The following is a 57,671-nucleotide window of genomic DNA, read 5'->3' on the forward strand; positions in this document are numbered from 1 at the left end:
AAGTCTTACTGCTTCTTCCTTAAACTGCTTATCGTATTTCCTGTTCACTTTCCTTTCTTGCATTTCACACCTCCTTAGGTTATATGATTCTACTATAACCTAACCCTTTGGTGTGTCCACTATTTCGGGGGAGGTGCAATAGAATGAAACAGCCTAATAAATCATTTCGGCGGATGGCTATCAGCCATGTATAAGCAAGCCGGCTACATCCGATTATAAGCCGATTCACCTGTTAGTAATGTCAATTATTTTCTTTGGTGTTGCTTTAACGATGTTTGAGAAAAGTTCCCCGCTCATATTCTTCAAACGCAATATTCAACTCTTCCTGCGTATTCATCACAATCGGACCACGCCAGGCAACAGGTTCTCTCAGCGGTCTGCCGGATATAAGCAGAAATCGTGCTCCTTCCTCCTCCGTAGAAATCTTCACTTCGTCGCCATCTTCAAAGATTATCAAACTCTCAGCCCCTATATGTCTCTCTTTCTTTAAATCAAAATACGCCTCACCTTCTATCACATAGGCAAATACGGTATACCCTGCCTGAACATGATGCGTAAATTCAGTTTCCGACGGAACCATCACATCGAGATACGCGGGGTCAATAACGATATCTTGCACCGGCCCCCGGACATTATTGACAATACCGCAAATGAGCTTGATCTTCACGCCGGTATCCAATCGTATCTCCGGAATCTGCTCCCTTTTAATGTCCTGATAGCGGGGTTCCATCATCTTATGTGAAGCGGGAAGATTGGCCCAGAGTTGAAATCCCCACATCAAACCGTCTTCACGTCCTTTCGGCATCTCCTGATGGATAATGCCGCTCCCAGCGGTCATCCACTGCACATCACCAGAAGATATTACCCCTTTATTGCCGAGACTGTCGCCATGCTCGACCCGGCCCTGTAATATATAGGTGATTGTCTCAATGCCGCGATGAGGATGCCATGGAAAACCCCTGAGGTAGTCAGCGGGCTGCGCTGAATGAAAATCATCAAGCAACAAAAAGGGATCAAGCTGCGGTATCTGATGGTAGCCAAACGCCCTCTTTAAGTGTACCCCTGCGCCTTCAATCGTCGGTGCGCTTTTAAGGATTTTTTTTATGCTCCTTGCAGAATGCATCGTTACTCTCCATGTTCAGACTCTTGTCGCATTCCGTTTTTCAGCTAAATAATACTTAAAGCAATTAATAGCCGCCTCATAAAATTACACTACCCTTTTTCAGTCGGTTCTCTTTTTTCAGGACCATTGTATATCCGCAGGACGGTGAATGAGAAGACTAACAGGATTAAAAAACTTGTTTGAAAGGCAATAAAACTCCATAACTTGAGATACGCAAAGGAGGGTGACACAAATCTTATCAGCCATCCAGCGCTCATATCCCCCAGTCCTGAGAGAAATGAGACGATGATTAAAAACAACTTCAAGAACTGATGGATGTTAGAAAAAACGGTTAAGTGATTCACAAGGAGAAGGGCCATTGCAAAAACAAACAGATGCCAGTGTGTTGCCTCTAAAAGACCAATATATGAGACAGGGTTTTTGAACTCCTCTTCCGAGCCAAGGTAATAGTTCACAATACCGTCGTATGTAAAACCTATCCTCTCTGAATAAAGAAGTAAATTAGTAACCCATAGAAGTAAAACATACACAAGGGTAAAAACAAGGATAATTTGCAATAATCTGCTGTTATTAAAATCCCCTTTTGTAAGAAATTTCATTTCCCCTCCTTCTTGAGGATCTTTAATTCGAATATGGCAAGGATATTCCTTATCGCCCGCGTTATCCCTTCTGATGTTATGCTTGCGCCTGAAATGGCGCTTATACCACTTCTTACCCTGAATCTGTCATCCAGGCGTCTGCCTTTGAACAAATCAAGCCATCTCTTTGGAGGAAGATACTCCTCAGGCTCGTAAAATGCAAGGATTTCTATATGCGCGATATCCCCCTTTGGGGTAATGACAAGCATGAAAACCTCTGGCTTTGTCCTCACTATGTGGCTTTCAAAGACAGTATAGCCTATAACACCATCCTTCCCCTTTGCCATATAATAGGTGAAAATCTTGGAGTTGACTTTAGCCTTTGAAAGCTCCTGAATCTTTTTTACATCATCATCGTTTAAAAAGACGGTAAGCCTTTCTGTCTCAATGGCTTCGGGAAATGCCTGCTTCAGGGCATCGTCCTTTGTAAGATAGACCTTGCCTGTTACAGGATTAGTCCATAGTAGAACAACAGCTAATAGCAGTATGGATATGTAAATCTTCATAAAATATTACAGGCGGGTTGTAAAAACCCGCCTGTTGTCCTGAGTATCTAAAATATAAACCCTATCCCGATATTGAACTGGTCAATCTTATTTTCATCCTTTCCAGTGCCCTTACCGGACGGTAGATCAGATGAAGTATCTTTTTCCTGATAATCCGCCTTTACGATAACATTTGGATACGGCTTGAAGCCTAAACCGATGGTTGTCACCGTCCTGTCAAATGTCTTGTCGCTCGTCTGGCCTTCAAACACCTCTTTGTGGGTGTTATAATCTTCATACCGCACAAAGGGGGTTATGGCCATTTCCGAGTCGGATTTTATGAGCGGCATGATATCATATGCGGCCTCCAAATACCAGCCTTCCACCTCTTTTCCCACCTTTGTTGCTTTGAGCGCGGCATTGCCGTCCATTTCGCCGCTTGTAAAGAGCCCTCTCAATTGAAGACCTGCCAGACGATACTGGGCATGCACCTCCCAGAGTGTTACATCCCCTTCCATTCCTGAGGTGCCGGACTTATTTTCCGCGTCTCCTGCATCGCTGTCAAGCTCACCCGCATAGTATGTTCCGCCCAGGAGAAGCCCTGTGACAGGTTCATAGTTGATGCGAACAACGGTTGCAAAGGCATCGGCATTTACCTTTGAGCCTTTCTGCCGTAACTCTCGGATAAAGTTTTTTCCCGCCGGCGTGCCTGTGAGTCCATTTACAAGCGCGGCATTGTATTTGAGCGGCCCTATTTGACCATGCGCCATGAGTCCGATTTCCCGCCATGTAGTGGGAATGATATTGGCTTCAATATCCGGTCTCAACACACCATGAAATACCGTCGGCTCATGATACTCATTGAGAAAACCGATTGGTATAAGGACAAGACCGGGTCTCAGATTGAACGCAGGATTCAGCAGAAAATCGAGGTAGGTAAATTCAACAAAGACTTCCGGGACAACTTCCGGATCTGTAGTCGTACCACCCGCTTCAAAACCGGCGTGCTCAAATTCAAGCTCTGTGTTCATGATGATCCAATCATTGAACTTATAGCCCGTATAGAGGACAAACCGCGATACATCGGCTATATCCGTCTTTGTTGAGTCAGTATAATTGGAATACCGCACTTCACCGTAACCGCCGATGGAGAGCCCCTTTTCCATCGAGTAAATCTTCGATGCCGCGGGGCCGAGCCCCATGAAGCTTTCATACTTGGGCTCTGCGACTGCGCCGAGCTTTAATTTCTCCATCTCCTCGGTCAGCACCTCAATCTGTTTTTTTATCTCTTTAATATCCTCTTCACCGGCATAACCAGACAAAGAAAAACCAACAACAACCAATGTTGTTACAACTCCTGTTAAGATTTTTCTAAACCCTCTCATAAGTTTATTCTCCTTTGATTTTGTTTTATAACTCCGAACCTTGTCCCTGCGAGCTTAAAGCAGGGATACTAACTCCGAACCATTCCATGCAGCCTCCTACTACCGGAATATCTAATCTAAGCGCCGACATCTCCATCACCTCCTTTTGATTGTGATTATTATTTTCATTTTATTGAGAATGATTATCATTTTTAGATTATGCTGTCAAGTGTTTTTATTAAAGAGCATATGCGCCTTTCGACCCTTCTCCCTTTGCTGCAATCTCCTCCTGCCATGAACCAGAGACTCCGTTTACTTATGCTTATCTGCTCACCCCATTTGCTGTTTTTGTCATCCTCTTCTACTTTTGTCTTACTATCCTCTCTTTCAGCCACACAAAACCTCCTTTTTTGTTTTTATCCCTATATTACTGGACATATCCGAAGGGTTTTTCTAATTTGGTGAAGCATCGAAAGTTCGCTGTATTAAAAATAGGGGAAGGGGTGAAGAAGCCCCTTCCCCAGGAGGAAGGAAAAAAGAAGAAGACCCCGTCCTTCGCGGGTTTTTCCGTGGAGGCAGCCCAGCATCTCCACGGAAGCCGGTGTAATTGCTCCCAAAAGGCCAAACCCTAACCCCATCTATCCCTTCAATATGCCCCAGGTGCAAATTGTTCAGGGAATATCTGTCAGGAATGAATAGCCTTATCCTAAATCTGCCAGGCAACTGGTGGATGATTGCGTATCTCATAAGTTTCTAAAACCTTAGTAACAATAAAGCACGCACACAGAATACCTTTTTCATTTAATTGATACTTCTTTCGTTTGTAATCCCCTCAAAGCATCTCTTCAGGCTGGATACACTGCCGGTAGAATGGCACATAAGGACGGGGATACCTTCTCTTTTTTTAGATAGGGCTTTTTCCCTGGCATTATGGGATACCCTGTAGGTGAATACGATAATGGCATCCATCCCGCCCAGCCTTTCTTCAAGCCTTGGGCAATCCCTTTCAAAGTGATGAAGACTAACACCATACCTCACAGCCACCCTCCGGTAATCCCCCCTAAGCTTATCCATACCTCCTACCACCGCAATAGACATACCAACCTCCTTTGAATTTAATTATTATTTTCATCTTATTGAGAATGATTATCGTTTTTAAATTATGTTGTCAAGTATTTTTATTCATATTTGTATTCATATTCCTATATAACTACATCACTACCTCTTTTAATAGTTTGAACTAACCCATCAAGGCATCTTTTTAAGCTTGATATGCCGCATGAGTGGCACATAAAAACAGGAATATTTGTCTCTTTCCCCTTAGAAAGTGCGATATTTCTGGCGCTATGGGATATTCTGTTTGTAAATATGATAATGGCATCGGCATCCCCAAGCCTCTCTTTCATGTTCTGGCATTCCCTCTCAAAATGCTTTAGCGTAATATCATATCTTGACGCAACCCTCTTATAATCATTCTTTGCCCTGTCCATACCTCCAATAAGTGTAACGCACATAAAACCTCCTGAATATGATTATTGTTTTCAATATATTGCCAAATTTTTTAATACCCGCCCTTTTTACCGGCCCCAAAAAAGTTAAACTCCCATTCTATCTCGAAGGGCTTGAACCAGTCCCTGACACCGGTCTCTCTATCAGTGTGCCTGCCAAATTCGCCTTTCTTAAGCGGGTTTTCTACTTTATAGATAACTCTGTATTTTCCAGCGCCAAGCATCTTTACATTGTCGCCATAATGCGGGCCGTCATTCGCCGCCATAGGCATCATAGCCCCTTCTATCTTCTGGTGTGTATCCAATTTTATGATTGTATAGTGGATGGTAAGATTGGGTATCCATTCCCCTGCTGCAAAACCGTTGGGGTTATTCTCCGCTGCCTTGATATCGCACTCAAGATGGATATCCGATTCCCCTCTCGGCTTCATAATACCCTTCGGCTCCATTTCAATAGCCTGAAGATACACGGCGGCAATCTCCATGCCGTAGAGGGACTGGGGAAGTCCTATCGGCGTCTCAAGAGCAAATACCGGCGCATAGAATAACGCCGCCATAATTAGTGCAAGAAATATTGTTCTTAATGTTTTCATTTCTAAAGCCTCCTTTTTGGGATTCTTTGACTCTCTGTGTTTTGGTGGACACAGCCCACACTACTCCTGCCTACTGCTTACTGCCTACTCATATCAAGCCCTACCCCCTTTCTATCCAGTTCTTTAGCTGTATTCCTTAATGCATCTATAAGATTAACTGTTTGCTTTTTCACATCTGATAGAGGCGCTTTATTAAACATCGCCTTTCGCAAATCCCCAAAGCCCTTTTCCAGTTCTGTTGCCTTTTTAAGGGAGATATGCCGCCTGACCGCAATCTCCATATTGGCCTTCTCTCCCTCAAATATGCCGAAATAGGCATCTGCCGCCTTCTCCATTGCATCATTGGCCTTACCTGTCTCATACAACTTCATGGCATCATGCAAGACGATCTCAATCTCCATGGCTATACCTGCCCAGGCATCCTGGCCAGCATAGACCCGGCCTGATACCAAAAGGAAAAATAAGATAATACACAATACTACTGCCGGCTTTATTTTATGCCTTCTTTGAATATAATTTTTATTTTCAATAATCATTGAGTTTTTTAAAATAGCGCCATATTCCATGCCGCGGCTACCAACCCTATTCCAAGTATATTCGGTATCATTGCCTGGCTAAACAACCCATGAAGCCTTGCAGCCATATATAAACTCCATATACCGCCGCCTGTAAAAAGAGCCCACTGGATTGTATGTACTGTTTCTTTGTTTAAACCAAGACTGACCAATGACTGGAAAAGTATCAAGCCGAGACCCAATACAAGGGATATCAGAGCAACCGGCGTGTATAAATAACCCAATCTTGCTACCTTTGTCATAACATCCTCTTTTTCCCTCAGCATAAAGGCAGACAGCAACGTTAATAGGAACAGAACAACAGTAATAGATATCATACTTAACAGCATAAAGCTTGTTATGGATGTAAAATCAAGCCAGTTAAATACCTCCCCTGCCTCTTGATAATTAACCATAATCCACCACGGGCCGCTTTTTCCTATAAAATCTCCTAAACTGTAATTTAATAAAAAACTGCCAATCGCCTGTTTATATTGTATGTAAATTGGGTTTACCTGCCAGTGGAAAGCGCCTAATGCAAGGCCTGTTGCTAAAAATAGAAATAACACTTCCAAGATGTTCGGTTCCCTTGTTTTTATTTCTTCTATCTCAAGCCCGGGACGTCTTATATTCAGATGCAGAGAGCTGGACGTCTCTGGATTTACACATCTGAAGCACTCAATACAGTTGGAGCTTGCAACCTTGTTTGTTGTATTTATAAAGGTGGGGCAGACACAACCTTTTCCGTTCCCGCCATTTTTCTCAAAGCTTACAGCGCCAAGCCTTGAAAATATGCCGAGGAGCGGACCTATGGGACAGAGATACCGGCACCACGGCCTTCGCCCGCTCGCATAAACAAAGCCAACTATCGCAGCTAAAACCATTGTCCCTCCAAGAACTTCCATAGCAGCCGGAGGATAATCTCTGGCGCCTATAAGCTGGGCAAGGGTTGTAATAAAAATGAAACTGACCACGGGCATACCTTCCCACCGCATCCACCTCGGGATAGGCCTATTCAGCCCCTTTCTGCCTGCGTATTCGCTCAATGCACCCTGCGGGCACAAAAGTCCGCACCAGAGTCTTCCAAACAAAATCACTGAAAGCAGTACCAACGGAAACCACAACCCCCATATCAAAAACCTTGATATAAGCGTGAAGTTGTTCCATATCGCATCATCCTCTGCCGGCAATGACAAAAAGGGCGGAATAAAGATTAGCGCCATAAAGACAACAAACATCCCCATATGAATATATCCAAATCTTTCTCTGTTCCTTACAAAGAAATTTTCAATGAGTCCGGCAACATTATTCATATCAGCCCTTCTTTATATTTTTTTCCAATTCCAAAAACACATCTTCAAGCCCTTTTGCAAGTTTATCCATATGCCCTGCCACCTCATGCACCTTTTTATCTATCTCTACAAGGTGTTTTCTTATCTCATCCGTCTCCCTGTCTGCAATTCCGCTGGATAACCCGTGGCATATCATGGCATGCCGGCTCACATCGTCTAATATTTCATGGATGCTGTTTATATCAGACTCTATATGGGTTATGTCCTTTGCAACTGTTATCGTTTCTTTGTAAGGCCTCAAAACAAGGCTATAAATAACAGCTGCTATAAGCAATGCAACAAGACCCCCCTGAAGTAATATCCCTTCCCATGTCGGGTATATGCCCAACAAACCTATTGTTGGAAATCCTTCAATGTATGTAGAAGAAATCCATTCAGCCTCCTGCAGTTCCAATATCCCCTTTCCTGCAAATGTAAAGGCAAGATAATAAAGGAATGCGGATGTTACAGCGAAAAAAGGGCCTATTGGAATCCTGACGCTTCCATATTTAATCAGGATAAATAGACCAATGAGACAGAGAGAGCCCGCGGCAAATCCAGCAATGATTGCGCTGCCATTACCGTCTGATGTGGAATACAATGCCTGATAAAAAAGTATTGTCTCAGCGCCCTCGCGATAAACAGATAGAAATGCGGCAAAGCCCAGCGCAAGGATATTGCCTTTGCTCAGAGAACTCTCCACCTTTGATTTTATGTAATGCTGCCACCTTGCGATCTCTATCTTTGTTATAAGCCAGTAGCTCACATAAAACAAAACCGCAGTGGCAAATAGCATTGTAACCCCTTCAATGGCCTCCCTGCCGGCGCCGCTGATGGTGATTACTGTCTGGAGAAGAACAGCGGTAACAAGACTTGCAATGATGGCCGCTACCGCGCCCTTATATACTGTTCTAACCTTATCCTTCTGCCCTGCCTTTGTAAGGTAGGCTGTAAGCGCGCTTATTACAAGGATTGCCTCAAAACCCTCCCGTAAGATTATTATGAACGAATTAAAGAATGCGGCGTATGGCGACCCTTCCTTCCCCTCACCCTTTTCCAGGAGTTTTTTGGCGTCCTTTTCCAATGCCCTTGCAAGCAGGCCAATTTTTTTCTTTATATCATCCGCAGGCGCATTTGCAGCCATAGCCTTTCTTATATCGCCGAACATGGATTCCAGAAGAGTCTTCCTGTCTGTGGAGATATATAAGCCCACAGCAGTCTCCATACCGCTTCCTTCAAAGGCATTAAAATATGCCTCAGATATAGATGCCTTTGCATTATCTATCCTTCCCTCTGAGTACGCATCCGCGCCTCTATTCAAAATACCCTCTATTTCATGACCAACATCTGTCCATCTCTTTTCACCTGCAAAGACAGATGCAGAAACAAAAAATATAAATACAACAGCAATGCAAAATGTTCGCCTAAATGACATTTTTACTCTCCCTATACATTATAATGAAAATGAATATCATTTTTAAATTATATTGTCAAGTGTTTTCTATTCTGCCGGCAAACAGTTTGACAGTAATTTCAAAAGCAGGTATCATCAGACCATGATAGAGAAACCCATAACCATAGTATCCATAGGCGGCAATACACTTATCAGGAAGGGAGAAAAAGGTGAGATTGAAGAGCAGTTTGAGCATACGGAAAGATGTATGACCTATGTTGCGCGGCTGGCTGCGCAAGGTTTTAGAATAGCCATAACCCATGGAAACGGCCCTATCGTTGGAAATATCGTTATAAGAAATGAGGCTGCAAAGGATATTATCCCGGCCATGCCCCTTTATATATGTAACGCCGATTCAGGGGGCGGCATAGGTTTTATGATTCAGCAGACTTTGTATAATCAGTTAAAACAGCTAAATATAAAAAGAAGTGTGGCTACTGTTATTACCCAGGTTGTGATTGATAAAAATGACACGGCATTTTCTCATCCAACAAAACCAATAGGGCCTTTTTACACAAAGGAAGAAGCAGTAAAAAACCAAAAGGAGAAAGGCTGGACAATTGTGGAAGACAGCAACAGGGGCTACAGAAGGGTTGTCCCCTCCCCTAAGCCGCTAAAGGTTGTTGAGGCGGATGTTATAAAAAAACTGGTATTGGACGGCATTATTGTGATTGCTGCCGGCGGCGGAGGGCTACCTGTAGCGGAATCGCCGGATGGCAGTCTAAAAGCCATGGATGCTGTGATAGATAAGGATTTGGCAACTGCTGTATTGGCCAAAGAGATAAAGGCAGAAACATTTATAGACCTGACATCAATTGATAAGGTTTATATAAATTTTGGCAAACCCAACCAAACCGGATTAGACAAACTTACTCTTTCAGAGGTCAGAAAATACCTTGATGCCGGAGAATTTGCCCCCGGAAGCATGGGGCCTAAGATAGAAGCAGCCATTGAATTTCTTGAGGCAGGTGGCAAAGAGGTTATAATAACAACGCCGGAACTTCTTGAATCGGCAATAGAAGGAAAGGCCGGTACGAGGATTACTCCATTGTAAATTGCAAATTGCAAAATGTAAATCGCAAAAAGTTTTTAGCTTTCACTTTGCCTTTTACAATCTGCAATCTTCAATTTGCAATGCGCTATAGCGCAATCTCCATTCCATCATATGCCAGTTCAAATCCGGCAGGAAGCGCCTTATTTGTTTCATCATAATCCAGGTTATGGCTTAAGTGGGTAAGAATAACCCTTTTAGATTTTAGCTCTGCCCCGATCTGGACAGCCTCCTGAATACTGAAGTGAGTGGGATGCGGTTTATGGCGAAGGGCCCCTAATATCAATACATCAAGATTTTTAAGCTCTTCTTTAGACCCGTCCGGAATCTGGCTGCAGTCTGTTATATATGCAAGCCTCTCAATTCTAAATCCAAGCGCCTGCATTTTGCCGTGATAAACATTTATCGGCTGAACCAAAAGACCAAAAAGGTTAAACGGCGCTGAAATCAGAAAGGTCTCAAGCTCCGGCTTCCATCCGTCATTTTCCTCAACTGCAAAGATGTAATTAAACATACTCCTTATGCGGTTGATTGTAAATTCACTGCCGTAACACGGAATCGGCCTCTTCTGTATCATATTAAAACTTCTAAGCTCGTCAATGCCGTGGATATGGTCAGCATGGGGATGGGTATAAAGAACAGCGTCAATCCGCTCTATCTTATGGGTCAGGGACTGTTGCCTCAAATCAGTTGCCGTGTCTATCAGGATATTCCTGTTATTTGCAGTTATAAGAATGGATGAACGTGTCCGCTTATTTTTAGCGTCTTTTGATGCGCATACGTTGCATTTACAGCCAATTACAGGAACCCCTGTGGATGTTCCGCAGCCTAATATGATTATCTTCATTCACTTCCCGCAGCACTTCTTATATTTTTTGCCGCTCCCACAGGGACATGGCTCGTTTCTGCCAACCTTCTGCTCAACATGAACAGGCTTTGGTTTTTCATCCCTGGCCACCGACCCCTGCCCCCTGACCCCTTCCGGGCTTTCCCCTCTGCTCAAAACAAACTGCTGAGGCCTCTTCACAGGTTCAAGGCTTGCGACATCTTCTTCCCTTGTAATCTGAACCTTAAACAGTCTCTCGCATACCTCCTGTTTCAGCCTGAATATCATGTCTGTAAAAAGGTCAAACCCCTCTTTTTTATATTCCTGTAAAGGGTTTTTCTGGCCGTAGCCGCGGAGTCCTATCCCTTCTTTCAAATGGTCCATGGCAAGGAGATGGTCTTTCCAGAGCGTATCCAATGTGTGGAGCATTACAACCTTTTCCAGATGCCTGAACGACTCCTCGCCTATAGATCCAATCTTCTTATCGTATGTCTTCTTTGCCTCATCTGCAACAAGGTCAATCAAGCCGTCCCGTGATTGCAAATTCTCAAATTCCTTATCGTCAAACTGCGCATCAAACTGTTTATAAACCGCATCCTTTATTGCCTTTGTATCCCACTCTTCAGGATGTGTTTTTTCATCCACATAGGTAAATCCAATCTCCTCTGCCGCATCCTCTATAAAACCTGCAACCATATCCTTCAGGCCTTCCTGACCAAGTATCTGCCGCCTGTATTTGTAAACAACCTCCCTCTGCTGGTTCATTACATCGTCGTATTCAAGGATGTGTTTCCTTATATCAAAGTTGTGCGCCTCAACCTTTTTCTGGGCATTCTCTATGGCCTTTGTGACAAGGCCGTGCTCAATCGGGACATCCTCTTCCATGCCCAGCCTATCCATAATAGAAGAAATCCTGTCCGAGCCAAATATGCGCAAAAGGTCATCTTCAAGGGATAGATAAAATCTGGATGAACCAGGGTCGCCTTGCCTTCCTGCGCGGCCCCTTAACTGGTTGTCTATCCTTCGCGACTCGTGCCGTTCTGTACCAATAATATGCAGGCCGCCAAGTTCAATAACCTGCTTCTTCTCTTCCTCGCAAAGTTGTCTTGCGGCGGTAAACGCATATTTGTAGGCATCCGTAGCATCATCCTTTCCTGCCTTCTCCGCGGCCAGCGCCTCAGGATTCCCGCCAAGAATAATATCCGTCCCCCTTCCTGCCATATTGGTTGAAAGTGTCACAGCGCCAACCCTTCCTGCCTGGGCTATTATTTCCGCCTCTTTTTCATGCTGCTTTGCATTGAGCACATGATGCCTGACTCCCTGCTTTGAAAGTAAACTCGCCAGCCTTTCAGATTTTTCTATAGAAATAGTGCCGACCAGAACAGGCCTCCCCTTTTCATGCCACTCCTCCACCTCCCTTATGACCGCATTAAACTTTTCTTTTTCAGTCTTGTAAATCAAATCAGAGTAGTCAGTTCTCCTCATCAGCCTGTTGGGAGGCATAATCATTACTTCAAGCTTATAAATCGCATGAAACTCCGCTGCCTCTGTATCTGCCGTGCCTGTCATGCCTGCAAGCTTTTTATACATCCTGAAATAATTTTGGAATGTGATAGTGGCAAGGGTCTGGTTTTCATTTTCTATCTTCACCTTTTCCTTTGCCTCAATCGCCTGATGGAGGCCGTCGCTCCAGCGTCTTCCCGGCATGAGCCTGCCTGTAAACTCATCCACTATGATGACCTGGTTATCCTTTGCTACATAGTCAACATCTCTGTGAAAAAGCACATGGGCCCTCAGACCCTGATTTACATGATGCAGGGTCTCAATATGCCTTGGGTCATATAAGTTTTCTACATTCAAAAGATGCTCAACCTTCTCAACACCATCCTCAGTTAATATTACCTGCCTTGCCTTTTCGTCAACTGTAAAATGCGCGTCCTTTTTCAAGTTAGGTATTATTCTGTCAATTGTATAATATTTATCAGTGGACTCTTCTGCCTGGCCTGAGATGATAAGCGGCGTCCTCGCCTCATCTATCAAAATGCTGTCCACCTCGTCAACTATTGCGTAGTTAAGCTCCCTCTGGACATACTCTTCAAGGGAAAATTTCATATTGTCGCGCAGGTAATCAAAGCCGTACTCGTTGTTTGTGCCGTATGTAATATCAGCCTGATACGCCTCTCTGCGGCTCGCAGGTCTCAGATGATAAAGCCTCTCATCCTTCGGCACATAGGCAGGGTCATAGAGGAATGAAGCATCATGTTGTATGACGCCGACAGATAAACCGAGGCTGTGATACAGGGGGCCCATCCACTGCGTATCTCTCTTTGCAAGATAATCATTGACCGTAATAAGATGGCACCCTTTGCCCTCCAGCGCATTAAGATAAAGGGGCAGGGTTGCAACAAGGGTCTTGCCTTCCCCTGTCTTCATCTCAGAAATCTTTCCATTATGAAGCACAATCCCGCCCAATAACTGGACATCAAAATGCCTCATGTTGAGCCTTCTCCTTGCCACTTCCCTTACAACTGCAAATGCCTCCGGCAGTATATCATCCAGCGCCTCGCCCGTCTTAAGCCTTTCCTTAAACTTCTGCGTAAATGCCGCAAGCTCAGCATCTGTAAGCCTTTTTATGTCAGGCTCAAGGCTGTTTATCCTTTCAACAATGGGCTGAATCTTTTTTAGTTCCCGTTCGTTTCTGCTTCCAAATATCTTTTTTAATGCTATGCCTAACATGATGTAAATGTCTCCCTTTTACGATTGTGTTTTATAACATATCCTTAAACATTATTCCACCATGAAACTTTCTAAAACCTTCAGACACTTTTCAGTCGCACCCCTATTCTCTTCCAGTGCGCTGTATGCTGCGCTGCCGGCCTTCTCTGCATAAGCCTTGTCAGCAAGCAGTTTCTTCAGCGCTTCGAAGAGGTCTTTAATATTATTTACCCTTATTCCCCCGCCTGCCGCTTCCAGCATCTCCGCCATTTCAAGATAACTCTTAAGATAATGGCCATAAATTACAGGCTTCTTATAAACAGCAGGTTCAAGAAGATTATGGCCTCCAATATTTACAAGAGTTCCGCCTACGAATGCCACAGCGGCAATGCTATAAATATTGGAAAGCTCCCCGATAGTATCCAGAAGTATTACGTCATAGGAGGTAGGGGATGGGAGGCAGGAGGTGGGAGTTACAACAGTTCGTCTTATGACAGTAAGCCCCTTCTCTATGACAAGTTTCTCCACATCTTTAAACCTTTCCGGATGCCTTGGCGCAATTATCAATCTTAAACTTGGAAACTCCTGTTTAAGCCTTTTAAAGATACCAAGTATAATTTCTTCCTCACCCGCATGGGTGCTTCCTGCGACAATGATTTTATCATCATTTTTTATATTGAACCCGCGGATAAACACATCCCTCTCAGCAGGAGACCATCCAATATGGCTTATATCAAATTTTATATTGCCGGCCACTGAGGTCTTCGCAGGCTCCACGCCCAGGGCTATTGCCCTGATATTATCCTGTTGTATCTGGCTTAAAAAATAAGATATGCTTCCGAATATCCTGTTGAAGAAAAACCCAAACAGCCTGTACCGCCCGAAGGAGCGGTCTGATATTGTTCCGTTTACAACCATTACAGGAACCCCATTTTTTTTAAAGAGCCTCAATATATTCGGCCATATCTCTTTTTCCACTACTACAAAAACTTTTGGTTTTATTCTTTTTACAACACTGCTAACAACCCAATGAAAGTCAAACGGAAAATACACAAGGCTGTCAATCCATTGAAAACCTTCTTTCAAAGCAACTGCATTGCCCGTTGATGTAACAGTAGAAAATACAATCTTTACATCCATGTGTTTTTCTTTAAAATGTTTCAGAAGCGGCAGAACCGCCTTTACCTCTCCAACAGAAACGGCATGAAACCAAACCACCCGGCTATCGGATAGTTTTCTGAGTTTTCCTTCGCCTATAAAACCAAATCTTTCTAATATACCTTTGCGATACTTGCCGGCAAATATCATCTTAAAAATAAAATACGGCAGAAGAAGAATCAGGGATATATGTAGGAGGATGTCGTAGAGGAAAAACATAACAATTAGTGAAAAATGTAAAATGCAGATTGCAAATTGAAAAGTAGAAACATTTTTAATTTTGCATTTTGCAATTTACAATTTACAATTGAAATAACTGTCCGCCCTTTCTGTAATATTCAGCAGGCTTTCCTGCAAGGCCAATCTCTTTTGCTCCAATTCTTCTTCGGTTGATTCGTGGTTTACAATGATGGGGTCGCCGCAGATAAACACGCCTTTTGAAAATGGGCAAGGCATGATAAAGCCGTCCCAACTCTTAAATGTTTTTTTTTTGAGGCGCTGAAGGTCATAGGTATTATTGGCAGGCCTGTTGTCTTTGCCAGATGGATTATCCCCATCTGCGCATTAAATCCCGGTCCTTTTGGGCCGTCGGGCGTTATAGCTATATCTTTACCTTTTTTCCATTCTTTTAAAAGCCCTTTTACCCCGCCAAACCAGCCCCTTGTGGAAGAACCCCTGACAGAATCTATGCCAAACCTCATTACAGTCCTTGCTATCAATTCGCCATCTCTGTGCTGACTCACCATTACGGCCACCCCATTGCCTTTGTACATAATGGGCATCATTAAAAGCCTTCCGTGCCAGAAAGCAAGAATGATATTCCTGCCCCTTTGCCAGTCACCCCATACCCGCTCAAAATTGACATACGAAATCCTCATTGTCTTAGCCAAAAACCTTATAAGCAAAGAGGCTAAAAACGGCGCCGCACTTATTGTAATTTTATTCAATATATTCTTCATAATAAAAACCATCAGCCATCAGCCTTCAACCTTACCACCTTTTCATCTCCGCCGTGAAACTGCATACGATAAATCCGGCAATATTCTCCGCCGAGTTTTAAAAGCTCTTCATGTCTCCCCATCTCTTTTATCCCGCCGTCAGCAAGAACAATAATTCTGTCCGCATTTCTCACAGTGGAAAGTCTGTGCGCGACAACAAAGGTGGTTCTTCCATGCACAAGATTATTTAATCCCTTCTGAACTTCCATTTCAGATTCTGTATCAAGAGATGATGTTGCCTCATCAAGTATAAGTATAGGGGCATTTTTGAGTATCGCCCTTGCAATTGATAATCTTTGTCTCTCACCCCCTGACAATCTAACGCCGCCTTCGCCTATTATAGTATCATATCCCTGAGGCAGCTTTCTGATAAAGCTGTCTGCATTGGCAGCCTTTGCCGCATTCACTATGTCATCATAATCACCTCTTTCAATATCGCCATAGGCAATATTTTTCTTTACAGTGTCATTAAACAGGATGACATGCTGGGAAACTATGGCAATCTGCGCCCTGAGGGAATCCCGGGCAATATCCCTGATATCCGCGCCGTCAAAGAGAATAGCCCCTTCAGTGACATCATAAAATCTTGGAAGCAGGTTTACAAATGTCGTCTTGCCGACGCCGCTTGTCCCGACTATTGCTATAACCTCTCCGTTTTTGACCTTGAGATTTACATCTTTAAGAACCCATTTGTCGCCGTATCTGAACGAGGCATTTCTAAGCTCAAGTCCCTCTGATATGCCATCAATCCTTTTTGCATTTTCTTTATCCTTTGTCTCCTGAGGAATATCTAAAAGTTCAAACACCCTCGATGCAGCGGCAAGGCCGCTCTGGATATTCATATTAACGCCGTTAAGCGCTTTGATTGGCTGGTACAACATTAGAACTGCCGCAAAAAAAGATATAAAATCTTCCGGTCTCAATGTGCCATCCTGAATCCTGTATGCCGCATACCATATTGTAACAGCGAAACCAATTGCCCCGAACATCTCCATCATTGGCGGTGTAACAGCCCTTACCTTTATGGACTTCATCCTGAGTTTTGAAAATCGCTCGTTCTCCCTGCCGAACCTGAGCTCTTCATATTTCTCCATGCAAAAAGCCTTTACAATCTTTATGCCGGCTATAGCCTCATGGAGGAGTGCTGTCATAGCGCCCATGCTTGCCTGACCCTGCGTGGAAACCTTGCGCATTTTTTTAGAGAACCTGATCATAGGATATATAGCAAGCGGAAAGGCAATAAAGGCAGCGGCCGCAAGTTTCCAGTCCCTGCTTATAACCAGAGCAGCCAATACTATAATCGTAAGGCTTTCCCGAAGCAGTGTTGCCGCTGAATCTGCCGCTGTATTCTGCAGCATGCCCACATCGTTTGTAACCCTTGACATCAATGCGCCTGTTGAGTTTTTGGTAAAATAAGAAAGAGGAAGGTTCAGGATATGTTTATAAAGGAGAGCTCTTATATCAGTAACTATGCCCTGCCCGACATATCCCATAAAATAAGACTGGCCGAAGAATGAAATGCCTTTAATAACGGCAACGATAATAATAACAATAGGCACGACCACAAGCATCTCGGACCTGCTGAATGTAAAGATGTCCATAGGTATGAGCCTTATGGTGTCATCGGCGCTGTTTGTGAACAGAAATTTCATAACAGGCCCTATCAGATAGGCAAATGCGCCATTGGAAAGAGCAAGCGCCAGCATAAAGAATATTGCCAGGGTCAGATGCCCCCAGTAATGAAAAAGAAATTTTAATAGACGAAGATAGAGCTTCATAGCTTCTGGCTCCTGACTTCCCTGCCTACTGCCTGCAGGGGCAAGCCTGACTCCTGACTTTTTAAAAAAGAATATATCTCTTCTGCCGCCTTCTTTGACGCATCGCCGCTTCCGAGTTTTTTCCCCATCTCTTTAAGTTCAGAAATAACACTATTTCTTGTATCCCTGTTGCCTAAAAATTTTAAAATATCTTTTGCTATCAGTTCCGGTCTGGCATTTTCCTGAATAAGCTCAGGCACTATCCATTTTCCAGCCACAATATTCGGAAGGCCGATATAATCAACCCTTACAAACATCCTGCCAATAATGGAAGTTAAAATGGAAACCTTATAGATAATAACCATCGGAACTTCCATCAAAGCAGTCTCAAGGGTTGCTGTGCCAGATGCAACAATTGCGGCATCAGATGCCCTTAACACCTCATAAAGACGGCCGCGGACAATAGCAATCTCAAACCTGTCTCTGCAGGTAGTAAGCAGGGATTGCGAGTTCTTTATAATCTCCTCAATAAAAGTTTGTTCTATCGTATCTGCCAGAGGCAGTATAAATTGAATATCCTTTATTTCCCTTTTTATAATAGCGGCGGCCTCAAGCATTACAGGAAGAAGCCTTTCAACCTCATGCCTCCTACTTCCGGGAAGAAGCGCAACAACACGACCATGCCCCATGCTGAGGCTTGATAATGCATCTTCCTTAGACAAGCGGCACGACACTATCCCTGCCAACGGATGGCCTACATATTCCACATCCATGCCTGCCTTCTTATAAATATCCTCTTCAAATGGAAAGACAACAAGCATCTTATCTACAAGCCTTGCTATCTTTTTAACCCGTCTCCTTCTCCATGCCCACACCTGAGGGCCTATGTAATATATTACAGGGATCCCTCTCTTATCAGCCTCTTTTGCAACATGCAGATTAAAATCAGGAAAATCTATAAGGACAACAATGTCAGGTCTGTTTTCATCAAGGGCCTTTTTGAGTTTATTAAATGCGGCATAGAGTCTGCCAAGTTTCAGTATAACCTCTGAAATCCCAACTACCGCCAGATTCTTTGAGTCTTCAATTGCGCTGAACCCCACCCCCTTCATCTTCTCCCCGCCCACACCGTAAAACCTCAGCGCTGGATCTATCTCCTTTAAAGCCTTTATAAGATTTGAACCATGCAAGTCTCCTGATGCCTCACCCGCAACTATGAGGATGCTGCCACTCATAGGATTTGGGATTTGGGATTTGAGATTCGGGATTTTGGATTTCAAATCCGCAATCCGCAATCCGCAATTTTATTTTGTATCATCTGTGCAACCTCAAGAGCCCTTCTTCCATCCTCCCCTGATACTAACGGAGGTTTTCTTGCAGCCACACAATGCAAAAACGCCTTTATCTCTTCCAACAATGTGTCATTTTTCTCTATCTTTATATCTTCTTCTATAATCCGGGGCATTTCCCCTTTTTCCCCCGAAAACTTTCTGAATACCGCCATGCTCTGATGCGCATAATCAATTGATATACAGGCATCATGCTGGAATAGCCTTATCTTCCTCTCCCTCTCCTTTGACACCCTGCTTGCCGTAACATTTGCAACACATCCATTTTTGAACCTTATCCTTGCATTTGCCATATCAACCTTATCAGTTATAACAGGCACACCGACAGCATCCACTGCCTCAATATCTGATTTAACAAAATTCAGGATGATATCTATATCATGTATCATCATATCAAGGATTACATCAACATCAGTGGACCTGTTTGAAAACGGTGAAAGCCTGTGACAGTCTATAAACAGAGGATTGTTAACTATACCTTCAGCGGCTGTCACCGCCGCATTAAATCTCTCAAGATGCCCGACCTGCAGAAGAGCCTTTCTCTTTCCGGCCTCTTTTATAAGTTCATCCGCCTCTTCAACAGTATTTGTTATGGGTTTTTCTAAAAGGCAATCTATGCCTTGCGAAAGAAAGTCCTTTGCAATCCTGTAATGAAGGACTGTAGGAACAACAATACTTACTGCATCCACCTTATCTTTCGAAAGAATATCATGGTAAGAATAAAATGCGTTTGTCTTTAAATTTGACGCAACCTCCTCTACCCTTTTTTTATCTGCGTCAACAACCCCCACAAGTTCCACATCAGGAAGGCCTGCATATTTTTCTGCGTGAAATTTACCAAGGTGTCCAACACCTATTACGGCAACCCTAATCCGTTTCATCTCCCTCTGCCCTTCTCCCTGTTTCTCTTGTGATACCGCGCTTAGAGCCTTTAATGAATTCTACGAGCTTTGCCGCGTGTATTGAATGTTTCATTTCTTCCTCTAATTTGCCGACAGCATCCGTTAGTGTAAGGCCGCTTCTAAAAAGGATATTGTATGCCTTTTTCAGGGCGTCAATTTCTTCCCTTGAAAAACCGTGTCTTCTGAGCCCCACCTTGTTAAGACCGTACAGCTTCGCCCTGTTTCCAACAGCCATAACATACGGAGGCACATCGTGCGTAATTGCCGAAGCGCCGCCTATGATTGCGTAGGCGCCCACATTGGCAAATTGATGAATGGCAACAAGCCCCCCGATTATAGCATGGTCTTCTATCCTCACATGGCCTGCCAGAGTAGCCGCATTTGCCATAATAACATTGTTTCCTATCTTGCAGTCATGGGCAATATGAACATAGGCCATCAGAAAATTTTTATCGCCTATAACTGTCTGACCTCCGCCCTTAACAGTCCCTCTGTGAATTGTGACAAATTCCCTTATCACATTATTATTGCCGATTATTACCTCAGTCTTTTCATCTTTATATGTAAGGTCCTGAGGCGGCGCGCCTATAGAGGCGAATTGATGTATACTGCATCCAGTTCCTATCCTTGTCCAGCCATCTGCCACAACATGGGAACCTATAACCGTCCCTCTTCCTATCTTCACATCCCTGCCTATAACTGAATAAGGCCCTATCTCAACGCCCTCATCAATCTCCGCGCCGTTATGGATTATAGCAGTAGGATGGATTAAATCTTTATCATTTTTAGCCTTTACAATCATTCTCTACTCCATTTTTAGATTTATCGCGGGTTCAAGTTTGTAACTTGAACCCAAATAATTCGTATGAGGCAAATACGAACTTTATGGAGCAGGTTACAAACCTGCTCCCGCAAAGCGTCAACTAATTACTTATCCACTATCGTTGCCATAAGCTCAGCCTCAGCAACAAGGTTGTCGTCAACATACGCCTCGCCTTTAAATGCCCATATGGCGCCGCGTTGTTTTGTAATCTCCAGCACAAGCTCAAGTTTATCACCCGGCAGCACAGGCTTGCGGAATTTTGCCTTGTCTATGCCCATAAAATACACGGCCTTATTTGCCACATTAGCGGACTTGAACGCGAGTATGCCGCCCACCTGCGCCATTGCCTCTATTATCAAAACACCAGGCATAATCGGATGACCCGGGAAATGTCCCTGAAAAAACGGCTCGTTGATTGTGACATTCTTTATGCCCTTTGCGCGCTTCCCTGCCTCAAACTCTACAACCTTATCCACTAAAAGAAACGGATACCGGTGGGGAAGGGTATTTAGAATCTCCTTGATGTCAATCATAAAACCTCCTTATTTTTCCCCTTCATGCCGGTTCAAATTTGTAATCTGAACCAAATAATGTATGGTTCAAGCTGTAAACTTGAACCAACGAAGAAAATAACTACTTGAGGGGAAATGCCAAACGAAATCCGTTGTCGCTGATCCGATCCGCAGGCTCAAGCCTGGACCGCTTAGCTGTCCTCAGATTCAGTGGGATGTTAAACCACGAACCGCCGCGCAGAACCCGGTAGGCGCTGCCATTCGCCCCCTTGGGGTTGTCTTTCGGGCTATTTTTATAATAGTTCTCGTCATACCAGTCCTGCACCCATTCCCAGACATTGCCGCTCATATCGTATATGCCAAGTCCATTTGGCTGTTTTTGTCCCACCGGGTGTATTTTTCCGCCTGCATTTGAACTATACCATGCAATGCTGTCTATATCATTCCCACCGGCGTATTTCTCATTTTTGCCGCCGCTTCTTGCCGCATATTCCCATTGCGCCTCTGTGGGAAGCCTGTAATTTTTGCCTGTCTTTTGGTTGAGTTTATTTATAAATTCCTCAATATCATTCCAGCTTATGTTTGCAACAGGACAGTCGTCGCAGTCTCTAAAATATAATGGGTCATCTCCCATAACATCCTGCCACTGTTTCTGTGTTGCTTCATATTTCCCTATGTAAAAATCATTCACACATACCTCATGGACAGGTTTTTCATTGCTATCTCCATCAGCGAATGTACTCCCCATCTGAGCCCTATGGGTATCTGAAAAAAAGAGAGCGCCATCTCCATCGCCGAATGTGTCTCCCATCTGAAAACAACCCCCTTTGACAAAGACGAACTCCATGCCGGTTACCGGCTCTTTGAATGTCTTCTCCTTGGGGATCAACTGCTTATCGTCAAGCCGTGGCTTTTTTTCTTCTCCCGAAACAAAAAAGGATAAGCTAAAAAAAACAAACGCAAAAATGGCAATTACACTGATGTTAAATGTTCGTTTAGGCATCTAAAACCTCCATCTCGGAATTCAGAAAGCAGGTGCAAACCCCTAACCCTGCTCCCTCTCCTCTTCTTCCAACTCCTCTACCCTCTTCTCCAATTCAAGTATCTTCTTCCTCATTTCAGGGAGCTTTGCAAATATGTTCTGCGCTTTCAGCCATTCCCTGTGGGGTATGGCGGGTGTGCCTGAGAAAACGCCTTTCTCCGTAATATCCTGCGCAACACCTGATTGTGAACCGATGATCACATCATCTGTTATCTCTATATGGCCTACAACGCCGACCTGACCGGCCAGGGTCACCCTGTTGCCAAGCTTTGTGCTTCCTGCAATACCCGCCTGCGCGACAATGGCAGAGTCTTCTCCGATTGTAACATTATGGGCTATCTGCACTAAATTATCTATCTTCGTTCCTCTGGCAACGACCGTTTCTCCTAATGTTGCCCTGTCAATTGTCACACATGCGCCAATCTCCACATCATCCTCAATCCTTACAATGCCCACCTGCGGTATCTTATGATATTTAGAGCCGTCCTTTGCAAAACCAAAACCATCGCTTCCCACAACAGAGTTGCAGTGAATTATAACCCGTTTGCCTATGCGGCATCCTTCTCTTATGGACACATTTGAATGCAATACTGTGTCATCGCCTATACTTGCGCCCATGCCAATATAAACCCCGGGATACAGCACCGCCCTATCGCCTATATTAGCATCGTCATCTATATATACATGCGGATATATTGAGACAGACAAACCTATTTCAGCGGTATGATGAATATGCGCATTAGGATGAATGCCGTGATAAGGCAAAGGCAGCGGATTGAAAAAAGCCAACGTTTTTGCAAAGGCCAGATACGGGTTTTTAACATAAAGGATATTTTTCCCTTTGGGGACAGATTTTAAATCTGTCCCCAAAGCAACAATAATTGCAGAGGCCTTTGTGCCTGAAATGCCGGCAATATATTTAGGGCTGGCAATAAATGTTATATCACCTTCTGCTGCCCTGTCTATACTTGCCACACCGCTTATAATAGTATTTTCATCTCCGGCAATATCGCCTCCAACAAGTCCGGCCAGCTCTCTGAGGGTCTTTTTTATCTCAGTATTTGTCACTTTTTTCCCTTGTTTTCCTTTTTAGCCTTCTTATATTCAACATCGTAGGCTTTTATGAGATCATTGGTCAGGTCTGCTTCAGGCGGGCCATATATCAAGCCCTGCAGCTCAAATAAAAAGGTATAGCCCTTCTCCTTTGCTAACGGTTTGGCAATCTCTATCAGGTCTTTTACGATTACGGTCTTTTTTTCCTGTTCCCTTCTTTTAAGGTCGTCATTTGATTGTAAATAAAATCTCTGAAACTCCTGCATCCTGGACTGTAATTCCTTTTGTTTCTGTTCCTGCATATCCGCGCTCCATACAGTCTTCTTTTTTTCTATTTCCTCATTGAGTTTTTTAAGATCTTCCTGTTTTACATCTATCTGCTCCTGCCTCTTCTTGGTCTCTGCCTCAAGTTCCAGAACTGCCTCTTTCCCCGCCAAACACTCGTTCAATGCCTTCTGAAGATTAACATAACCAAGTTTCAATTCTGCTGCCACTGCCGCGCCTGAAAATATGACGGCAACTATAATTACCATAATGCCAATCTGTAGTTTTTTCATGTTATCTCTCCTTTTTTATAGAGCCAAAGATTCAAAGAGTCAGAGTGTCAGAGTAAAAACTTTATCGCTATGACTCTTTGACTCTTTGACACTGTTTTTTAAAACACCGTCCCTATTGTAAATTCCCACTGGGTGGCCTTTTCCCCTTCTCTCCTGTTCAGGTTACGGCCCCATTCAAGCCTTAACGGCCCAACCGGAGAGAACCATCTTACTCCCAGACCAGCAGATACCCTCAAATCACCAAGGTCTATGTTGCCGTTATAGGCATTTCCTGCGTCAAAGAAGATGAGACCCTTCACTCTTTGTTCTGCCACCAAAGGGAAGAGATATTCCAAATTTGCAAAAACCTCTTTATTGCCGCCTATAATATCATTTGTTGCAGGATCCAGCGGGCCTACGCTCCTTGTTCTGAAGCCCCTTATGGTATTTATTCCGCCAAGATAGAATCTTTCATATACAGGAATCTCTTTGCCGCCAAATCCCTGAATATATCCTATTACACCATGCGTGACGAATGTGGTATCCCAAAACAGCGGAAAATATTTTGCGCCTTCGGCAATATATTTTACAAAATTATTATCACCTCCGAGGGGGCCGCCTGCAAATTCAAGAGAAAGAGATGTTACAGAACCTTCATTCGGGAAAAATGCGTCATCCCTGGTATCCCTTTTAATGGCGCCGCTCAGGCTGCTTGTAGTACTCTTACCTTCTTGATCCTTTATCAACTGCGCAGCAGAAGACGACACATCTTTTACTGTCACCTCTTCTAATTTATAGGTCAGATATCCCCTGACATCCCTTTCATAAACCGGAAAACCAAGCCTTGCATCAAAACCATAACTGCCTCTTGTAAAATCAGGATACTCCCTGCTGACATTAAATAAATCAACCCCTGCTGAAATGGGTTTGTCAAAAAGCCACGGCTCGGTAAAGCCAAGCTGGTATCTCGAGCTTTTAGAGCTTATAGTCCCTGAAAGGTCAAGTTTAAGCCCGGTGCCAAAAAAGTTGCTCTGCGATATGGATGCAGTGCCTATAATATTATCAACCGAGCTATAACCAATGCCTGCTGAAATGGAGCCGGTTGGCCTCTCTTTTACATCCACATTCAGAACCATTTTGTTTTCAGCGCTTCCCGGCTGCGGCGCAATATTCACCCTCTCAAAATATCCCAATCTGTTCAGGTTGTTTCTGCTCCTCTTCATATCAGTGGCTGAAAAGAGCATTCCCTCTGAAAGCTCAACCTCTCTCCTTATAACCTTATCCCTGGTATTAACATTGCCGGAAATGTTTATCCTTTCTACATATACCAACTCTCCTTTCTGAATATCAAATGTAATATCAGCCCTTTTTTCCTTTTCATCTGTATTGGTCACAGGATTGATAATAACATTCGCATAACCCGCGTCGCCGTAAATATCACTCAACCTGGAAATATCCCCGGTTAATATATTTCTGCTGAATACCTCACCGGTGGTTGTCTTAACCTTTTCCATCAATAGAGCCCTGGTGGTAAGTATATCCCCTTTTATATCTATTTTCCCAACCTTATATTGTTCTCCTTCAGAAAGGGCTATGGTAATAAAAAACCATTTTTTATCACTGCTTAAAGACACAAGATGGTCTGTTATGCCGGCATGGATGTAGCCGTTATCATAATAATGCGCCATTATCTTACTTAGGTCGTTCTGAAAAACAGCCTCGTCAAATATCCCTGATTTCGTCAGAAAAGAAAAAAATCCGACCTCCTTTGTGTCCATGACATCCTTTATCTCACCCTCATCATATGCCTTGCTGCCTATAATAGTAATCCTCTTTACCTTTACCTTATCTCCTTCCTCTATATTAAACTTAACCTCTGCGGCTGCGTCATCCTTCCTCTCTACTACAGATTCAACATTTGCAAGAAAAAACCCTTCAGTCGCGTAAAGGGCCTTAATCTTTTCTGCATTTTCATTGAGGAGCGTCCTGTTAAGGATAGTGTTCTCCTTTACTGTTATAGCGCCTTTTATCTTCTCGTCTTTAATCTCTTTATTTCCGCTTATCACAACCTTTTTTATTACCGGCCTTTCCTTTACAATAAAGGTCAGTTCCATACCTCTGCCTGTATCTCTGATATCTGCCATTACATCTTCAAAAAAGCCCATGTCATAGACGGCCTTTATATCGTCCCTTAAATCATCACGAGAAAACACCTCTCCTGTCTTGCTTTTTATCTTTGTATTTACAGCCGCTTCATCAACCCGTTTATTGCCGGTAATTATCACATTGCTGATTATCCCGTACTTTACAGCGCCTTTAGCCTCCGTATATCCGGGGACAGATTTCAAATCTGTCCCCTTTGCCGTAATCATTTTTTCCACAAGTTTCCCGGCAAAAGACTTTAGAGATTCAAGTATTGCCTTTTCATTTTCTTCCTTCACGTATAAGGAGGTAATTAGCCTATTCTCTATTATATCCAATAGCCTTATATCAAGACTTATAGCTTTATCAATCTTTGTTATACTGCCAAGGATTGCATAAGCCGCGCCTTCATCTTTTCCAATCTTTGAGGCGCTCGCCTCGTCAAACGAATATATCTTTTCCTCAAGCACAAGTATTTTGAGCCTTTCTATGCCGGCAATTTTGAATTTACCGTCTTCCTCAATGCCAGACGCCAATGCATTAAGAACCTCTCTTCTGAAACCGGAAAGGTCTCCTTTGCCGTATACTGTAAACGGCATGATGATTACCCTATCAGTAACCTTTGGAGGTAAAATATTAGTCTCCTGTGCTGCAGCCATTGTAGATGCAGTAAGCAGTAAAAATACCGTCACCAGACACCAGACACCAGACACCAGACTTGTGACTTGTGACTTGTAACTTGCAACTTGTAACTCCTGACCCCTGACCCTTGACCCCTTTTTTTTAGACCGCACTAAGCCCCACCTCTGACTGTGCGGTATTTTCGTATATCTTCCCGTCCAGCATCCTGATATTTCTCTTCATCTTGCCGACTAATCTCTCATTATGCGTTACAATAACCATGGTTATGCCCTTTTCATTATTTAATTTTAAAAGCAGATTAAAAACCTCGTCTCCTGTATGCGTATCCAGATTCCCTGTCGGCTCATCTGCGAGAAGCACATCCGGCGATTGAATAAGCGCCCTTGCTATCGCAACCCTCTGCTGCTCACCGCCGGATAACTCGCCGGGCTTGTGACCCCACCTCTCCTTCAAACCAACATCAGAAAGAAGGCCCTCTGCCATCTTCCTGGCTGAATTCCTGTCGCCGCCCCCGATGAGAACAGGCATCATTACATTTTCAAGGGCGGTAAATTCCGGAAGAAGGTGATGAAACTGAAAAACAAAACCTATATTTTTATTTCTAAAAATGGCAAGCCTCTTGTCTGTCTGGCCAAAAATTTTTTCGCCTTTATAAAATACATCACCATTTGTTGGCCTGTCTAATGCGCCCATTATATGCAAAAGCGTGCTCTTCCCGACCCCTGATGCCCCAACCACAGCAGTCATCTCGCCCTTTGAAACAGAGAGGTCAATGCCTTTAAGAACCTCTACTGTCTTTGTCTTATTGCCGTAAGATTTATACAGTCCAACTACCTTTATTAGTTCCATAATCACTATATCAGCGCCGCAGACTGAAGCCCTTTTGCCTTTATAACATCCGCAACCCTTGCCTTTATAACATCTTCCAGCGCCTTCCTTATATCAGGATATTTTGCCAGGATATCTTTTATCATAGGCCGGGAAAACAGAACAAGCTCTACATTTGTAAGAGCCGTACAATTGGCAACCCGCGGTTTTGATGTAGCCAAAGCTATCTCGCCGAAGAAGTCCCCTTCCTCAAGCACTGCCATCACTATCTTTCCCTTCTGAGGATCGTCAACCCATACCTTGACCTTCCCTTCTTTTATCAGATACATTGTATCCCCTATCTCTCCCTGATTAACTACATTTGCGTCCTGTTCAAATTTTTCAGAGGAGAGCCTTGCAAGTATCGCCTTTCTGTCAGCAGCGGTTAAAGGTTCAAATATAGGAGAAATGGCCATGAGCCTGTCGACAACCCTCTCCTTATAGAAATTGAAAAGCACCTGCGCAACCCTCTTATGCCTTGCAATAATATCATCTATGTCGCTTTTAACAATCTCAAGGATGCTCGCCGGCGTTGTTGCCCTTACTGACGCCTCTCTTCTTGCATTTGAAAAGAAACCAAACTCGCCAAAAAAATCACCCTCCTTCAACGTGGCCAGCACAACGTTATTGCCTTTCTTATCCCTGGCAATTATATCCAATTCCCCGCTTACAACTATATAGATAGAATCTCCTCTGTCGCCCTCCTGAAAGACAAACACCCCTGGAGAGATTATTTGATGTTTGACCTTGCCGATTACCGCAAGCAGTTCGTCTCTTGTCAGGTCTGAAAAAAGCGGGGTTCTGGGAAACTTGACAGGCTGTTCTTCTGCAGCCTTCGCAGGACTCTCTGCAGAAGACGGCTGGCTGGCAGCAGGCCTGTCCCCTGATGCAACATCGGGGGGCTTTGATGTCTCGGCCTTTTTTTCTCCCTCACCTACAATCCCTTTCGTTGTATACAACTCTGCTATCTTTTTCTGCACACCCGTCTGAGACGGGTCTATATCCATTATAATCTTGCATACACCTATCGCCTTGGTAACAAACCCCTGTGTGATAAATACATTTATGGCCAGTTTATAGGCATCTACTGCCTCGCTGTTTTTACCCAACTTTCTGTAAATATCCCCAAGCCGCAGGGCAATCTTAGGATCTTTGCCGGAATATGACCTTATGGTCTCGTATGTCTCAACGGCTTCCTTTAATTTGCCTTTGGAAAAATAACCTTCTGCCTTATCTTTAACAGCAGACACTGATCTCTCGTCTACAGCCATAACTTCCTCCCTTCATTCATACCGCAGCGCCTCAACCGGGTCCAGTCTGGAGGCCCGCCATGAGGGATAGATTGTTGCCAAAAAGCTTATAACAATTGCCGCCGATGCTATTATCAGCACAACATAAGGGTCCACCTTTGAAGGAAGTTTATCTATATAATACACATCAGGACGGAGAACCTTAAAACCAAAAAGCCTTTCCACAATCCCAACAATCTTTTCCAGATTAAGGGCTGCGGCAACCCCTATCGCCACGCCGCCCGCAGTGCCGCTAATCCCTATTATCAGCCCTTCTACCATAAATATCCGCATTATCCCGTTTGCAGTAGCGCCCATGGATTTAAGTATCGCTATATCCTTCCCCTTTTCCATAACCACCATGATAAGGGTAGATATAATATTAAGTGCGGCGACTATGACAATCAATATAAGTATTATAAACATCGCCACTTTTTCCAGCTTTAGCGCTGAAAACAGATTCTTGTTCATGTCCATCCATGTCCTTACGTAATAAAACCCTCCAATGGCCCTCTGTATATCTTTGCCTATCTTCTCTGCCTGATAGATATCTTTTATCTTAACCTCCACCCCTGTAACCATATCCCCCATCCTGAAGAATCTATTGGCGCTCTCAAGAGAAACGAATGCCATAGATGAATCATACTCATACATGCCAAATTCAAAGATTCCGGATACCTTAAACCTTGCAATCCTTGGAACAGGGCCAGCCGCTGTCATTGCGCCGGACGGAGATATTACATTCACCTCGTCACCAACTGCAATACCCATGTTTCTGGAGAGTTCCCTGCCTACGACTATCCCTGGCAGGGGCGAGCCATGGGAATATTTATCCTGCAAAGAATTCCTGAGCCCCTCCATGCCCCCCTGTCTTATCTTTCCGGGCAGGGCTATTACCTCGCCGACACTGTCAACATCCAGCCCCCTCACTACAGCGCCAACAACCCCGTTTTCTGTTGAAAGCATTGCCTGATTATATATAAACGGTGTTGCGCCGACAACACCTTCAACCTTTTTTGCCTTTTCCACCACCTCTTTATAGTCCTTCATGCCCCTGCCCAGTTCCATCACCACCAGATGCGCATTCACCCCAAGTATCTTGTCCCTCAAATCCTCTTCAAATCCTGTCATCACAGACAGAACAACAATAAGGGCAGTTACCCCAACCATAACGCCCAATATCGATATAAACGTTACGATTGAGACAAACGTCTGTTTGCGTTTTGCCTTGAGATATCTAAGGCCTATAAAAAGTTCGTAACCTGCCATTATTCCATCTGCCTCTCAGGCCTTAACTGTGGAAATAATATCACATCTCTTATGGACGCAGAATTTGTAAAGAGCATTACAAGCCTGTCAATGCCAATGCCCTCGCCTGCTGTAGGGGGCATGCCGTATTCAAGCGCCTTCACAAAATCCTCATCCATCAGATGCGCCTCTGTGTCGCCTGCATCCTTTTCCTTAGCCTGCTGGATAAACCTTTCCCTCTGGTCTATCGGGTCATTAAGCTCTGAAAAGGCATTGGCAATCTCCCTGCCGCAGACCAAAAGTTCAAACCTGTCAACAATTGCAGGGTCTTTGTCATTCTTTCTGGAAAGCGGCGAGACATCCAGAGGGTAATGCGTGACAAATGTCGGCTGGATGAATTTAGGCTCAGCAACCTCTTCAAATATCTCTAAGAGAATCTTACCGTGGCTGAATGCCTCCGGCATATCAAGGCGAAGCTTTTTTGCAAATTCAAAGGCCTTTTTTTTGTCAGTAAATATCCCTTCATCCGCATTGCTGTATTTAAGTATCGCATCCTTTACAGTAATCCTCTGCCACGGCGGAGTTAAGTCAATGGTCTGACCCTGATATTCTATCTTGAACGTCCCAAGGAGCTCCTTTGCAATGGAACTGAGCATCTCCTCTGTCAGGTTCATCAAATCTTCGAAGGTTGCGTATGCCTGATAAAACTCAAGCATTGTAAATTCAGGGTTGTGCTGCGTTGATATGCCCTCGTTTCTGAAATTCCTGTTTATCTCATAAACCCTTTCAAATCCGCCTATGACAAGCCTCTTAAGATAAAGCTCAGGGGCAATCCTCAAAAATAAATCTATATCAAGGGCATTGTGATGGGTCTTAAAAGGCCGGGCAGCTGCGCCGCCGGGGATTGACTGCATCATAGGCGTTTCTACCTCTATAAAATCCCTTTTACCAAGAAAATCTCTTATGAGCTGGATTATCTTTGTCCTTTTTACAAATACATCCTTAACCTCCGGGTTTGTTATCAGGTCGAGATAGCGCTGACGGTAGCGGATCTCCACATCCGTAAGGCCGTGCCACTTTTCAGGCAAAGGCAAAAGCGATTTTGCCAAAAGTCTTATATATTTTGCCTCTATGGTGAGTTCATTAGTTTTGGTGCGAAAGACACTTCCTTCAACGGCCACAATATCTCCAATATCAAAATTTCTAAAGATTTTATAGGCATCCTCGCCAATCAAATCCTTTCTAATATATACCTGAATTCTGCCCGTCCTGTCCTGAATATGCAGAAAAGAGGCTTTGCCAAAATCCCTGAATGCCATTATCCTGCCTGCAAGTCTAACTGTCTCATTCCTGGCTTCAAGGGCTTCTTTGTCCAAACTACCGCAGCGGTCTATTATCTCTTTTGTGGTATCTTTTACCGCAAAATCATTAGGGTACGGGTTTATCCCCATCCGCTTAAGCTCTTCTAATTTATTTTTCCTCTGCTCTGTCTCTCCAATCCTTTCTGCCATTTAAATAATCCTTTTCCTATAAAATTTTAAAATGTTACATTATCTTAATTTGGTATTGGTAGTCAAGGGAAAGAACTGTAAAATGCCTTGTCAGCGCAAATTTCATCTGCTATACTCTAACACAAAAATATCAGGCTGAAACCTGAGGGATAAAGAAAGGGAGGACTATATGGCTGAAAAGGTTAAGAACTTTATTGACGGCAAATGGACAGATGGAGCGGATGGAAAAATCTTTAAGAGCATCAATCCTGCTGATATTGGAGACATTGTAGGCATTGTCCCGCGTTCAGGGCAAAAGGATGTGAATATGGCTGTTTCGGCAGCGCGCAAGGCCTACGATAAATGGCGTCTTACCCCGGCGCCCAAAAGGGGCGAAATAATCCTGCGGGCTGCAGAAATGCTTGTCAAAAGAAAACAGGAATTTGGCGAAATTGTTACGCGCGAGATGGGCAAGGTATTGCCGGAGGGTCTTGGCGATGTGCAGGAGGCAATAGACATGGCCTACTATATGGGCAGCGAAGGGAGAAGGCTTTCCGGCGAGACCGTGCCGTCTGAATTGCCTGATAAAGACTGTAAATCAATCCGTGTTCCAATAGGTGTTTTCGCCCTGATTACACCATGGAACTTCCCTACAGCCATACCTGCGTGGAAGATATTTTCAGCCCTTGTCACTGGCAATACAGTCGTATTCAAGCCGTCAAGCTACACACCTGTCTGCGCCGCAAAATTAGTAGAGGTTATTGCTGAGGCAGGTATCCCTGACGGCGTATTAAATCTTGTTCACGGAACCGGCGAAGAAATAGGAGAATGTGTTGCAACACATCCTGAAATAGATGGTGTTTCATTCACAGGATCAACGGCTGTCGGAGAAAGGTTAGCAAGGGTGTGCAGCTCCATGGACAAGAAAATATCATGCGAGATGGGCGGTAAAAACGCCATAATAGTCATGGGAGACGCAAAATTAGAGCTTGCTGTTGAGGGCGCAATCTGGGGAGGTTTTGGCACAACAGGCCAGAGGTGCACAGCGGCAAGCCGCATTATAGTACATGAGGCTGTTTACAATAAGTTTCTCAATATGCTGATAAAGGCTGCTTCAAAACTAAGGCTTGGCAGCGGCCTTCTGAAGACAACTGATATTGGACCAGTAATAAACCAGCCCCAGATGGAAAAGGTTCTGGATTATATTAAGATCGGACAAAAAGAAGGCGCAAGGCTTGTTGCCGGAGGAAAGCCATATAAAAAAGGCCTATGCGCCAAAGGCTATTTTATAGAGCCGACCATATTTGCCAATGTCCATCCAAAGATGCGCATCGCGCAGGAAGAGATATTTGGACCGGTTGTATGTATAATTAAGGCAAAGGGATTGGCAGACGCCGTAAATATTGTAAATAATGTAAAATACGGCCTTTCATCTGCCATATACACACAGGATGTAAACAACTCTGCCATAGCGGAAAGGGATTTGGATACAGGAATTGTTTATATAAACGCATCCACTATCGGCGCTGAGATTCAACTCCCGTTCGGCGGCACAAAAAAGAGCGGACTCGGACACAGGGAGGCAGGCGGAAGGGGCGGCGCTCTTGACATGTTCACTAAATGGAAGGTAATCTACAGGGACTACAGCGGTAGGCTGCAAAAGGCGCAGATAGACTAATAAACGAGGGAGGAGCGAGTATGGATATTATACACTTTTCGGCAAAAGAAATTCTTGAAATGGCACTCAGAATAGAGGAAAATGGGGTAGATTTTTATACTCAGGCTGGCAATGCCTCAAAGTCTAAAAAGCTTAAAGAACTCTTTATATTTCTTGCAGAAGAAGAGAAGAAACACATTATATTCTTTGGAGAGATGGACAGATCTGTTAAGGATGATACTCAGCCAGACACCCTTGACCCTTACCTTGACGAGGCGTCGCTCTATCTTAAGGCTTTGGCCAACTCAAGAGTATTCACTAACAAAAATGAGGGGAAACGTTTGGCCGGCAAAGTTCGTAATGAGCAAGAGGTGCTGCAAACCGCCATCAATATGGAAAAAGACTCAATCCTCTTTTATTATGAATTACACAGCGCAATCACTAACAAAGATAAAGCTATACTGGGAAGCATTATTGAAGAGGAAAAAAATCATCTTAGGAAATTGGTAGCGCTTCAGAAAAATCTCCAGCGCAAATCAAACTAAAATAATAAGAATAAATTTCAGGAGGGTTCTCCATGGTAGAATATGTAAAAACCTATTCATGCCCAACATGCGGCGGACAGGCCAGCGGAAGGGGACATCTATGCCACCCGCTTAAAGAAGGTATTCCATTTATCTGCGAGTTTTGCAGTAAAAAGGTCAATGATGCCAGACACGTCTGTGCCAAGATGATAGACAGTATTGAGTATGTATGTAAAAAATGCGGTCGTCTGGCTGCCTATAACTCTCTCCTTTGTCAACCTGAATTAATAGACAAAGATTAATATTTTTAAGATTAGGTCTGCGCCAGGAGGTTTTATGAAAGGAAATATAATTAAAAAAGCCGGCCAATTGCTCACCCCTGCCCTTGTCTTTCACACTGACATAATTGTTAAAAAGGCAAGTGGGCTTTATGTGGAATCAACCAATGGCAAGAGATATATGGATTTTTCCTCCGGCCTTGCAACAACCAATATCGGGCACTGCCCGCCAAAAGTGGTTGAGGCTGCAAAAAAACAATTAGATGAGATTATACACTCCGGCTGCATCTTCCGGTATAACTCTGAGATTGAATTTGCAGAAAAACTCAAGAATATAACACCCGGCAGCCTGAACATGTTTTTCTTTTCCAACAGCGGCGCTGAGGCAGTTGAAGGGGCTATAAAGCTTGCAAGGTTTGTAACAAAAAGACAGGGGATAATTGCATATACAGGCGCATTCCACGGCAGAACAATGGGCGCAGTCTCTTTAACCACATCCACTGCAAAATACAGAAGAAACTATCACCCCCTACTGCCATCCATTTTCAGAACGCCATATCCATATTGCTACAGATGCTCTCTTGGCCAAAATCCTGATACCTGCGGGATGGACTGTTTCGAATATCTAAAAAAGATGTTGAGGCATGAAATCAACCCTGACGAAGTAGCGGCGGTTATCATTGAACCGGTGCTTGGCGAAGGCGGATATGCCGTGCCTCCTGCTGATTATCTGAAAGAACTGAGAAAACTTTGCACACAGCATGGAATTCTGCTTATTGCAGATGAGGTTCAGACAGGCTTTGGAAGGACAGGAAAGTGGTTTGCCTGCGAACATTTTGGAATCATCCCTGATATTATGACTATTGCAAAAGGGATTGCATCCGGTTTTCCGCTCAGCGCTATTGTGTCAACAAAGAAGATTATGTCAAAGTGGCCGCCGGGCGCCCATGGAACTACATTTGGCGGAAACCCTGTATCGTGCGCCGCAGGCTCAGCCACCATAGAAACAATCATCTCCGGCAGACTTTTAGAAAACGCCGCCTTGGTTGGGAATCATGCCTTGAAAAAACTTAAAGACATGCAGAAAAAATATCCTGTAATGGGTGATGTAAGAGGCTTGGGACTGATGATAGGAATAGAGTTTATAAAACATGTCCCGTCAGGCAGTAAGACGGGAAAAGATAAAAGCCCTGATAGTGAATTTCTAAAAAAGGTCTTGAATAAATGTTATAAAAAAGGGCTCATACTCATAGAATGCGGTATTGATAAAAACATAATCCGCTTTATGCCTCCTTTAATTACAACCATAAAAGAAATGGAAACAGCACTGGAGATTTTTGAGGAGGCTGTGGCACAGAGCCTCAAGTCAATGCTGACTGGTTGAATCTGGTTGGTTGATTAACATTGTTCCGTATTGTATAAAACAACAAAACTCTTATGGAGGTTAAAATATGACAGAAAAGATTTGTTGTCCTTATTGTGAGGGTTTGTTGACGGAAAAACATTATTGTATTTCTTGTCAGAAAGATTTTAACGTTGAAGTGAAGCGCAGCAAGGAAGACTCGCTGCCTGAGTATCAACTTGCTCAACAAGACTATATTGATAATACCTGTTTTCATTTGCTTAAAGAGTTTGTGCCCGCCGCCAATTGGGATATTCGTCAAATCAGCGCTATCAGAGATGCTCTTGTTGATGTCCTTATCAAATTCCATAACAAAAAAGAATATGATCTCTATCCTTGGCTTCTGGAACCAGAAAATATAGTTTCAACATGACTATAGTGAAAAAATAAATCTGCCTCATTTTCTCCCATCCGCAGTCAGAACGCCTACGGAGCCATGCCCAAAACCTTCTCATATTTTCGGTTGTGCCATTGCTGAGTTGAAATGGACCAATTTGTCCCAGTCAATTGAACCATCGTCTTTACAGTAGTCATTCGCAAATTCTCTGGTAAATTTGTTTATCATCTGGGAATACGATTTCATAAAGTTTTCGTTCTTTTCTTTGGCCTTGTGTCCAAGCGGTTCAATTATCTCCAAGTATAAATTGGAATTGCCTGAAACAAACTCCCAAAATTGTTGACCACAGTATTTGTAATAATTTGCTTTTTTGTATGGATGTCTATCTCGTCCGTAACAGCAGCCATTGACTGCTTCTACTTGAATCTTGGAGTTGCTTGTCCTTAATGTTTTTCGTGCAGAATTAAAATTGGCTATCATGTCTCTGATTTGACGGCTGTTGCCCCAGTTTGGGCCGGATTTGATATTAACAATATATCTGATCTTATTTTTATCGAACTCAAGATCAATGCCTGGAATTCCTGACTTCCAACCACCTAAGACCTTCTTATTGATAAATATCGCAAGACCTTCTAACCAATCGCCAAAGATGGTTTCTTCGTTAGAAGAAATATGCGCGTCAACAAGCCCCTTTACAATCTGTTCCGCAGTCAACACATACTTCGCTCTAAACAGGTACGGGTTTTTTCTTTTGAGGACTTGCGAAAGTTTGAGAGTATCTATGCTTGCAATACGTTGCTGATGAAAAGCCCCAATGTTTTCTTCAACGTATCTGGTTACATCTCGCAGGTTTACTTTTTTCATATTTTACCTTTGGCTCGCATAGATAATGTGTGAGCGGTTCAATCTCACTTTTTACCATCTCATAATATTCAGGAAGTATCTCAATCCCTATTGAATTCCTTAACATCCTTTTTGCAACAAAAATAGTTGTTCCTGAACCCATGAATGGGTCTAAAACAATATCTTTTTCTTTAGTGAAAAGCTTTATAAACCATTCCGGCAATTCATCAGGAAATACTGCGCTGTGATTCTTGTTATTACATTCTGTAGCCAAATGCAAAACATTTGTAGGATAAACCATCTTCCGATTAAGCCAATTTGAAACATTTTTTCCGAAACCACTCCCATTTTTAGCATTATCTCTTATTTTGTCTATTTCACTCAGGTTTCTTAATCTGCCTTTTGCCCAATCGCCGACAGGTACCATAACTTCTTCCTGATACATATTAAATTTCGTAGTTTTATTAAATTGCAAGAGTCTTTCCCATGCGTCACGAAAACGATTCGGCCATTTGCCGGGATAACAATTTTTTTTATGCCATATAAATTCTTCTGTCCAAAGCCAGCCTTGCTTGCGCATGGCTAAAATCAATTCCATAACATAAGTGTGTCGTTCGCCGTTAGCAGCCTTTTCTTTGATATTCAAAACAAAGGTGCCCGTTGGTTTTAATACCCTTAAAAGCTGTTCAGAAATCGGCGAAAACCATTCAACGTATTTGTCGGGATGAATGCCTCCGTAGGTGTTTTTACGACTGTCCGCATAAGGCGGTGATGTAAAAATCAGGTCAATAGAATTATCGCCTAACTTTTCCAGTTCGTCTTTACAGTCGCCTAAAAGTATGTTTGTGGATATTTTCATATTTATCTTCGGTTATGACAGTGAAGGAAATAAATTTGCCCCCTTTCTCCACTACTCCTCAAAATATAAAATATTAGATTCGAATAGAATATCGAGCAATTCAAACAACTTCATCTCGGATAAATTCTCGCCCAAATATTTTACCTGCATTCGCACACTTCCTGACTTAAACTTGTGTGTACGGTTCTCATAGATGATGTGCATAGGACGCTCTAAAGTGAATTCAAGGTTATCATAAATCAGTGAACCATTGCTGGCAAGCCTGATACCCGTTTGATAAATTCTGGCTGTCAATTTATGTAGTGCTTCACAATAGTTTATAGATGGAATAAATATGATGGAAAATAACAACGGTTCTACCGCACCATTATTAAGTTCTTTTATCAAATCGTTTAAAATTGGGAATGTTATACCAGTAAGATTTGGATCCAATTTAATAGCCAGATTTTTATCGTCTTGCACGAATGACAGCCCATATGTGTAAGTACTATATTTGGTAGACTGACATTCTATTCCCTTTTCAATTAGCTTCTTATGTATTTCCTGCAATGTGGACTCTATGTTAGTAGGGCCTGAAATCTTAAATTGAATCTCATGAATTACTGTCGCATATTTTTGCAAGGTACTATTAGCAAGTGTCGTATCAGCAGTAAATATTTCGTTATATTCTGACTCTGTAAATGATTCTTCATGTTTGTGGGAAAATGCTTCGTTAATTAAGGCTATAATATTATTTAGACCCCTTGCATCTTTGATATTAAATCCTTGAAGCAAACTTAATGGAGGAGGTATTTGTTCTAAATCAACACCCAAAACACCAACTGGCACTACTCTCACTTCTTTACAATAAGAAAAACCTGCTTCAAAATATATCCAATGCGAATTTAACGAATGGGGAGATATAAAGACAATCATTAATTTGGAATTGTTTAGCGCCTCTTCAATTTTGTGAACCCAATTACGTCCAAGAGGAATACTCTGACCGTCGATAGACATGAACACCTCAATAGCATTGCCTGTCTTTAAAAGGATGAACTCTCGCAACTTTTTAAGGAGTTTTTCGTCATAAGATGAGTGGCTGAAAAAGATTGTTTCTTTACCCATTATAACTCCGTCAATCTAACCAAATATTTTGCTATGCATGCTTGAGATGGCTGTTTTTTAGCACCAGAGTTTTCTCATCCCTTATGCTCCATTTACTTATTAAGCCTTACCCGCAATCCGAATACCCGCAATTGCACTTGGCGCACCCTTCCTCATACTGCATCTGCGCGCCACAGTCAGGACAGGCGCCCCTCTGCAACACATCGGCGGCGCCTAAAAATCCGGAATGCGGTTTGCCGTCGCTGTAAACCATCTGCTCGTCGTGTATCTTAAGCCTCGTGTCGCCAATCTGCCTCTTATAATTTACATACCAATCCATAGCCCTGGCAACTGCGTCAGCGCATGATAGGATTTTTTCCTTGCCGTATCCCACAGGCACATGACAGCTTATGCCGCGCATCTGTTTGATAACCTCTTCCACCTGTATCCCGCTTCTCAGGGCAAGCGATGCCATCCTGCCTATTGCCTCGCACTGTGATGCAGCGCAGCCGCCTGCCTTGCCGATCTGCGTGAATATCTCAAACGGCCGCCCCTCCTCATCTTCATTTATGGTTATATAGAGATTTCCGCAGCCTGTCTTCATCTTTCTTGTTGCGCCAAAGGTAATGTCTCCTCTGGGTTTTGGGGTTAAAACTGTTGTTTGATGTTTCAATTCCTGTGTCTGTAATTTAGCGTCTTTTTTCTCCCCTTTATTCAAAACCTGCACATCCCTTGAACCATCCCTGTAAACGGTAACACCCTTGCAGTTGAGTTTATAGGCTAATCTGTAAACATCGGCAACATCCTCAGCCGTTGCCTCGTTCGGGAAGTTGACAGTCTTTGAAACCGCATTGTCCGTATACTTCTGAAATGCGGCCTGCATCTTTATATGCCATTCAGGGGATATATCGTGGGAGGTTACAAACAGCCTCTTTATGTCATCCGGCACATCGTTCACATCATGCAGCCCGCCTGTCTTGGCAACCTGTTTCATAAGCTCCGGGGTGTAGAAACCGCGCTCTTTGGCAATCTCCTCAAATAATGGATTTGCCTCTACGAGTTCAGCGCCGTCAAGCACATTTCTGGTATATGCCAGCGCAAATATAGGCTCTATTCCTGAGGAGCATCCTGCTATCATAGATATTGTTCCGGTCGGGGCAATGGTAGTTACAGTGGCATTCCTTATCTTACTGCCTCCATCGTATATAGAACCCTTAAAGTTGGGGAATTCACCCCTTTTCTCTGCGAGTTTAATGGACGCATCCTTCCCCTTTTCCTGTATAAAACCCATAACCTCAAGTGCTATGTCTATTGCCTCTTCTGAATTATATGGAATGCCAAGCCTTACCAGCATATCTGCAAAGCCCATTACACCAAGGCCTATCTTGCGGTTGCCCTTTGTCATATTTTCAATCTGGGGAATCGGATAACGGTTCATATCTATTACATTATCAAGAAAATGAACCGCTTCCTTTATAACATATTCAAGTTTACCCCAATCAATTTCAAAGACAGGGGTCGGGGATCGGGGATCGGTGATCGGATCGTAAAAGGGTTCAGTGTGAGATTTTCCTGACCCCTGACCCCTGACCCCTGCCCCCTGTCTTTTTACCATCTTTACAAGATTTATTGAGCCAAGGTTGCAGGACTCATAAGGCAGAAGCGGCTGCTCTCCGCATGGATTTGTTGATTCTATTGCGCCTATGTGCGGGGTTGGATTATCCCTGTTTATCCTGTCAATAAAGATTATGCCGGGGTCGCCGTTTTTCCATGCCATATTTACTATCTTTTCAAAGACCTCTTTTGCATTAAGACTTCCCGCGGCCTTTCCTGTCCTCGGATTCTTCAATTCATATTCTCTGCCTGCCTCTGCAGCCTCCATAAATTCCTCTGTAATAGCTACGGAGATATTAAAATTATTAAGTTTGTTATTATCCTCTTTGCAGGTTATAAAGTTCATGACATCAGGATGGTCTATCCGCAGTATCCCCATATTTGCCCCGCGCCGTGTGCCTCCCTGTTTTATTGCCTCTGTGGCAGAGTCAAATACTGTCATAAACGATATGGGGCCGGATGATATGCCGGAGGTTGAGCCAACTATATCTCCTGACGGCCTGAGCCTTGAAAACGAAAAACCAGTGCCTCCCCCGCTCTTATGGATTAAAGCAGTATGCTTTACAGCCTCAAATATGCTCTCCATTGAATCGTCCACCGGAAGCACAAAACATGCGGAGAGTTGCTGCAACTCCCTGCCGGCATTCATGAGGGTCGGGGAATTTGGCATAAACTGGAGCGAAGCCATCATCTCATAAAAAACCTCTGCTGTTTTTTCAATATCTGCCTTTGGGTCATATATCTTATCAGCCTGACTGATATTTTCTGCCACCCGCCAGAGCATAGTTTCAGGGGTTTCAATGGGATTGCCATTCAGATCTTTTTTAAGATACCGTTTTCCCAGCACCTTGATGGCATTATGCGCAAGCTGCGGAACTATCTTCTTTTGCTTTTGTGTCCCGCTGGATAGTTTCTTCTTTGGAACCGAAGGCTGGAAACCCTCTCCAAAAATGTCTTGTTCTGCGTCCATAACATCTCCTTTTTTTAAGTGAGTGAGCAAGCTGTTAGTTGTAAGCAGCCAAAAACTGCTTACTATTTTTAGTATAAACGTATGTCATTGAATATATAAACATAAGCGCTTGTTTTTAAAAGGCAAACGGCATATATTGTGTATTGGCGTCTACTATACCACAATATATTGTGTTGTCAAGAGGAAAATATGAAAGCAAAAATATGGAAGGAATGCGCAAATCCTTGACCATTTCCATTCTTCTGCTATACTTGTTGTCAAAGGAAGCTGCATATGAATAAATTGATGGATATACTTATAGAAAACAACCTTGCCCTAATCACTCTTAATAACCCGCCTGTAAATGCGCTATCTCTCAAGTTGATAGCCGGACTAAAGGAAGTTTTTTGGGATTTAAATAAAAAAGAAAATATCAAAATTATAATTATAACCGGCGCAGGCAGAACATTCTGCGCTGGCGCGGATATAAAGGAACTATCAGCGATAAAGACAAAGAAGGAGGGAGAGGCATTTGCAAAAAACGGACAGGAGTTGATGGATATTATTGAATCCTCAACCATTCCTGTAATTGCCGCTATAAATGGCGCATGTATCGGCGGAGGCAATGAGCTTGCCATGGCCTGCCATATAAGGATTGCTTCAGAGGATGCATGGTTTTCACAGCCTGAAATAAATCTTGGGATAATACCCGGTTTCGGTGGAAGCCGCAGGCTTACAAAAATAATAGGCAGAGGCAAGGCCATAGAACTCCTAATCACAGGAAACAAGATTTCGGCTAAAGATGCTTTGGCTATCGGCCTTTTAAATAAGATTGTCCCAAGAGACAAACTAATGGATGAAGCAAAAGAGCTTGCCGGCAGAATAGCAAATAAAAGCAGGCTTGCCGTAAGCTTATGCCTCAAGGCTATATATGGAGTGGAAGGAGAGGATAAACTCTTTGGCAAGGTTTGTGAAACAGAAGATAAGGATGAGGGCATACGCGCCTTTTTGGAAAAGAGACAGGCGGTATTTAAGGATAAGTAATTGCGATGTCAGCCAAAAAGGCATCAATTAAGCCATTACTCAGTTAAAATTCTATAAGATAAATTTCTGTTGTAATGTTTTTTGATTTATGACAATATACTTTTTTGCTAAAAGAAAAAACGCAGTTATTACATGCTGCCTTAAAAAGGATTGAGCTTACGCATAAATTTCTATCTGATTTTCATGCTGATTTAAGACAAGGGGGATAATATCAAGGATGAAGCAGTCTATTTATAAAAACATGGCAATGTGGCTCATTATAATAGCCACAATGGTGCTTCTCTGGAATATGTTCAGCCATACTCCGCAATCTCAGGAAAAGATTATATTCAGTGATTTTATACAGTCAGTGGAAAAGGGCAATATTGCAGAGGTTACCATACAGGGAAATGACATATATGGAAAATTTAAAGACGGCAAGGAATTTAAGACCTTTGCGCCTGATGATCCCGAACTTGTAAAAACACTTAGAACAATGGGTGTAAAGATATCGGCCAAACCGGCGGATCAATCCCAGTGGTGGGCAGTGCTTATTTCATGGTTTCCCATGCTTCTTCTCATAGGCGTTTGGGTATTTTTCATGAGACAGATGCAGATGGGCGGCGGCAAGGCAATGGCATTCGGCAAGAGCAAGGCAAGGCTTTTGAACGAGAGCCAGCAGAAGGTGACATTTAAGGATGTGGCTGGCATTGAGGAGGCTAAGGAAGAATTGGAAGAAATTATTGAGTTTTTAAAGGACCCGAAAAAGTTTACAAAACTCGGCGGCCGCATACCAAAAGGCGTGCTTCTCATGGGTTCGCCTGGAACAGGAAAAACCTTGCTTGCAAAGGCAATAGCCGGAGAGGCCGGTGTTCCGTTTTTCAGCATATCCGGCTCTGATTTTGTAGAAATGTTTGTTGGTGTTGGGGCATCCAGGGTCAGGGACCTCTTTCTTCAGGGAAAGAAGAATGCGCCGTGCATAATCTTTATAGATGAGATAGACGCTGTCGGAAGGCACAGGGGCGCAGGTCTTGGCGGCGGTCATGACGAAAGGGAGCAGACTTTGAATCAGCTTCTTGTGGAGATGGATGGCTTTGAATCAAATGAGGGCGTAATCCTGATTGCTGCAACAAACCGTCCGGATGTTTTGGATCCTGCATTGATGCGGCCAGGAAGGTTTGACAGGACAGTTATTGTCCCTAAACCCGACTTGAAGGGCAGGAGCGATATACTCACTGTCCACGCCAAAAAGGCGCCTCTGGCGGAGGATGTGAATTTTGAGGTGGTTGCAAGAGGAACCCCCGGTATGTCTGGGGCAGACCTTGCAAACTTAGTTAATGAAGCAGCCCTGCTGGCGGCAAGACGCGGCAAGAGCAAGGTTGATATGACCGATTTTGATGAGGCAAAAGACAAGGTATTGATGGGTAAGGAGCGGAAGAGCATGATAATAAGCGAAGAGGAGAAAAAGAATACGGCATATCATGAGGCAGGTCATACGCTTGTTGGGAAGCTTATCCCCGGTTCCGATCCTGTTCACAAAGTAACCATTATTCCGCGGGGCTACGCCCTTGGCCTTACCCAGTATCTGCCTCTGGATGAAAAACATACATGGCCGAGAGAGTATATCATGGGAGGGATTGCCATAATGATGGGAGGACGGGTAGCGGAAGAACTGGTTCTGCATCACATGACAACCGGCGCCGGTAATGACATTGAAAGGGCGACAGAGATGGCAAGAAAGATGGTGTGCGAGTGGGGTATGAGCGAAAAGATGGGGCCGTTAACATTTGGCAAAAAAGAAGAGATGGTATTTCTTGGAAAAGAGATAGCCTCACATAAGAACTACAGTGAGCAGACAGCCGAAGAAATAGACTCGGAGATAAAGGTAATTGTAATGGAAGGCTACAACAGGGCCAAAAAAATCCTTGTCGAAAATATTGACACCCTGCACAGACTTGCCAGCGCCCTTCTTGAAAAAGAGGTGCTGGACGGCGATGAAATAGACAGGATAATACGCGGCGAAAACAGCGGCAGGACCGAACCTTCAAAGGAAACCTCAGCAACCGCTGCATCCCACTAATCTGATAGCCTTTTTAAACCTGCGAGGTTTTTGTGAATTTGCCAAGGCATTTAAACATTACCTCTAAAGAAGAAATCGTGTCCGAGATGTCCCGCATTGGGGTTGACCGTGTGGGCATCAGGCTTATGGCCCCGAAACTGCTCCATCTGAATCTCAAGATAAAAGGTTTGACCGCCCCGCAGGCAAATATCCTTAAACAAGAAATGCTCTCAGTTGGCGGAGATGCAGCGGTATCGGTGGGCGTTATTAACTGTAGTGTTAAAACTACAGATGCCATTATATCCGGAACGGAAAAACAGATATACAGTGTAATTAAAAAGTTAAATATGCAGCCATTTGGTTTGAAACAAATCGGCAGCGCCATAAAAAAGGCTATTGACAATATATATATAAGAGAATGGATATTTGAAGTAAAAGAGAAAAAGTGGATTATAGGAAGGCGGACGTTGATAATGGGCGTCTTGAATGTAACGGCCGATTCCTTTTACGATGGCGGCCAATATCTAAAAAAAAGAGAGGCTGTAAAAAAGGCGCTGCAAATGGCAGAGGATGGCGCTGATATTATAGATGTGGGCGGTGAATCATCAAGGCCCGGCTCTAAACCGGTTTCTCTGGAAGAAGAGCTTAAAAGGATTATACCCGTAATAAAAGAAGCGGCTAAAAAAACCGATGCCGCCATATCAGTGGATACAACCAAGGCAGAGGTTGCAAGACAGGCTATTGACGCAGGGGCGCAAATAGTGAATGATATCAGCGCCATGAGATTTGATCCAGCAATGGCAGAGGTATGCGCAAAAACCAAAGTTGGTGTTATACTTATGCATACGAGAGGAACACCGGTAACAATGCAGGTGGATGTCAAATATGATGACCTTATATCGGAAATATTTAACCATCTGGAAGAGAGGGTATCCTTTGCCGTTAAAGCCGGCATTAAAAAAGAAAGGATTGCCGTTGACCCTGGCATAGGTTTTGGCAAGGGCGCTGAAGATAATTTGAAGATTATAAAAAGGCTCTCTGAATTTAAGTCCATTGGAAGACCGGTAGTTCTTGGAACATCGCGAAAATCCTTTATAGGCAAGATTCTTGGATTAGATGTAAAGAATAGGTTGGAAGGAACCATTGCCACCATTGCAGCCGGCATATTAAACGGAGCAAGTATTATTAGGGTTCATGATGTTAAGGAAACGCGAATGGCAGCAGATATGGCGGATGCGATAAAAAATGAAATTGTAAATTGTAAAATGCAAAATGCAAAATGAAGATTTTAATATTTTTAAATTTGAAATTTGCAATTTGCATTTTTCAATGGAGCGAAGCGACTTATGCCGCAGGCTATTTTTGATATTCGCTGGATAGATGTAGTTGATATCCTTATCGTTGCCTTTGTAATTTACAGGCTCATGCTCCTTGTAAAAGGGACAAGGGCGGAGAGAATGCTCTGGGGACTGGCTGTAATAGTCCTTGTCTATTTCGTATCCCAGAGGATGGAGTTATTTACACTTCACTGGATATTGAGCAATTTCCTCAGTTCAATAATAATAATAGTAATAGTGGTCTTTCAGAGGGATATAAGACGGGGATTGGTGCAGGTCGGTAAAACATCGTTATTTGGCAGAGGCGCAGGCTCAAAGGAAGAGATTTTCGAGGAACTGACCAAAGCGGCCTTTCAGATGTCAGGGGAAAAAATCGGCGCTTTGATAGTTCTGGAAAAAGATGTGGGATTGGGAGATTATCTTGATATCGGAGTAGAAGTAGATGCAAAGGTGAGTTCAGAAATGCTCCTTTCCATCTTTAATCCCTCGTCACCGGTTCATGACGGGGCGGCAATAATCAAAAAAGGCAGGATAAGCAGGGCCGGGTGTTTTCTTCCACTGACAAGAAACCAGGAGATAAGCAAATCATTGGGCACACGGCACAGGGCGGCTATTGGGCTTACAGAGGAGACTGATGCTGTTGTATTAGTTGTATCAGAGGAGAGCGGAGAGGTTTCTCTGGTTGTTGACGGAGAGATAGATAGAAATATGGACGCGGCAATATTACTGAAAAAGCTCAAAGATATATTCCGCAGCGCCCGCCTGTAGGATGAAGCCTAAGACAAAAAAGGGATATTTTTATGAGAGAGATCTTTTTGAAAGAGTTTTTCTTTAAAAATAAGATGTTAAAAATAATGGCCCTTGCATTTGCAATTGCCATGTGGTTTCTGGTAGAAGGCGAGAAAAGGACGGAGGTGGTTTTTTTGATTCCCCTTGAGTTCGGGAACCTCTCTAAAGATATGGTGATAATCGGCGAGCCTATAAGAGAGATAGAGGTAAGGATTCTTGCTTCAAAAAAGGTTATGTCAAAACTTTCTCCGGCGCAGCTATCTGCATCTATTGATCTTTCTACGGCTAAACAAGGTGTTAATAATATCAGAGTTGTCCAAAGGGATATAAAGACCCCAAAAGGCGCAGAGATTATAAAGGTGAATCCATCATCAATACCGATCCATCTGGAAACCGTTGCAAACAAACTTGTCCCGGTAAGGGTAAGGCTGTCTGGAAGCCCAGCAGGCGGTTTTAATGTAAAAGATATTTCTATTGAGCCTGATTCGGTTGTGTTATTCGGGACACAGTCGGAGTTAAAAGATATAAATGAAATATATACTGAGCAAATGGATATAACCGGAATAAAGGCAGACAAAACCACTATGCTGCATATCCAGCTTGCTGATACAGAATTAAAAAAGGCGGAACCTGATGTTGTAAAGGTAAAGGTGTCGGTAGTAAGAATGTGGAAAAGGAAATGACTATGAGAAAACTGTTTGGAACCGATGGTGTCAGAGGCGTTGCCAATATCTATCCAATGACCGCTGAAATTGCCATGCAGATTGGAAGGGCAATTGCGTATGTATTCAAGAAAGAGCCGCGAAGACATAAGATTGTAATCGGCAAAGATACAAGACTTTCCGGCTATATGCTTGAAAATGCAATGGTTGCAGGCATATGCTCCATGGGCGTTGACGTCATGCTTGTCGGCCCGCTTCCTACGCCAGGCATCGCCTTTATCACCTCCAGCATGAGGGCGGACGCAGGTGTTGTGATTTCAGCGTCCCACAACCCGTATCAGGACAACGGCATAAAGTTTTTTTCAAGGGATGGTTTTAAACTGCCCGATAAACTTGAGAGAGATATAGAGGATTTCATATTTAAAAACAATGAACCGTCTCACAGGCCGACTGCAAGCGATATTGGAAAGGCCTACAGAATTGACGATGCAATAGGCAGATATGTTGTGTTCGCAAAAAATACATTTCCAAAGGAATTAACGTTGGACGGTTTGAAGATAGCGGTTGACTGCGCGCATGGCGCTGCATACAAAGTTGCGCCGGAGGTGTTTTACGAACTCGGCGCAGATGTGTTTCCAATCGGCGTCAAACCAAACGGTGAAAACATAAATGACAGATGCGGCTCTCTCTATCCAGAGGCTGTCGCAAAATTGGTTAAAGAAAAAAAAGCGGATATCGGGATTGCGCTGGATGGCGACGGAGACAGGATGATTTTGGTTGATGAGAAAGGAAAGGTTTTGACCGGCGACCATGTTATGGCAATATTGGCAACAAGGATGTTGAAGCGGAACACCCTGAAAAAGAAAACTTTGGTTACAACCATTATGAGCAATATGGGTCTTGAAGAGGCCGTAAAAAAGGCAGGCGGCAGGATAATCAGAACAAAGGTTGGGGACAGGTATGTAACTGAGGAGATGTTGAAAGGCGGGTATAACCTTGGCGGCGAACAGTCAGGCCATATAATATTTATGGATCATACTACAACCGGAGACGGAATCATCTCTGCCCTGCAGATTCTGGCCATAATGGTAAAGGAGAATAAAAAGCTTTCAGAACTTGCCGCTGTTATGCGGACATATCCGCAGATTTTGATAAATGTAAAGGTAAAAGAGAAAAAAGAGCTTACAAAAAACCCTCAAATTGCCAAAAGGATAAAAGAGATAGAAAACAAATTGGACGGGAATGGAAGATTATCTGTCAGATATTCCGGCACAGAACTGCTTGCAAGGGTTATGGTAGAAGGAAGGCATGAAGGAGAGATAAAAAAGATGGCAAGGTATATTGCCAATGCGATAGAAAAGGAGCTTGGCTGATGGCAAGGTTATCTGTAAATATAGACCATGTGGCAACAATAAGACAGGCAAGATGCGCCAAAGAGCCTGACCCAGTGACAGCAGCAAGTTTGGCGGAACTTGGCGGCGCAGACGGTATAACCATTCATCTCCGTGAGGACAGAAGGCATATTCAGGACAGGGACGCAATCATCCTGAGGAAGACGGTTAAGACCAAACTTAATCTGGAAATGGCTGGAACGCAGGAGATGATGAAGATTGCCCTTGAGCTGAAACCGGATATGGTTACGCTTGTGCCGGAAAAGCGGCAGGAGCTGACAACAGAAGGCGGTCTGGATGTAAAAACCCAGAAAGATCACCTCAAAAAGTTTATCGCTGCCCTTAAAGAAGCCGGAATCAGGGTAAATCTTTTTATTGACCCTGAGCCGGAACAGGTAAAGGCCAGTCACAGAATAGACACAAATGGCATAGAAATACATACAGGGAAGTATTGTAATACGCAGGATGGGGTATTGAAAAAAGATAAAGAACTGGAACGGATATATAATACAGCCCTTCTTGCGTCAAAACTCGGCATGGCTGTTCATGCAGGCCACGGCCTTGATTATTACAACATAAAGAGGGTTGCAGAGATAAAAGAGATTGAAGAATTTGCCATTGGCTTCAGCATAATAGCAAAAAGCGTATTTGTTGGCATAGAGAGAGCAGTTAGGGAGATAAAGGAGCTTGTAAAATAGTATGATTTACAATATCGGCATAGACATTGTGCATATCCCTAAGTTCAAAAAGGCGGTTGAAAGATGGGGAGATAAACTTAAAAAAAGAATATTTACTAAAGGCGAGTTAGCATACTGCAAAAACAGAAGATTTTCTGAGCAGCACCTTGCAGTGCGCTTTGCAGCCAAAGAGGCCTTTATAAAGGCCCTCGGGCGCGGAGTTGGATCTAATAAAGAGATAGAGGTAACAAACAACAGTGATGGCAGGCCTTACATATTATTGAACTCAAAATCCCCAATTCAGAACTCGGAACTCCGAACTCATTTATCCCTTTCCCATGACGGTGATTACTGTATTGCACAGGTGATATTAGAGACAAACGAGTAATAAATTATGAGATGGACAACATTGACAATCTTTGCTTTATTATCAATTATGATAGCGAACGGCTGTTCAAAGATTGGAAAAGAGGATAAGACTGAGGGGGCTTCTATGAAAAGTGAGGCTAATAATCTTGAAAAGGCAACCTTTGCCGGAGGATGTTTCTGGTGCATGGAACCTCCATTTGAAAAACTTGACGGAGTTGTTGATGTCATATCCGGCTACACAGGCGGAGATAAGGAAAGCCCCACCTATGAGGAAGTATCTTCTGGCTCCACCGGCCATCTTGAAGCAATTCAGATAATTTACGACCCGGCTAAAATAACCTATCAGGAACTCCTTGATGTATTCTGGAGGCAAATTGACCCCACAGATGCAGGGGGTTCTTTTGTTGACCGGGGGTCTTCGTATAAGTCAGCCATCTTCTACCATAACGACGAGCAGAGACGTCTTGCTGAAGCCTCTAAGGAGAAATTGGCGAAATCAGGACTCTTTGATAAACCGATAGCAACAGAGATAGTCAAATTAAAAACCTTCTATAAAGCCGAAGAGTATCATCAGGATTATTATAAGAAAAACCAGTTAAGGTACAAATACTACAGGTCAAGATCAGGCCGCGATCAGTTTATCAAAAAGGTATGGGGAAAGAAAAAAGATGAATACCAAAAACCTGCTGACGAAGAGCTTAAAAAAATATTAACCCCATTGCAGTATGAGGTAACGCAAAAAAGCGGCACTGAAAAACCGTTTCAAAATGAATACTGGGACAACAAGAGAGCAGGTATATATGTTGATATTGTCTCAGGAGAACCGCTTTTTACCTCTAATGATAAATATGATTCAGGCACAGGATGGCCGAGCTTTACAAAACCCCTTGAGACTGAGAACATCGCAGAGAAAGAAGACAGCGGTTTTTTTACAGTGCGCACCGAGGTAAGAAGCAGACTCGCCGACTCTCATCTGGGGCATATATTTGATGATGGCCCGAAGCCCACGGGTTTAAGATATTGCATTAATTCCGCCGCCCTGAGATTCATCCCAAAAGAGGATTTGGAAAAAGAAGGATATGGAGAGTATAGAAAGCTTTTTATACATAACAACATAAATCCGAATTAACCCGCAATTACCCCATCCCCCCCGATGCTACCTTACCTCCATATCCTCTGCCCATTCAATCACCTCGCTTGTTATAATCTCCCGCTTGCCTATGAGATAGCCGTACCATTTATAAACAGAGTCCGCAACAGTAACTACTGATAGAGCGGCCATAGCGGCAACAAGCCCTGCATCAAGTTTAAAGGCAAATATATCGCCGGGTAATGCGGCATTTGAGGCCTTGTCAAGAAATATCCATGAGAGTTCCCATGAGGCTGTTAAAGTAGTAATAAACATGAAAAGCATTGGCAAAAAAGTTACCCAGACATATTTAAGTCTTCCCATTTTTATAATTATTGTTGTCCCCACGCAAAAGGCAAGGGCTGCCAGCAATTGATTTGCCACGCCGAACATGGGCCAGATGGTGGATATATTTCCTGAGTGTATTAAATAGCCCCATGCGCCCACCACAAGAAAACTGCTCATGATTGTCCCGGGCATCCAGTTTGTCCTTGCAAGAGGCTTATAGACATATCCCCCGATTTCCTGCAAAATAAATCTTGCAACCCTTGTGCCCGTGTCAACTGTTGTCAATATAAATAGCGCCTCAAACATGAGGGCAAAATTATACCAGTATGGCATGAGGGTTTTCATTCCAGGCAGGCTTGAGAATATATACGCCATTCCCACAGCAAGTGAGACTGCTCCGCCCGGTCTTCCTGCAACATCAACGCCCACAGCTTGAGATAGTTCCTGAATCTTACTTACCGGGAAACCAAGCTGGGCAAGCTGCTCAAATGACAGTTTTGTGTTTATTGCAAAGTAGTCGCCGGGTATGAGTATGGTTGCTGCTATTATGGCAATGACTGCAACAAAGCCTTCAGTAAGCATTGCGCCAAAGCCTATCATCCTTATCTCGCTTTCGCTCTGTATCATCTTCGGCGTTGTGCCTGATGATATGAGGGAATGAAATCCCGATACTGCGCCGCAGGCAATGGTTATGAACATGAACGGAAAAACGCTCCCCGGGATTATCGGTCCGCCGCCGTCAATGAATTTTGTTACAGCCGGCATCTGGACATCAGGAGCAATAAATATTACACCCAAGGCAAGGATTATTACAGTGCCTATCTTCATGTATGTTGAGAGGTAGTCACGGGGACAGAGGAGCAGCCACACAGGCAGGACAGATGCCACAAATCCGTATATTGCCATGAGAATTACCAGTGTGTTTCTGTTAAGATTGAAATATGGCTCAAGGCCTGAGCCGGGGATGATGTATCTTCCAAGTATTACAGCAAGCAGAAGCAATACAACGCCGATTATACTTACCTCCGCAACCTTGCCGTGTCTTATTTTATAGAGGTATATGCCCATAAAGAGGGCAATCGGTATTGTGGCGGTGATTGTAAATGTCCCCCATGCGCTGTGGGTGAGTGCATTCACAACAGTAAGACCAAGCCCTGCCAAGGCAACGATTATAATGAACAAAATGGCAAGGGCTGCGGTAATGCCGGCAACTGGGCCGATTTCGTCTTTTGCGATTTGGGCAAGGGAGCGGCCGTTTCTTCTTACAGATGCTGTGAGAATTACAGTATCATGGACAGCGCCGCCCAGCACTGCACCGATGAGTATCCAGAGGAATCCGGGGAGATACCCGAATTGAGCGGCAAGCACAGGCCCGATTAAAGGCCCTGCGCCTGCTATGGCAGCAAAGTGATGGCCAAATAGGACCCATTTGTGTGTAGGATGATAATCCCTTCCATCAGCAAGCCTTTTTGCAGGGGTCAGCCTTTTTTCATCAATGTTTAATACCTTTGCTGTTATGAATGCGCCATAGAGACGATAAGAAATTATAAAAAAGCAGGCTGCAGCTACAACAAACCACAAGGCATTGACATGCTCGGACGGGTTTATTATCTGTGTCACAACGCCAATGGCAAATGTGCCGATAATGGCCAATATTAATATTGTGATGGTGGATGATTTCATAAAAACCTCCTGCTGTGTTTTATTATAAGGCAGGTAATTGCGTAAGGTCAAGACAGGTTTTTATTTTCTTACTTAAAAAGATTGAATTTTAACTGTAAGTTGGTTAATATCATCTTCTAAAATTTTATTGGAGGTTTTTTTATGCTTAAGGTTTTAAGAAAAAAGAAGAGGTCATGGATGATCTTTTTAATACTCGGGGCCATTATTATGGTCTTTGTGCTGTGGGGTGTCGGAAATTTCAAGTTGGATAAGGCCACTGTCGCAGCCAGTGTAAACGGCAAACCCATAACTGCCACTGCATACGTCAGGGCATATCAACAGCAGATAAATTATTACAGGAACATCTTAAAAGACCAGTTTAATGATGAGTTTCTGGAAAGAATGAATCTTAAACAGAATACCATCCAGATACTTATAAACACAGAGCTTCAGCTTCAGGAGGCAAAAAAACAGGGCATTACCGTTTCAACCGATGATATTCAAAAGAAAATCGCATCTGTTCAGGTGTTTCAAAAGGGCGACGTGTTTGACAAGGGGCAATATCTTCAGGTGCTAAAGGCAAACCACCTATTACCAGGAGATTATGAAAAAGGGGTCAAAGACAGCCTTATCATTGACAAGGTTCAGAAAAAGATAACCGACGCAATAAATATTGCCGACAAGGAAATAGAGGACACATTTGCCGGCGAAAACAAAAAAATCAATCTTCAATATATTGCAGTAGGCGGAGCAAGGTTTGAAAAGGATGCAGTTGCTGCAGATGGGGAAGCGCAGGCCTATTTTGAAAAAAACAAGGCGTCATTTAAGCTGCCGACAATGATTAAGGCGGCTTATATTTCAATTCCATTTAAAGACCTTTTGCAAAAGGCAAAGATCTCAGAGGCAGAGATAAAGGAATACTATGAAAAAAACATAAATGAATTTCAGACGCAAAAACAGGTTTCTGCAAGCCATATACTTGTAAAACCGGCATCAGGCGCATCAGACATGAAAAAGGCAAAGGAAGAGGCGCGGAAAAAGGCAGAGGATATACTTTCATCATTGGCTAAAAAAGGCGAAGACTTTGCATTGCTTGCTAAAAAATATTCAGATGACAAGGCATCCGGCAGCAAAGGCGGCTCTCTTGGCTATTTCAAACAAGGAGAGATGATAAAACATTTTGAAGATGCGGCCTTTTCCCTTAAAAAAGGCGGAATAAGCGGCATTGTAGAAACGGAAAGAGGCTATCACATCATAAAAATTGATGACGTAAAAGAGGCGAGGCTTATGCCTTTTAAAGAGGCAAAGGGTATAATAATAAAAAAACTAACAGAGACAGGCGCAAAAAAACTGGCTTTAGACACGGCGGCTGAAATACAGAAGGCTGTCATATCTGAAAAAAGGGAGATGAAGGACGAAGCAGCGAAGAAAAAACTTAAACTGGTAGAAACCGGGCCTTTCTCAGAAAGGGATATGAAGATAGAGCTTGTCAGAAATGCTGAACTCAAAAAAGCAGCCTTTTCTCTAAAGGCCGGCGAGATAAGCAACGCTGTTGAAACCGAGAGTAGCGTTTATATCATAAAGATTTTAGACAAAAAAGAAGAACACATACCAGGATACGAAGAGGCGGCGGCTTCTGTTAAAAACGCTCTTATAAAGGGGAAGGCAATGGAAAAGGCAAAAGAGACTGCTGATGCTATTTTAAAAAGACTAAAACAGGGCGAGGACTTTCAGAAACTTGCCTCAAAAGATGGTTATACTACAGGAGAAAGCGGCTTTTTTACAAAGGTTGAAGGTTATATTGCTAATATCGGTTTATCTGTAGGGGATAAGCCTGATATGTTTTCCCTTACCAAAGAAAAACCTTATTATTCTCAGACCATCCCGCATGGAAACAAGTTTTATATATTCGGGCTTAAAGATATAAAAGAGGCTGACAAGGCTGAATTTGAGGCAAAAAAGGCTCAAATCAAGGATCGCCTCCTTAAAGAAAAACAGCAGGACTCCCTGAACAAGTGGCTGAATGACCTTAAGTCAAAGGCAAAGATTGAGATAAATAAAGATGCGCTGTAACCGCCCGCGGCTCGGCAAAACCTGAAATAAAGGATCTGAACATGCGATTTTCTCAAATATTTCTCCCCACCCTTAAAGAGGCCCCTTCTGATGCAGAGGTTGTAAGCCACAGGCTTATGACAAGGGCTGGTATGATACGAAAGGTGGCGGCAGGCATTTATAATTATCTTCCATTGGGTCTCAGGGTAATACGAAAAGTGGAGAATATCGTTCGTGAAGAGATGGACAAGGCAGGCGCTCAGGAAGTTTCCATGCCCATGGTTATACCTTCTGAACTCTGGCAGGAAAGCGGCAGATGGGATGTGTATGGCAAAGAATTGTTGCGCTTAAAAGACAGACATCAGAGAGAGTTTTGCCTCGGCCCGACACATGAAGAGGTCATAACAGATATGCTTCGCAGAGAAGTCCGCTCCTACAAAGAACTCCCGATAACCCTTTACCAGATTCAGACTAAATTCAGAGATGAGATAAGACCGAGATTCGGGCTTATGCGCGGCAGAGAATTTATAATGAAAGATGCATACTCCTTTCACGCAACAGAAGAGGATGCTGAAAGGGAATATCAGAATATGTATGACGCTTACTGCCGGATATTTGAAAGATGCGGGCTTAATTTCAGGGCTGTGGAGGCAGAGACAGGCGCAATAGGCGGAAGGTTTTCGCATGAGTTTATGGTTCTGGCAGATACAGGAGAGGATGCGATTGCAAGCTGCAATAAATGCAAATATGCGGCAAATGTGGAAAGGGCGGAGACAAAAAGCCGCAAGTCACAAGTCACAAGTCACAAGTCAGAAAAGGAAGAACCTCTTGAAAAAGTATCAACGCCCGGTATGAAAACCGTTGAGGAAGTGAGCGGGTTCTTAAAAACAACACCGCAAAAACTGATTAAAACAATGATATACGATTCAGATAAGGGGGTTGTGGCTGTGCTTGTGCGGGGAGATTATGAACTTAATGAGGCAAAACTTAAGAGACTGCTGGAAGTAGAACGGCTGGTCCTTGCAGATGAAGATACTGTGAGAAAGGCAACCAGCGCACCATCAGGTTTTGCAGGGCCTGTCGGATTAACCGTCAGAATAGTTGCGGATTACAGCATCCAATCGGTTGCAAACTCTATTGTCGGCGCCAATGAAGCTGATACCCATTTTATCAATGTTAATTTAAACAGGGATTTTAGGGCGGATGTTTTTGGAGATTTAAGGATGGTTATTGCGGGGGATTTATGCCCCAGATGCGATGGCGTATTGGAAATATTCAGAGGGATTGAAGTAGGACATGTTTTTAAACTCGGCACAAAATACAGCGAGGCAATGAATGCAACATTTTTGAATGAAAAAGGAGAGGCGAAACCTATGATTATGGGCTGCTACGGCATAGGTATCGGCAGAACTGCCGCGGCTGGCATAGAGCAAAATCATGATGATAAGGGAATTATCTGGCCCATGCCCCTTGCGCCATTTCATCTCCATCTTGTCCCTGTTAATGTAAATGATAAAACAACAATGGACGTTGCAGAAACAATTTATAAGAATCTGACAGATACAGGGCTTGAGGTTTTGATGGATGACAGGGATGAAAGGGCAGGCGTCAAATTCAATGACGCTGATTTGATAGGGATACCGATAAGGATTACTATCGGAAGCAAGGCCTTGAAAGAAAACTCGGTTGAGTTGAAGATGAGAAGGTCGCCTGACGCAAGCCTTATCAAAATGGACGAGGTCAGAGGGAAGGTTCTGGAAATTGTAAAACAAGGGAAATAAATGGAATACATCGCCACCTTTGGCTCAACCCACAAGGCGTTAAAGGCAGAGAAGGTATTAAAGGAAAAAGACATACCGTTCAAACTGATACCCACGCCAAAAAAACTTGCTGCGTTCTGCGATCTCGCCGTATCATTTGAAGACAAAGACAGAACAGCGGTTGAAACTGCCTTTAGAGACAGCAGTATAAAGACGACGGCAATATACGGAAAGAAAGGAGATGAGTATGTTAAAGTGCAGTTTTTGCGGCAAGGAAAGCGAAACAGTAATAAGGATAGCTCTTGACAGGGATTATGACAGACTAACAGTAAAACACGATGTCAAATATGCGTGCCCCGCGTGTTCAAAAAAGAAAGAGGAAGAAAAGAAAAAACAGATAAAAAAATGAGGCTTACACTTATTACCCCGGGACAGGGGAAGGCTACAAAATATATAAGGGAGGTATCTTTGGAAATCAGGACACGATTTGCGCCAAGCCCGACAGGCTATCTTCACATAGGCGGGGCAAGGACAGCCCTTTTTAACTGGCTCTTTGCGAGACAACATAAGGGAAAAATTATCTTAAGGATTGAAGATACGGATGCGGCAAGGTCAACGGAGGAGTCTGTTCAGGCAATCATTGACGGGATGCAGTGGCTGGGCCTTAACTGGGATGAAGGCCCTTATTTCCAGAGCAAGCAGTTTGATCTTTACAGAGATCATGCATATAAACTTATTGAAATGGACAAGGCATATAAATGCTTTTGCACACCTGAAGAGCTGGAGCAAAGACGAAAGGATGCCCTTGCTCAGGGAAGGCCTCCTAAATATGACGGCAGGTGCAGAAATAATACCCCCTCCCCCACTTTAACAAAGGGGGGATTTACAATAAGATTCAAGATTCCCTCAGGAACAACATTGGTCAAAGATATTGTTAAAGGAAATATTGCATTTGACAATAACGAGATAGAGGATTTAATCATCCTTAGAAGCGATGGAACGCCCACCTATAATCTCTGCGTGGTTGTTGATGATGCAACTATGAAGATAACGCATGTTATAAGGGGTGACGACCACCTGAACAATACGCCAAAGCAGATGCTTTTATCTGAGGCATTTAAATACCCAATCCCGGCATTTGCCCATCTCCCTATGATACTCGGCTCTGATAAGACAAGGCTTAGCAAGCGTCACGGCGCCACATCTGTCATGGCATACAAAGAAATGGGTTACCTGCCGCATGCCCTGGTAAATTATCTTGCACGGCTTGGATGGTCTTATAGGGACCAGGAGATATTTACAATTGAAGAGCTTACGGGAAAATTCTCCCTCGAAAATGTGGGCAAATCATCAGGTATATTCAATCCTGAAAAACTTTTGTGGCTGAATCACCATTATATAAAAGAGTCAAGAACGGATGAACTGGCAAAACTGCTATGTCCGTTCCTGGAGACAAGGGGATATAAGGTTCAGGCAGA

General features: G+C 43.4%; 52 protein-coding genes (1 of these 52 running past the window's edge). 19 read left to right on the forward strand and 33 right to left on the reverse strand.

The genetic code is table 11. The features are described 5' to 3' along the window. Positions 1-265 precede the first annotated feature (265 nt). The 11 genes from Q8P28_10260 to Q8P28_10310 form a co-directional block, all read right to left on the reverse strand. Complete coding sequence (locus Q8P28_10260; protein ID MDP2683159.1) at positions 266-1,123, reverse strand: pirin family protein; 858 nt, start codon at positions 1,121-1,123, stop codon at positions 266-268. Between the two features lie 89 nt (positions 1,124-1,212). Beyond that, positions 1,213-1,722 (reverse strand): hypothetical protein, encoded by a 510-nt coding sequence (locus Q8P28_10265; protein MDP2683160.1) that lies wholly within the window; start codon positions 1,720-1,722, stop codon positions 1,213-1,215. Then, positions 1,719-2,267 (reverse strand): FMN-binding protein, encoded by a 549-nt coding sequence (locus tag Q8P28_10270; protein MDP2683161.1) that lies wholly within the window; start codon positions 2,265-2,267, stop codon positions 1,719-1,721. The genes Q8P28_10265 and Q8P28_10270 overlap by 4 nt, the downstream gene beginning before the upstream one ends. A 47-nt stretch (positions 2,268-2,314) precedes the next feature. Next, a complete protein-coding gene (locus Q8P28_10275; GenBank protein ID MDP2683162.1) occupies positions 2,315-3,631 on the reverse strand; it encodes a porin in 1,317 nt (438 codons plus the stop codon). A 191-nt stretch (positions 3,632-3,822) separates the two neighbouring features. Next, a complete protein-coding gene (locus Q8P28_10280) occupies positions 3,823-4,005 on the reverse strand; it encodes a hypothetical protein (protein MDP2683163.1) in 183 nt (60 codons plus the stop codon). Positions 4,006-4,411: 406 nt separating this feature from the next. After that, positions 4,412-4,708 (reverse strand): DUF2325 domain-containing protein, encoded by a 297-nt coding sequence (locus tag Q8P28_10285; protein MDP2683164.1) that lies wholly within the window; start codon positions 4,706-4,708, stop codon positions 4,412-4,414. A 104-nt stretch (positions 4,709-4,812) separates the two neighbouring features. Further along, the gene (locus tag Q8P28_10290) at positions 4,813-5,124 is read right to left on the reverse strand and encodes a DUF2325 domain-containing protein (protein ID MDP2683165.1); all 312 of its coding nucleotides are present in this window, start codon (positions 5,122-5,124) and stop codon (positions 4,813-4,815) included. Positions 5,125-5,171: 47 nt separating this feature from the next. Next, positions 5,172-5,711 (reverse strand): iron transporter, encoded by a 540-nt coding sequence (locus Q8P28_10295; protein MDP2683166.1) that lies wholly within the window; start codon positions 5,709-5,711, stop codon positions 5,172-5,174. 77 nt (positions 5,712-5,788) lie between these two features. Continuing rightward, positions 5,789-6,277 (reverse strand): hypothetical protein, encoded by a 489-nt coding sequence (locus Q8P28_10300; protein ID MDP2683167.1) that lies wholly within the window; start codon positions 6,275-6,277, stop codon positions 5,789-5,791. Next, positions 6,256-7,578 carry a 4Fe-4S binding protein gene (locus Q8P28_10305; protein ID MDP2683168.1) on the reverse strand — a complete coding sequence of 441 codons (1,323 nt, stop codon included), beginning with the start codon at positions 7,576-7,578 and terminating at the stop codon, positions 6,256-6,258. The genes Q8P28_10300 and Q8P28_10305 overlap by 22 nt, the downstream gene beginning before the upstream one ends. A 1-nt stretch (position 7,579) precedes the next feature. Then, positions 7,580-9,031 (reverse strand): FTR1 family protein, encoded by a 1,452-nt coding sequence (locus tag Q8P28_10310; GenBank protein MDP2683169.1) that lies wholly within the window; start codon positions 9,029-9,031, stop codon positions 7,580-7,582. Positions 9,032-9,152: 121 nt separating this feature from the next. Between Q8P28_10310 and arcC the strand changes: the two genes are divergently transcribed. Next, a complete protein-coding gene (gene arcC / locus Q8P28_10315) occupies positions 9,153-10,103 on the forward strand; it encodes a carbamate kinase (GenBank protein ID MDP2683170.1) in 951 nt (316 codons plus the stop codon). An 85-nt stretch (positions 10,104-10,188) separates the two neighbouring features. Here arcC and Q8P28_10320 read toward each other — a convergent pair whose 3' ends face one another. The 17 genes from Q8P28_10320 to lysS all read right to left on the reverse strand — a co-directional run bounded on the left by Q8P28_10320 (position 10,189) and on the right by lysS (position 31,470). Beyond that, positions 10,189-10,947, reverse strand: coding sequence for a GPMC system MBL fold metallohydrolase (locus Q8P28_10320; protein MDP2683171.1), 759 nt, complete (start codon positions 10,945-10,947; stop codon positions 10,189-10,191). Further along, positions 10,948-13,662: a preprotein translocase subunit SecA gene (secA, locus tag Q8P28_10325; protein MDP2683172.1), complete on the reverse strand. Its 2,715-nt coding sequence runs from the start codon at positions 13,660-13,662 to the stop codon at positions 10,948-10,950. It abuts the gene before it with no gap. A gap of 51 nt (positions 13,663-13,713) precedes the next feature. Beyond that, complete coding sequence (locus tag Q8P28_10330) at positions 13,714-15,018, reverse strand: 3-deoxy-D-manno-octulosonic acid transferase (GenBank protein ID MDP2683173.1); 1,305 nt, start codon at positions 15,016-15,018, stop codon at positions 13,714-13,716. Positions 15,019-15,200: 182 nt separating this feature from the next. Further along, positions 15,201-15,758, reverse strand: coding sequence for a lysophospholipid acyltransferase family protein (locus Q8P28_10335; GenBank protein ID MDP2683174.1), 558 nt, complete (start codon positions 15,756-15,758; stop codon positions 15,201-15,203). An 11-nt stretch (positions 15,759-15,769) separates the two neighbouring features. Continuing rightward, complete coding sequence (locus Q8P28_10340) at positions 15,770-17,575, reverse strand: ABC transporter ATP-binding protein (protein ID MDP2683175.1); 1,806 nt, start codon at positions 17,573-17,575, stop codon at positions 15,770-15,772. After that, on the reverse strand, positions 17,572-18,789 hold the full coding sequence (lpxB, locus tag Q8P28_10345; GenBank protein MDP2683176.1) for a lipid-A-disaccharide synthase: 1,218 nt from the start codon (positions 18,787-18,789) through the stop codon (positions 17,572-17,574). Before lpxB ends, Q8P28_10340 begins: the two co-directional genes overlap by 4 nt. 41 nt (positions 18,790-18,830) lie before the next feature. After that, complete coding sequence (locus Q8P28_10350; protein ID MDP2683177.1) at positions 18,831-19,784, reverse strand: Gfo/Idh/MocA family oxidoreductase; 954 nt, start codon at positions 19,782-19,784, stop codon at positions 18,831-18,833. Then, positions 19,771-20,607 (reverse strand): acyl-ACP--UDP-N-acetylglucosamine O-acyltransferase, encoded by an 837-nt coding sequence (gene lpxA, locus Q8P28_10355; protein MDP2683178.1) that lies wholly within the window; start codon positions 20,605-20,607, stop codon positions 19,771-19,773. The genes Q8P28_10350 and lpxA overlap by 14 nt, the downstream gene beginning before the upstream one ends. A gap of 125 nt (positions 20,608-20,732) precedes the next feature. Further along, entirely contained in the window at positions 20,733-21,161 is a 429-nt protein-coding gene (gene fabZ, locus Q8P28_10360) for a 3-hydroxyacyl-ACP dehydratase FabZ (protein MDP2683179.1), read from the reverse strand. A gap of 100 nt (positions 21,162-21,261) precedes the next feature. Then, the gene (locus Q8P28_10365; GenBank protein ID MDP2683180.1) at positions 21,262-22,143 is read right to left on the reverse strand and encodes a formylglycine-generating enzyme family protein; all 882 of its coding nucleotides are present in this window, start codon (positions 22,141-22,143) and stop codon (positions 21,262-21,264) included. Positions 22,144-22,185: 42 nt separating this feature from the next. Further along, positions 22,186-23,235, reverse strand: coding sequence for a UDP-3-O-(3-hydroxymyristoyl)glucosamine N-acyltransferase (gene lpxD, locus Q8P28_10370; GenBank protein MDP2683181.1), 1,050 nt, complete (start codon positions 23,233-23,235; stop codon positions 22,186-22,188). Between the two features lie 11 nt (positions 23,236-23,246). Then, positions 23,247-23,792, reverse strand: a complete 546-nt coding sequence (locus Q8P28_10375) for an OmpH family outer membrane protein (protein MDP2683182.1) — start codon at positions 23,790-23,792, stop codon at positions 23,247-23,249. A gap of 98 nt (positions 23,793-23,890) precedes the next feature. Beyond that, positions 23,891-26,707, reverse strand: a complete 2,817-nt coding sequence (gene bamA, locus Q8P28_10380) for an outer membrane protein assembly factor BamA (GenBank protein MDP2683183.1) — start codon at positions 26,705-26,707, stop codon at positions 23,891-23,893. Next, complete coding sequence (locus Q8P28_10385; GenBank protein ID MDP2683184.1) at positions 26,697-27,407, reverse strand: ABC transporter ATP-binding protein; 711 nt, start codon at positions 27,405-27,407, stop codon at positions 26,697-26,699. The genes bamA and Q8P28_10385 overlap by 11 nt, the downstream gene beginning before the upstream one ends. 2 nt (positions 27,408-27,409) lie before the next feature. Beyond that, positions 27,410-28,693 carry a cyclic nucleotide-binding domain-containing protein gene (locus Q8P28_10390; GenBank protein MDP2683185.1) on the reverse strand — a complete coding sequence of 428 codons (1,284 nt, stop codon included), beginning with the start codon at positions 28,691-28,693 and terminating at the stop codon, positions 27,410-27,412. Positions 28,694-28,705: 12 nt separating this feature from the next. Then, a complete protein-coding gene (locus Q8P28_10395) occupies positions 28,706-29,980 on the reverse strand; it encodes a lipoprotein-releasing ABC transporter permease subunit (protein MDP2683186.1) in 1,275 nt (424 codons plus the stop codon). Further along, positions 29,980-31,470, reverse strand: coding sequence for a lysine--tRNA ligase (gene lysS / locus Q8P28_10400; GenBank protein ID MDP2683187.1), 1,491 nt, complete (start codon positions 31,468-31,470; stop codon positions 29,980-29,982). Before lysS ends, Q8P28_10395 begins: the two co-directional genes overlap by 1 nt. A 169-nt stretch (positions 31,471-31,639) precedes the next feature. Between lysS and Q8P28_10405 the strand changes: the two genes are divergently transcribed. The 5 genes from Q8P28_10405 to Q8P28_10425 all read left to right on the forward strand — a co-directional run bounded on the left by Q8P28_10405 (position 31,640) and on the right by Q8P28_10425 (position 35,683). After that, on the forward strand, positions 31,640-33,127 hold the full coding sequence (locus tag Q8P28_10405) for an aldehyde dehydrogenase family protein (protein MDP2683188.1): 1,488 nt from the start codon (positions 31,640-31,642) through the stop codon (positions 33,125-33,127). Positions 33,128-33,147: 20 nt separating this feature from the next. Then, positions 33,148-33,651 carry a ferritin family protein gene (locus Q8P28_10410; GenBank protein ID MDP2683189.1) on the forward strand — a complete coding sequence of 168 codons (504 nt, stop codon included), beginning with the start codon at positions 33,148-33,150 and terminating at the stop codon, positions 33,649-33,651. 32 nt (positions 33,652-33,683) lie between these two features. Continuing rightward, positions 33,684-33,932, forward strand: coding sequence for a hypothetical protein (locus tag Q8P28_10415; protein ID MDP2683190.1), 249 nt, complete (start codon positions 33,684-33,686; stop codon positions 33,930-33,932). Positions 33,933-33,966: 34 nt separating this feature from the next. Then, positions 33,967-35,292 carry an aspartate aminotransferase family protein gene (locus Q8P28_10420; GenBank protein ID MDP2683191.1) on the forward strand — a complete coding sequence of 442 codons (1,326 nt, stop codon included), beginning with the start codon at positions 33,967-33,969 and terminating at the stop codon, positions 35,290-35,292. A 67-nt stretch (positions 35,293-35,359) separates the two neighbouring features. Then, the gene (locus Q8P28_10425) at positions 35,360-35,683 is read left to right on the forward strand and encodes a hypothetical protein (GenBank protein MDP2683192.1); all 324 of its coding nucleotides are present in this window, start codon (positions 35,360-35,362) and stop codon (positions 35,681-35,683) included. A 78-nt stretch (positions 35,684-35,761) separates the two neighbouring features. On the opposite strand, the gene Q8P28_10430 is transcribed toward Q8P28_10425, so the two are convergent. From Q8P28_10430 to Q8P28_10445, 4 genes are all read right to left on the reverse strand, one after another. Next, a complete protein-coding gene (locus Q8P28_10430) occupies positions 35,762-36,511 on the reverse strand; it encodes a PmeII family type II restriction endonuclease (protein MDP2683193.1) in 750 nt (249 codons plus the stop codon). After that, positions 36,471-37,349, reverse strand: a complete 879-nt coding sequence (locus Q8P28_10435; GenBank protein ID MDP2683194.1) for a site-specific DNA-methyltransferase — start codon at positions 37,347-37,349, stop codon at positions 36,471-36,473. Before Q8P28_10435 ends, Q8P28_10430 begins: the two co-directional genes overlap by 41 nt. Positions 37,350-37,400: 51 nt before the next feature. Next, positions 37,401-38,453, reverse strand: coding sequence for a toll/interleukin-1 receptor domain-containing protein (locus tag Q8P28_10440; protein ID MDP2683195.1), 1,053 nt, complete (start codon positions 38,451-38,453; stop codon positions 37,401-37,403). A gap of 106 nt (positions 38,454-38,559) precedes the next feature. Further along, the gene (locus Q8P28_10445; protein MDP2683196.1) at positions 38,560-41,016 is read right to left on the reverse strand and encodes a vitamin B12-dependent ribonucleotide reductase; all 2,457 of its coding nucleotides are present in this window, start codon (positions 41,014-41,016) and stop codon (positions 38,560-38,562) included. A 273-nt stretch (positions 41,017-41,289) separates the two neighbouring features. Here Q8P28_10445 and Q8P28_10450 point away from each other — a divergent pair, with 273 nt between their 5' ends. The 9 genes from Q8P28_10450 to msrB all read left to right on the forward strand — a co-directional run bounded on the left by Q8P28_10450 (position 41,290) and on the right by msrB (position 50,431). Beyond that, positions 41,290-42,039, forward strand: coding sequence for an enoyl-CoA hydratase-related protein (locus Q8P28_10450; protein ID MDP2683197.1), 750 nt, complete (start codon positions 41,290-41,292; stop codon positions 42,037-42,039). A gap of 217 nt (positions 42,040-42,256) precedes the next feature. Continuing rightward, positions 42,257-44,098 (forward strand): ATP-dependent zinc metalloprotease FtsH, encoded by a 1,842-nt coding sequence (gene ftsH / locus Q8P28_10455; protein ID MDP2683198.1) that lies wholly within the window; start codon positions 42,257-42,259, stop codon positions 44,096-44,098. Between the two features lie 38 nt (positions 44,099-44,136). After that, complete coding sequence (gene folP / locus Q8P28_10460; GenBank protein MDP2683199.1) at positions 44,137-45,360, forward strand: dihydropteroate synthase; 1,224 nt, start codon at positions 44,137-44,139, stop codon at positions 45,358-45,360. Positions 45,361-45,423: 63 nt separating this feature from the next. Beyond that, a complete protein-coding gene (gene cdaA / locus Q8P28_10465) occupies positions 45,424-46,182 on the forward strand; it encodes a diadenylate cyclase CdaA (GenBank protein ID MDP2683200.1) in 759 nt (252 codons plus the stop codon). 32 nt (positions 46,183-46,214) lie between these two features. Further along, positions 46,215-46,886: a CdaR family protein gene (locus Q8P28_10470; GenBank protein MDP2683201.1), complete on the forward strand. Its 672-nt coding sequence runs from the start codon at positions 46,215-46,217 to the stop codon at positions 46,884-46,886. A 2-nt stretch (positions 46,887-46,888) separates the two neighbouring features. Further along, complete coding sequence (gene glmM / locus Q8P28_10475; GenBank protein ID MDP2683202.1) at positions 46,889-48,238, forward strand: phosphoglucosamine mutase; 1,350 nt, start codon at positions 46,889-46,891, stop codon at positions 48,236-48,238. After that, positions 48,238-48,954, forward strand: a complete 717-nt coding sequence (locus Q8P28_10480) for a pyridoxine 5'-phosphate synthase (GenBank protein ID MDP2683203.1) — start codon at positions 48,238-48,240, stop codon at positions 48,952-48,954. The genes glmM and Q8P28_10480 overlap by 1 nt, the downstream gene beginning before the upstream one ends. A 1-nt stretch (position 48,955) precedes the next feature. Next, positions 48,956-49,321 carry a holo-ACP synthase gene (gene acpS / locus Q8P28_10485; GenBank protein MDP2683204.1) on the forward strand — a complete coding sequence of 122 codons (366 nt, stop codon included), beginning with the start codon at positions 48,956-48,958 and terminating at the stop codon, positions 49,319-49,321. A 105-nt stretch (positions 49,322-49,426) separates the two neighbouring features. Then, the gene (gene msrB / locus Q8P28_10490; GenBank protein MDP2683205.1) at positions 49,427-50,431 is read left to right on the forward strand and encodes a peptide-methionine (R)-S-oxide reductase MsrB; all 1,005 of its coding nucleotides are present in this window, start codon (positions 49,427-49,429) and stop codon (positions 50,429-50,431) included. 27 nt (positions 50,432-50,458) lie between these two features. Here msrB and Q8P28_10495 read toward each other — a convergent pair whose 3' ends face one another. Continuing rightward, complete coding sequence (locus Q8P28_10495; protein ID MDP2683206.1) at positions 50,459-52,402, reverse strand: carbon starvation protein A; 1,944 nt, start codon at positions 52,400-52,402, stop codon at positions 50,459-50,461. 141 nt (positions 52,403-52,543) lie between these two features. Between Q8P28_10495 and Q8P28_10500 the strand changes: the two genes are divergently transcribed. The 4 genes from Q8P28_10500 to gltX form a co-directional block, all read left to right on the forward strand. Then, positions 52,544-54,454, forward strand: coding sequence for a SurA N-terminal domain-containing protein (locus Q8P28_10500; protein ID MDP2683207.1), 1,911 nt, complete (start codon positions 52,544-52,546; stop codon positions 54,452-54,454). A 41-nt stretch (positions 54,455-54,495) separates the two neighbouring features. After that, a complete protein-coding gene (locus tag Q8P28_10505) occupies positions 54,496-56,214 on the forward strand; it encodes a proline--tRNA ligase (protein ID MDP2683208.1) in 1,719 nt (572 codons plus the stop codon). Continuing rightward, positions 56,215-56,499: a DUF3343 domain-containing protein gene (locus tag Q8P28_10510; GenBank protein ID MDP2683209.1), complete on the forward strand. Its 285-nt coding sequence runs from the start codon at positions 56,215-56,217 to the stop codon at positions 56,497-56,499. It abuts the gene before it with no gap. A 99-nt stretch (positions 56,500-56,598) separates the two neighbouring features. Beyond that, positions 56,599-57,671, forward strand: the 5' portion of a protein-coding gene (gltX, locus tag Q8P28_10515) for a glutamate--tRNA ligase (protein MDP2683210.1). The gene runs 400 nt beyond the window's last position; only the first 1,073 of its 1,473 coding nucleotides appear in the window; its start codon is at positions 56,599-56,601; the stop codon falls past the right edge of the window.

Source organism: Deltaproteobacteria bacterium (genome assembly GCA_030690165.1).
In the GTDB taxonomy this organism is placed as follows: Bacteria; Desulfobacterota; GWC2-55-46; order UBA9637; family UBA9637; genus JACRNJ01.

Coding starts and splice junctions, on each gene's coding strand:
- Q8P28_10260 (MDP2683159.1), bottom strand. CDS start 1,123: ATGCATTCTGCAAGGAGCATAAAAAAAATCCTTAAAAGCGCACCGACG.
- Q8P28_10265 (MDP2683160.1), bottom strand. CDS start 1,722: ATGAAATTTCTTACAAAAGGGGATTTTAATAACAGCAGATTATTGCAA.
- Q8P28_10270 (MDP2683161.1), bottom strand. CDS start 2,267: ATGAAGATTTACATATCCATACTGCTATTAGCTGTTGTTCTACTATGG.
- Q8P28_10275 (MDP2683162.1), bottom strand. CDS start 3,631: ATGAGAGGGTTTAGAAAAATCTTAACAGGAGTTGTAACAACATTGGTT.
- Q8P28_10285 (MDP2683164.1), bottom strand. CDS start 4,708: ATGTCTATTGCGGTGGTAGGAGGTATGGATAAGCTTAGGGGGGATTAC.
- Q8P28_10290 (MDP2683165.1), bottom strand. CDS start 5,124: ATGTGCGTTACACTTATTGGAGGTATGGACAGGGCAAAGAATGATTAT.
- Q8P28_10295 (MDP2683166.1), bottom strand. CDS start 5,711: ATGAAAACATTAAGAACAATATTTCTTGCACTAATTATGGCGGCGTTA.
- Q8P28_10300 (MDP2683167.1), bottom strand. CDS start 6,277: ATGGAATATGGCGCTATTTTAAAAAACTCAATGATTATTGAAAATAAA.
- Q8P28_10305 (MDP2683168.1), bottom strand. CDS start 7,578: ATGAATAATGTTGCCGGACTCATTGAAAATTTCTTTGTAAGGAACAGA.
- Q8P28_10310 (MDP2683169.1), bottom strand. CDS start 9,031: ATGTCATTTAGGCGAACATTTTGCATTGCTGTTGTATTTATATTTTTT.
- arcC (MDP2683170.1), top strand. CDS start 9,153: ATGATAGAGAAACCCATAACCATAGTATCCATAGGCGGCAATACACTT.
- Q8P28_10320 (MDP2683171.1), bottom strand. CDS start 10,947: ATGAAGATAATCATATTAGGCTGCGGAACATCCACAGGGGTTCCTGTA.
- secA (MDP2683172.1), bottom strand. CDS start 13,662: ATGTTAGGCATAGCATTAAAAAAGATATTTGGAAGCAGAAACGAACGG.
- Q8P28_10330 (MDP2683173.1), bottom strand. CDS start 15,018: ATGTTTTTCCTCTACGACATCCTCCTACATATATCCCTGATTCTTCTT.
- Q8P28_10335 (MDP2683174.1), bottom strand. CDS start 15,758: ATGAAGAATATATTGAATAAAATTACAATAAGTGCGGCGCCGTTTTTA.
- Q8P28_10340 (MDP2683175.1), bottom strand. CDS start 17,575: ATGAAGCTCTATCTTCGTCTATTAAAATTTCTTTTTCATTACTGGGGG.
- lpxB (MDP2683176.1), bottom strand. CDS start 18,789: ATGAGTGGCAGCATCCTCATAGTTGCGGGTGAGGCATCAGGAGACTTG.
- Q8P28_10350 (MDP2683177.1), bottom strand. CDS start 19,784: ATGAAACGGATTAGGGTTGCCGTAATAGGTGTTGGACACCTTGGTAAA.
- lpxA (MDP2683178.1), bottom strand. CDS start 20,607: ATGATTGTAAAGGCTAAAAATGATAAAGATTTAATCCATCCTACTGCT.
- fabZ (MDP2683179.1), bottom strand. CDS start 21,161: ATGATTGACATCAAGGAGATTCTAAATACCCTTCCCCACCGGTATCCG.
- Q8P28_10365 (MDP2683180.1), bottom strand. CDS start 22,143: ATGCCTAAACGAACATTTAACATCAGTGTAATTGCCATTTTTGCGTTT.
- Q8P28_10375 (MDP2683182.1), bottom strand. CDS start 23,792: ATGAAAAAACTACAGATTGGCATTATGGTAATTATAGTTGCCGTCATA.
- Q8P28_10390 (MDP2683185.1), bottom strand. CDS start 28,693: ATGGCTGTAGACGAGAGATCAGTGTCTGCTGTTAAAGATAAGGCAGAA.
- Q8P28_10395 (MDP2683186.1), bottom strand. CDS start 29,980: ATGGCAGGTTACGAACTTTTTATAGGCCTTAGATATCTCAAGGCAAAA.
- lysS (MDP2683187.1), bottom strand. CDS start 31,470: ATGGCAGAAAGGATTGGAGAGACAGAGCAGAGGAAAAATAAATTAGAA.
- Q8P28_10405 (MDP2683188.1), top strand. CDS start 31,640: ATGGCTGAAAAGGTTAAGAACTTTATTGACGGCAAATGGACAGATGGA.
- Q8P28_10410 (MDP2683189.1), top strand. CDS start 33,148: ATGGATATTATACACTTTTCGGCAAAAGAAATTCTTGAAATGGCACTC.
- Q8P28_10415 (MDP2683190.1), top strand. CDS start 33,684: ATGGTAGAATATGTAAAAACCTATTCATGCCCAACATGCGGCGGACAG.
- Q8P28_10420 (MDP2683191.1), top strand. CDS start 33,967: ATGAAAGGAAATATAATTAAAAAAGCCGGCCAATTGCTCACCCCTGCC.
- Q8P28_10425 (MDP2683192.1), top strand. CDS start 35,360: ATGACAGAAAAGATTTGTTGTCCTTATTGTGAGGGTTTGTTGACGGAA.
- Q8P28_10430 (MDP2683193.1), bottom strand. CDS start 36,511: ATGAAAAAAGTAAACCTGCGAGATGTAACCAGATACGTTGAAGAAAAC.
- Q8P28_10435 (MDP2683194.1), bottom strand. CDS start 37,349: ATGAAAATATCCACAAACATACTTTTAGGCGACTGTAAAGACGAACTG.
- Q8P28_10440 (MDP2683195.1), bottom strand. CDS start 38,453: ATGGGTAAAGAAACAATCTTTTTCAGCCACTCATCTTATGACGAAAAA.
- Q8P28_10445 (MDP2683196.1), bottom strand. CDS start 41,016: ATGGACGCAGAACAAGACATTTTTGGAGAGGGTTTCCAGCCTTCGGTT.
- Q8P28_10450 (MDP2683197.1), top strand. CDS start 41,290: ATGAATAAATTGATGGATATACTTATAGAAAACAACCTTGCCCTAATC.
- ftsH (MDP2683198.1), top strand. CDS start 42,257: ATGAAGCAGTCTATTTATAAAAACATGGCAATGTGGCTCATTATAATA.
- cdaA (MDP2683200.1), top strand. CDS start 45,424: ATGCCGCAGGCTATTTTTGATATTCGCTGGATAGATGTAGTTGATATC.
- Q8P28_10470 (MDP2683201.1), top strand. CDS start 46,215: ATGAGAGAGATCTTTTTGAAAGAGTTTTTCTTTAAAAATAAGATGTTA.
- glmM (MDP2683202.1), top strand. CDS start 46,889: ATGAGAAAACTGTTTGGAACCGATGGTGTCAGAGGCGTTGCCAATATC.
- Q8P28_10480 (MDP2683203.1), top strand. CDS start 48,238: ATGGCAAGGTTATCTGTAAATATAGACCATGTGGCAACAATAAGACAG.
- acpS (MDP2683204.1), top strand. CDS start 48,956: ATGATTTACAATATCGGCATAGACATTGTGCATATCCCTAAGTTCAAA.
- msrB (MDP2683205.1), top strand. CDS start 49,427: ATGAAAAGTGAGGCTAATAATCTTGAAAAGGCAACCTTTGCCGGAGGA.
- Q8P28_10495 (MDP2683206.1), bottom strand. CDS start 52,402: ATGAAATCATCCACCATCACAATATTAATATTGGCCATTATCGGCACA.
- Q8P28_10500 (MDP2683207.1), top strand. CDS start 52,544: ATGCTTAAGGTTTTAAGAAAAAAGAAGAGGTCATGGATGATCTTTTTA.
- Q8P28_10505 (MDP2683208.1), top strand. CDS start 54,496: ATGCGATTTTCTCAAATATTTCTCCCCACCCTTAAAGAGGCCCCTTCT.
- Q8P28_10510 (MDP2683209.1), top strand. CDS start 56,215: ATGGAATACATCGCCACCTTTGGCTCAACCCACAAGGCGTTAAAGGCA.